48 protein-coding genes and 1 pseudogene (1 of these 49 only partly in view) are annotated in these 57516 nt (G+C 72.6%); 20 read left to right on the top strand and 29 right to left on the bottom strand.

Annotated elements, in window-relative coordinates; all coding sequences use genetic code 11:
• The 7 genes from H505_RS44455 to glf all read right to left on the bottom strand — a co-directional run.
• On the bottom strand, nucleotides 1-1865 hold a 1865-nt coding region (locus H505_RS44455), incomplete at its 3' end, for a transthyretin-like family protein (protein ID WP_211238567.1).
• Between the two features lie 102 nt (nucleotides 1866-1967).
• Nucleotides 1968-4181: a class I SAM-dependent methyltransferase gene (locus H505_RS49280; protein ID WP_211238568.1), complete on the bottom strand. Its 2214-nt coding sequence runs from the start codon at nucleotides 4179-4181 to the stop codon at nucleotides 1968-1970.
• Nucleotides 4168-6831: a hypothetical protein gene (locus H505_RS0126350; protein ID WP_211238569.1), complete on the bottom strand. Its 2664-nt coding sequence runs from the start codon at nucleotides 6829-6831 to the stop codon at nucleotides 4168-4170. The genes H505_RS49280 and H505_RS0126350 overlap by 14 nt, the downstream gene beginning before the upstream one ends.
• 131 nt (nucleotides 6832-6962) lie before the next feature.
• A complete protein-coding gene (locus H505_RS50080; RefSeq protein WP_026404375.1) occupies nucleotides 6963-7724 on the bottom strand; it encodes an ABC transporter ATP-binding protein in 762 nt (253 codons plus the stop codon).
• A gap of 2 nt (nucleotides 7725-7726) precedes the next feature.
• Nucleotides 7727-8698 carry an ABC transporter permease gene (locus tag H505_RS50085; protein ID WP_157433135.1) on the bottom strand — a complete coding sequence of 324 codons (972 nt, stop codon included), beginning with the start codon at nucleotides 8696-8698 and terminating at the stop codon, nucleotides 7727-7729.
• A complete protein-coding gene (locus tag H505_RS0126365) occupies nucleotides 8695-10725 on the bottom strand; it encodes a glycosyltransferase (RefSeq protein WP_026404377.1) in 2031 nt (676 codons plus the stop codon). The genes H505_RS50085 and H505_RS0126365 overlap by 4 nt, the downstream gene beginning before the upstream one ends.
• A complete protein-coding gene (gene glf, locus H505_RS0126370; protein ID WP_026404378.1) occupies nucleotides 10722-11894 on the bottom strand; it encodes a UDP-galactopyranose mutase in 1173 nt (390 codons plus the stop codon). Before glf ends, H505_RS0126365 begins: the two co-directional genes overlap by 4 nt.
• Before the next feature lie 147 nt (nucleotides 11895-12041).
• Here glf and H505_RS44465 point away from each other — a divergent pair, with 147 nt between their 5' ends.
• The 4 genes from H505_RS44465 (at nucleotide 12042) to H505_RS48090 (ending at nucleotide 17220) form a co-directional block, all read left to right on the top strand.
• Nucleotides 12042-13376: a hypothetical protein gene (locus H505_RS44465; protein WP_051301187.1), complete on the top strand. Its 1335-nt coding sequence runs from the start codon at nucleotides 12042-12044 to the stop codon at nucleotides 13374-13376.
• Nucleotides 13377-13485: 109 nt separating this feature from the next.
• Complete coding sequence (locus H505_RS0126380; protein WP_125617211.1) at nucleotides 13486-14694, top strand: hypothetical protein; 1209 nt, start codon at nucleotides 13486-13488, stop codon at nucleotides 14692-14694.
• Nucleotides 14691-15671, top strand: a complete 981-nt coding sequence (locus H505_RS44470) for a glycosyltransferase (protein ID WP_051301188.1) — start codon at nucleotides 14691-14693, stop codon at nucleotides 15669-15671. Before H505_RS0126380 ends, H505_RS44470 begins: the two co-directional genes overlap by 4 nt.
• Nucleotides 15652-17220 carry a glycosyltransferase family 39 protein gene (locus H505_RS48090; RefSeq protein WP_051301189.1) on the top strand — a complete coding sequence of 523 codons (1569 nt, stop codon included), beginning with the start codon at nucleotides 15652-15654 and terminating at the stop codon, nucleotides 17218-17220. Before H505_RS44470 ends, H505_RS48090 begins: the two co-directional genes overlap by 20 nt.
• A 10-nt stretch (nucleotides 17221-17230) precedes the next feature.
• Here H505_RS48090 and H505_RS44480 read toward each other — a convergent pair whose 3' ends face one another.
• A complete protein-coding gene (locus tag H505_RS44480) occupies nucleotides 17231-18703 on the bottom strand; it encodes a family 43 glycosylhydrolase (protein ID WP_051301190.1) in 1473 nt (490 codons plus the stop codon).
• Nucleotides 18704-18840: 137 nt separating this feature from the next.
• Here H505_RS44480 and H505_RS0126400 point away from each other — a divergent pair, with 137 nt between their 5' ends.
• Both H505_RS0126400 and H505_RS0126410 read left to right on the top strand, forming a co-directional pair.
• Complete coding sequence (locus H505_RS0126400) at nucleotides 18841-20346, top strand: sulfatase family protein (protein ID WP_199747922.1); 1506 nt, start codon at nucleotides 18841-18843, stop codon at nucleotides 20344-20346.
• Nucleotides 20347-20496: 150 nt separating this feature from the next.
• On the top strand, nucleotides 20497-23817 hold the full coding sequence (locus H505_RS0126410; protein WP_026404381.1) for a hypothetical protein: 3321 nt from the start codon (nucleotides 20497-20499) through the stop codon (nucleotides 23815-23817).
• A gap of 103 nt (nucleotides 23818-23920) precedes the next feature.
• On the opposite strand, the gene H505_RS44485 is transcribed toward H505_RS0126410, so the two are convergent.
• The 3 genes from H505_RS44485 to H505_RS0126425 all read right to left on the bottom strand — a co-directional run bounded on the left by H505_RS44485 (nucleotide 23921) and on the right by H505_RS0126425 (nucleotide 27828).
• Nucleotides 23921-24919 (bottom strand): glycosyltransferase, encoded by a 999-nt coding sequence (locus tag H505_RS44485; protein ID WP_245592634.1) that lies wholly within the window; start codon nucleotides 24917-24919, stop codon nucleotides 23921-23923.
• 221 nt (nucleotides 24920-25140) lie between these two features.
• On the bottom strand, nucleotides 25141-26571 hold the full coding sequence (locus tag H505_RS0126420; RefSeq protein ID WP_034519934.1) for an LCP family protein: 1431 nt from the start codon (nucleotides 26569-26571) through the stop codon (nucleotides 25141-25143).
• A 57-nt stretch (nucleotides 26572-26628) separates the two neighbouring features.
• Nucleotides 26629-27828 (bottom strand): acyltransferase family protein, encoded by a 1200-nt coding sequence (locus H505_RS0126425; RefSeq protein WP_026404383.1) that lies wholly within the window; start codon nucleotides 27826-27828, stop codon nucleotides 26629-26631.
• 182 nt (nucleotides 27829-28010) lie between these two features.
• On the opposite strand from H505_RS0126425, the gene H505_RS0126430 reads away from it, so the two are divergent.
• Entirely contained in the window at nucleotides 28011-28949 is a 939-nt protein-coding gene (locus tag H505_RS0126430; RefSeq protein WP_026404384.1) for a DUF6177 family protein, read from the top strand.
• A gap of 82 nt (nucleotides 28950-29031) precedes the next feature.
• Nucleotides 29032-30459 (top strand): DUF1266 domain-containing protein, encoded by a 1428-nt coding sequence (locus tag H505_RS48095; protein WP_051301192.1) that lies wholly within the window; start codon nucleotides 29032-29034, stop codon nucleotides 30457-30459.
• A 23-nt stretch (nucleotides 30460-30482) separates the two neighbouring features.
• On the opposite strand, the gene H505_RS44495 is transcribed toward H505_RS48095, so the two are convergent.
• Nucleotides 30483-30974: a hypothetical protein gene (locus H505_RS44495; RefSeq protein WP_064743711.1), complete on the bottom strand. Its 492-nt coding sequence runs from the start codon at nucleotides 30972-30974 to the stop codon at nucleotides 30483-30485.
• Between the two features lie 302 nt (nucleotides 30975-31276).
• Here H505_RS44495 and H505_RS0126445 point away from each other — a divergent pair, with 302 nt between their 5' ends.
• Nucleotides 31277-32053 (top strand): hypothetical protein, encoded by a 777-nt coding sequence (locus tag H505_RS0126445; RefSeq protein ID WP_157433136.1) that lies wholly within the window; start codon nucleotides 31277-31279, stop codon nucleotides 32051-32053.
• 14 nt (nucleotides 32054-32067) lie between these two features.
• Here H505_RS0126445 and H505_RS0126450 read toward each other — a convergent pair whose 3' ends face one another.
• On the bottom strand, nucleotides 32068-33747 hold the full coding sequence (locus H505_RS0126450) for a MinD/ParA family ATP-binding protein (RefSeq protein ID WP_026404386.1): 1680 nt from the start codon (nucleotides 33745-33747) through the stop codon (nucleotides 32068-32070).
• Between the two features lie 426 nt (nucleotides 33748-34173).
• Between H505_RS0126450 and H505_RS0126455 the strand changes: the two genes are divergently transcribed.
• The 6 genes from H505_RS0126455 to H505_RS0126480 all read left to right on the top strand — a co-directional run bounded on the left by H505_RS0126455 (nucleotide 34174) and on the right by H505_RS0126480 (nucleotide 39628).
• Complete coding sequence (locus H505_RS0126455) at nucleotides 34174-35358, top strand: Cmx/CmrA family chloramphenicol efflux MFS transporter (protein WP_026404387.1); 1185 nt, start codon at nucleotides 34174-34176, stop codon at nucleotides 35356-35358.
• A 110-nt stretch (nucleotides 35359-35468) separates the two neighbouring features.
• A complete protein-coding gene (locus H505_RS0126460; protein WP_026404388.1) occupies nucleotides 35469-36377 on the top strand; it encodes an ABC transporter ATP-binding protein in 909 nt (302 codons plus the stop codon).
• A gap of 10 nt (nucleotides 36378-36387) precedes the next feature.
• Nucleotides 36388-37128 carry an ABC transporter permease gene (locus tag H505_RS0126465; protein WP_026404389.1) on the top strand — a complete coding sequence of 247 codons (741 nt, stop codon included), beginning with the start codon at nucleotides 36388-36390 and terminating at the stop codon, nucleotides 37126-37128.
• Between the two features lie 3 nt (nucleotides 37129-37131).
• Nucleotides 37132-38397 (top strand): sensor histidine kinase, encoded by a 1266-nt coding sequence (locus tag H505_RS0126470; RefSeq protein ID WP_026404390.1) that lies wholly within the window; start codon nucleotides 37132-37134, stop codon nucleotides 38395-38397.
• Nucleotides 38394-39029, top strand: coding sequence for a response regulator (locus tag H505_RS0126475; RefSeq protein WP_026404391.1), 636 nt, complete (start codon nucleotides 38394-38396; stop codon nucleotides 39027-39029). Before H505_RS0126470 ends, H505_RS0126475 begins: the two co-directional genes overlap by 4 nt.
• A gap of 125 nt (nucleotides 39030-39154) precedes the next feature.
• Nucleotides 39155-39628 carry a PH domain-containing protein gene (locus H505_RS0126480; protein WP_026404392.1) on the top strand — a complete coding sequence of 158 codons (474 nt, stop codon included), beginning with the start codon at nucleotides 39155-39157 and terminating at the stop codon, nucleotides 39626-39628.
• Between the two features lie 10 nt (nucleotides 39629-39638).
• Here H505_RS0126480 and H505_RS0126485 read toward each other — a convergent pair whose 3' ends face one another.
• Together H505_RS0126485 and H505_RS0126495 are read right to left on the bottom strand one after the other, a co-directional pair.
• Nucleotides 39639-40388 (bottom strand): dienelactone hydrolase family protein, encoded by a 750-nt coding sequence (locus H505_RS0126485; protein WP_026404393.1) that lies wholly within the window; start codon nucleotides 40386-40388, stop codon nucleotides 39639-39641.
• 186 nt (nucleotides 40389-40574) lie between these two features.
• On the bottom strand, nucleotides 40575-41054 hold the full coding sequence (locus H505_RS0126495) for a cupin domain-containing protein (protein WP_026404394.1): 480 nt from the start codon (nucleotides 41052-41054) through the stop codon (nucleotides 40575-40577).
• 54 nt (nucleotides 41055-41108) lie between these two features.
• Here H505_RS0126495 and H505_RS52640 point away from each other — a divergent pair, with 54 nt between their 5' ends.
• Nucleotides 41109-41402, top strand: coding sequence for a hypothetical protein (locus H505_RS52640; protein WP_026404395.1), 294 nt, complete (start codon nucleotides 41109-41111; stop codon nucleotides 41400-41402).
• Here H505_RS52640 and H505_RS52645 read toward each other — a convergent pair.
• From H505_RS52645 to H505_RS0126515, 5 genes and pseudogenes are all read right to left on the bottom strand, one after another.
• A pseudogene (locus H505_RS52645) lies at nucleotides 41330-41596 on the bottom strand (hypothetical protein); the annotation flags it as partial. The gene H505_RS52640 and the pseudogene H505_RS52645 overlap by 73 nt on opposite strands.
• Nucleotides 41554-41964 carry a DUF3592 domain-containing protein gene (locus H505_RS0126505; protein ID WP_169528863.1) on the bottom strand — a complete coding sequence of 137 codons (411 nt, stop codon included), beginning with the start codon at nucleotides 41962-41964 and terminating at the stop codon, nucleotides 41554-41556. The gene H505_RS0126505 and the pseudogene H505_RS52645, both read right to left, overlap by 43 nt.
• A gap of 203 nt (nucleotides 41965-42167) precedes the next feature.
• A complete protein-coding gene (locus H505_RS44500; protein ID WP_169528864.1) occupies nucleotides 42168-42644 on the bottom strand; it encodes a S1 RNA-binding domain-containing protein in 477 nt (158 codons plus the stop codon).
• A gap of 128 nt (nucleotides 42645-42772) precedes the next feature.
• Nucleotides 42773-42958, bottom strand: coding sequence for a DUF397 domain-containing protein (locus H505_RS49295; protein WP_084550850.1), 186 nt, complete (start codon nucleotides 42956-42958; stop codon nucleotides 42773-42775).
• Nucleotides 42949-43743, bottom strand: coding sequence for a helix-turn-helix domain-containing protein (locus H505_RS0126515; RefSeq protein WP_211238570.1), 795 nt, complete (start codon nucleotides 43741-43743; stop codon nucleotides 42949-42951). The genes H505_RS49295 and H505_RS0126515 overlap by 10 nt, the downstream gene beginning before the upstream one ends.
• Before the next feature lie 193 nt (nucleotides 43744-43936).
• Here H505_RS0126515 and H505_RS0126520 point away from each other — a divergent pair, with 193 nt between their 5' ends.
• Together H505_RS0126520 and H505_RS50090 are read left to right on the top strand one after the other, a co-directional pair.
• Nucleotides 43937-44335, top strand: a complete 399-nt coding sequence (locus H505_RS0126520; RefSeq protein WP_026404398.1) for an ATP-binding protein — start codon at nucleotides 43937-43939, stop codon at nucleotides 44333-44335.
• Between the two features lie 343 nt (nucleotides 44336-44678).
• A complete protein-coding gene (locus tag H505_RS50090) occupies nucleotides 44679-45071 on the top strand; it encodes a hypothetical protein (RefSeq protein ID WP_157433138.1) in 393 nt (130 codons plus the stop codon).
• Nucleotides 45072-45089: 18 nt separating this feature from the next.
• Here H505_RS50090 and H505_RS0126535 read toward each other — a convergent pair whose 3' ends face one another.
• The 9 genes from H505_RS0126535 to eccD all read right to left on the bottom strand — a co-directional run bounded on the left by H505_RS0126535 (nucleotide 45090) and on the right by eccD (nucleotide 53070).
• The gene (locus H505_RS0126535) at nucleotides 45090-45512 is read right to left on the bottom strand and encodes a hypothetical protein (protein ID WP_026404400.1); all 423 of its coding nucleotides are present in this window, start codon (nucleotides 45510-45512) and stop codon (nucleotides 45090-45092) included.
• 100 nt (nucleotides 45513-45612) lie between these two features.
• Nucleotides 45613-47037 (bottom strand): S8 family serine peptidase, encoded by a 1425-nt coding sequence (locus tag H505_RS0126540; protein WP_026404401.1) that lies wholly within the window; start codon nucleotides 47035-47037, stop codon nucleotides 45613-45615.
• A 107-nt stretch (nucleotides 47038-47144) separates the two neighbouring features.
• Nucleotides 47145-48371 (bottom strand): WXG100 family type VII secretion target, encoded by a 1227-nt coding sequence (locus H505_RS48100; protein WP_051301194.1) that lies wholly within the window; start codon nucleotides 48369-48371, stop codon nucleotides 47145-47147.
• A gap of 105 nt (nucleotides 48372-48476) precedes the next feature.
• Complete coding sequence (locus tag H505_RS0126550) at nucleotides 48477-48848, bottom strand: hypothetical protein (RefSeq protein ID WP_026404402.1); 372 nt, start codon at nucleotides 48846-48848, stop codon at nucleotides 48477-48479.
• Between the two features lie 158 nt (nucleotides 48849-49006).
• The gene (locus H505_RS0126555) at nucleotides 49007-49297 is read right to left on the bottom strand and encodes a WXG100 family type VII secretion target (protein WP_026404403.1); all 291 of its coding nucleotides are present in this window, start codon (nucleotides 49295-49297) and stop codon (nucleotides 49007-49009) included.
• Nucleotides 49298-49333: 36 nt separating this feature from the next.
• Nucleotides 49334-49648, bottom strand: a complete 315-nt coding sequence (locus tag H505_RS0126560; RefSeq protein WP_084550858.1) for a WXG100 family type VII secretion target — start codon at nucleotides 49646-49648, stop codon at nucleotides 49334-49336.
• 204 nt (nucleotides 49649-49852) lie between these two features.
• Nucleotides 49853-50143: a WXG100 family type VII secretion target gene (locus H505_RS0126565; RefSeq protein WP_026404405.1), complete on the bottom strand. Its 291-nt coding sequence runs from the start codon at nucleotides 50141-50143 to the stop codon at nucleotides 49853-49855.
• Nucleotides 50144-50225: 82 nt separating this feature from the next.
• Entirely contained in the window at nucleotides 50226-51653 is a 1428-nt protein-coding gene (eccB, locus tag H505_RS0126575) for a type VII secretion protein EccB (RefSeq protein ID WP_026404406.1), read from the bottom strand.
• Between the two features lie 19 nt (nucleotides 51654-51672).
• Nucleotides 51673-53070: a type VII secretion integral membrane protein EccD gene (eccD, locus tag H505_RS0126580; RefSeq protein ID WP_026404407.1), complete on the bottom strand. Its 1398-nt coding sequence runs from the start codon at nucleotides 53068-53070 to the stop codon at nucleotides 51673-51675.
• A 266-nt stretch (nucleotides 53071-53336) separates the two neighbouring features.
• Between eccD and eccCa the strand changes: the two genes are divergently transcribed.
• Together eccCa and H505_RS0126590 are read left to right on the top strand one after the other, a co-directional pair.
• Nucleotides 53337-57281 carry a type VII secretion protein EccCa gene (eccCa, locus tag H505_RS0126585; RefSeq protein WP_482146152.1) on the top strand — a complete coding sequence of 1315 codons (3945 nt, stop codon included), beginning with the start codon at nucleotides 53337-53339 and terminating at the stop codon, nucleotides 57279-57281.
• A gap of 6 nt (nucleotides 57282-57287) precedes the next feature.
• A protein-coding gene (locus tag H505_RS0126590) for a YbaB/EbfC family nucleoid-associated protein (protein WP_026404409.1) crosses the window boundary here: on the top strand, nucleotides 57288-57516 show its 5' end (the start). The gene runs 242 nt beyond the window's last position; only the first 229 of its 471 coding nucleotides appear in the window; its start codon is at nucleotides 57288-57290; its stop codon lies beyond the right edge, outside the window.

Here is a 57516-nt window from a genome sequence, read left to right on the forward strand (position 1 = left end):
CCGAAGAACCACGCCGTCCAGTAGCCGTCCTCCTCGGCCGCGAACGCCTTCTCGAACCGCCCGTCCGCGCCCGTCTGAACGACCGCCTTCTCCACCCACTCGGTCGCCCCGGCGGGCAGGAAGTAGACGTAGACCGGCTTGCCCGGGGCGGCCTCGGCCGCGCCGCCGTCCACGGAACGGGTCAGCAGCCCCTTCAGCGTGATCGGCTCACCCGCCGCCACGGGCGACGGGGACGCGCCGAACTCGGCGAACTCCGTCGTGTACTTCCCGAGAACTTTCACGTGCGCGATGGGCGCGTTGGACCTGATGTGGTCGTCGTCGCCCCAGAACGCCGCCGTCCAGTAGCCGTTCTTGTCGGTCTTGAACTGCTTGCCGAACGTCCCGTCCGTTCCGACCTCGGTCGTCCCCTGGAACTCCCAGGTCGACTGTCCGTCAGCCATGAAGTAGACGTAGACCGGCAGCCCGCTCGCGGGCTCTTCCCCGTCCTTGAGGCGCACCAGCTCGCCCTGGATCGTGACCGCGCCGCCCGCGCCCGCCGTCGCGGTGTAGCCGTCCAGCCTCGTCCCGTACTTGACCTCGACGTGGCGGACGTCGCTCATGGCGAGAGTCTTACCGCCGGAACCCACATAGTGGACACGCCAGTACCCGTCCTGCAGCGTCCGAGGGCTCTGGACGTCGAAGTACCCCTCGCTGTTCGTCCTGACGTACGAGGCTGTGTCCCACCAGGCATAGGTCGTGTCAGCGTACTCGAGCCTCACCTGGGCGTCCGCGATCGGCTCGGAACCGGCCATGAGCCGACCCGTCGCATGGATCATCTCGTGATAGCCGACGGGGGACGGCTTCATGTCGAAGCCGACGATCCGCGAGTCTCCCCCGATCGACAGCGCCCCCGCGTCGGTCAGGCCGCTCTCCAGGAGGTCGTTCTCCTCGCTGTCCAGACTCAGCCGACCGGCCTCTTCAACGGGAAGCGACAGGCGGAATCCACCGTCCTCGGAGGTGTAGACCGACCGCCCTGCCCTGCTGAAAGGCCCCGAGACGACTTGCCCGCTCACCACCGCGCCGGGAACCGGGACGAGGCCGTCGGCACCGTTCCGCTCCAGGCGTCCTTCCACGACCACGGTGGAACCGGCCTCGACCGGCATCGGGGTGACGATCCGCCCCGACAGCTTGACCGACTGCTTCTCGATCTCGGGTTCGGGAGCCGCCCCCATCACCGTGCACAGTTCCGGCTCGCGCCCCGCCTTGGGACGGACCGCGTCTTCGGTGTAGCCGGTCGTGTAGGTGAACGAGCCGTCCGCCCTCGTCCGGACCGAGGACCCACTGGTCGTGACCGCGACGTCCGGCGCGGGTCCGGGTTCTGCGTCTCGGGTCCGCTGCACCAGGACTCGCCCCTCGACCGTCACCGGAGTGTCTGCGTCGATGACCTCGGGTGAACTGGTGAGGTCGGTCATGGTCAGCTGATAGCAGTTGTCGATGTACTTCGCCTCGGTGGTCAGCGTGGTGCCGTCCGCCGATGCGATCTCCGCGACGAACCTGGTGCCGCCCGGGTGGGCCTCGATGTCCGTCCGGTACTCGGCCGTCCAGGTTCCGTCGTTCGCGGTGCCGCCGGTACGGGCGAGCGGCATCGTCGCGATGGGCGTCCACTCTTCGTTCGCCAGCTGCTCGACCGCCGCCTCGACGCCGGTGATGCCGCTCGCGGACTTGGCCTCGAGGGTCACCGTGGCGACGCGGTCGGCGGACAGGCGGTCGAACGCCACCGACAGGTTCACGTCGGTGACGTCGGCTCGGGCGGCCGCGGGGACGAGGAACGTCGTCACCGCGACGATCAGGGCCGTCAGGACGGCCAGGCTTCGTATTCGGGGCAAGGGGTTGCCTCCACGGATCGGGGGTTTTCCGTGGAGACGCCCACTTAACGATCTTGGTTGACCGGTAGGACGGTCACGCTTCGGGCACGGTGACGTGCGTGGTCAACGCTTCACCGGCAGGAAGGTCTCCAGGTCCATCGACGGGTGCGGGTACTTCCACTCGACGCCCTCGAACGGGATGTACATCCCCTCCGACATCCCCGCGAGGAAGTAGTTCCCGTTCCACTGGTTCGGGTTCGTCACCGACGAGCCCTCCTCGTAGCGGGCGCCCACCGGCTCGTACTTCACGTCCACGCCGAACATCGCGTAGACGGCGGCGTCCACGAAGTTGAAGTGCTCGATGAGGCCGCGCAGGTGCGTGTCCTGGATCGCGAGGCTGTGCACCCGGTCCCGGACGAAGTACAGCGAGCTGATGTCCTTGACGACCTGGTTGAAGTCGTGCGCCCCGTCGTGGTGGACGATCGCGCGCGCCGAGGTCTCGGGCAGCAGCACCTTCTGGACGTACGTCGGCAGGTCGCCGTAGAACATGCGGACGCGCGGCGTCGCCCCCGGGAACGTGCGGCGGATGCGCTCGTACGCGAACTGCAGGTAGACCGGGTTGACGTCGACGAGGTCGAGTTCGAAGCCCATCGGCTCGACGCAGCCCGCGAACACGGTGGACGAGCCGCCCATGAACACGCCGACCTCGACGATCCGGGTGGCGTGCCGGTGGTCGCGCTCGATGCGGGTGAACACGTCGAAGTAGTGGTTCGCGCTGCACTGGTCCTCGTACGCGAGGTTCACGCCCGCGACGCGGTCCGCGATGCGGTCGAAGACCGTGTTGTACCCGGCGAACGCCTTGAGGTCGGCGTGGTGGCCGCTCAGGATCGGGATGCCGAGGACCTCGTGCGGGTTCTCGAGGTCGGCGATCGAGGCGTCCGGTTCGAGGAAGGTCCCCCAGGTGTCGTGGTGCACGGCGACCGTCGAGACGTAGTCGGACACTTCGGCGCTCCTCGGCTGCTCTTCCTTCGGCGCGGCGGGCTCGTCCCGCCGCGGGGCCGCCGCGGCGGCGGCCGGGCGGCCGGTTCCGCCGCCCAAGCGGTCGATCTCCTGCTGCTGGGCCGCGATGGTCTCGGCCATGCGGGTCGCCTCTTCGGTGCGCGCCTCCGCCTCGTACTGGAGCTGGAGGATGCGGGTGTAGAGCGCGATCCGGTTGTTCTCCATGGCGGCGAGCAGGTCGGACGACGTGTAGGGCCGCAGCGCCGCGAAGATCTCCGCCGCGCCGGGCGAGCCGGACCGGGCGAGGACGCCGAGCCCGAACACGGCCGGGACGATCTCGAAGCGCCAGTCGCCGCCGCCCTCGACGAGCGCGTCCTCGACCGCGGTGAGGACGCCGTTGCGCTCGCCGCCCGCGTGCGCCGCGACCGTGTAGGCGCCCATGCCTGCGAAGCCCACGGGGGTGACCTCGTCGTGCCAGACGGTCGGGCCGCCGCCGGTGGACGGGTGCGCGTCCTCGGCCGCGAGGGGGGACGGCTGGTAGTACATGTCGCGGCGCCCGCTCGGCCACAGGACGTCGTGCAGGGCCACGACGGCGTCGGGGGCGTTCTTCATGATCCAGGCGAGTTCCTCGCGGACCACGGCGTAGTTGTGGTCGCCGTCGAGGACGTACAGGTCGGCGGCGGGCAGTTCGCCGAGGACGTCCGGGGAGCGGCCCTCGACCAGGTGCAGGCGCGGGTCGGCGGCGAGGACGGCCCGCAGTTCGTCGGTCGGGTTCGGCTCGACGCAGTGGACGGTCGCGCCCAGGTCCGCGTACACCGCGCTGGTCCGGCCGGACTCGACGCCGACCTCGACGACCGTGCCGATCTCGCGGCACCGGGCGATCGCCTCGAACAGGCTCCGGAAGATCGACATGGAGTGGAGCAGGAGCGGCTGCTCGCGGGCGAGGCGCGCCTGCCGGTGCGGCTCGTCGCGGGTGCCGGCGAACCCGGTCGCGACGATCCCGGACGGTTCGTCCGGCACGGCCGCCTTCTTGCGGGCGGCCTTCCTGGACGCCGTCCGCTTCGGCTTCGCGGCGGCGCTGCGGACGACCGGCTCGGTGTCCGGTTCGTCCCCCGGCCGCACGAGTTCCGGGGTCTCCGCCGCCTCGCCCACGGGCTCGACGGCTTCCGCGGGCTCCTCCGCCTCCGCCGCTACGGGCTCCACGGGGGCCTCCGGAACCGCGGGCTCCACCGGCTCCACCGGGTCCTCCGGGGGCGTGCTCAGGGCGTCCTCCGGGAAAGCCTCCTGGGCGCCGGTCTCGTTCGTGCCGGGTCCGGCACCGGGGTCACTTCGCGTCACCGAGCTTCCTCCTGGCCACTCGCCCGGCGCCGGCGGCAACGCCCTTCACGCCGAGCGTCCGGTACTCCTCGCGGAGCCTGTCGGTGAGCCGCGCCGCCCGGGCGGCTCTGGTCGCGTGCTTGTCGAGCGGCATGCGGGGGGCCATGCCGGTCATGGACTGCGGGAGCATCGCGAACGCGACGGTGATCTGCGCGGACGACACCACCGGTGCGCCCGCGCGGCGGGCGATCGGCAGCCACACGGCCGCGTAGGGGGTGTCGAACTCCATCAGGTTGCCGCCGAGGTAGCGGCAGTCGGCGTAGTGCAGGCCGACGAAGTCCTCGGGGCTGTCCCAGCGCAGGACCTGCTCGCGGCGCCGCCCGCCGGCGATGACCTTGGCCTCGATCCAGTCGACGCGGACGATCGCGGGGCGGCCCGGGATCGCGATGGAGATGTCGACGGTGTCGTGGTGCTCGAAGGCGAGGCGGGCGAAGGACAGGCCGTTGTGGTTGATGCGGACGCGGCGGCGGATCTCCTCGTGCCAGCGGTCGTCGGACGTCCGGTACCGCAGCCGGGTCTCGTACTTCTCCCCCGCCGGGTCGAACGCCTCGGCGTCGAGGGCGCCGTCGGCGATGGCGCGGGCCATGGCGCCGAGGCCGGTGTCGGACGCGGCGATCAGCGCGGGCCAGAACGAGTCCCGCATGTGCAGGTCGTCGAGGTCGCCGGGGGCGAGGTAGGGGACGGCGGGCTTGAGGTCGGCGGGCAGCAGGGTGGTGACCTGCGAGGAGCCGAAGTTGTCCTCGTGGACCCAGTTGCCGAACACGGCGGCCTCGTCCGCGGTCGGGGACTCCAGCGCCGACACCAGGATGCGGGAGAGGCGGTCGCGGGCCGCCTCCGGGTGCGCGAGGCTCGGCCAGTCGCCGTCCGCGCCGGCGACCTGCCGGTTCCACATGCGCTGGAAGGCGAGGACGCCCTCCTGGACGGTGCGGCGCTCGGCGTTCTGCGACGGGGAGTCGGCGGTCTCGCCGAGCACCGGGGCCGCGTCCTCGGTGAAGCCGATGAGGGAGCCGCAGAGCGCGTTGACGCACTGCTCGACGATCTCGGGGCTGCGGGTGACGGTCGCCGACACCTTCGCGGGGTGCCCGGCCTGCGCGAGGTAGCCCTCGGCGCGCAGGCCCTCGACGTAGAGGCGTTCGGCGCGGGTGTTGGTGGCGAGGTAGAGGCCGGACGGGACGACGTCGAGGCCCGCGATCCGCAGCGCCTTCGCGAGCTGCCGCTGGATGGTGCCGCCCCAGCCGAGGTCGACGAGGGTGAGTTCGGGCTCGTCGAGGGCGCCGGTCGCGCGCAGCGCGCGGATCATCCGCTCGCGGGCGGCGGTGACGGTCACCGCGAGCCGGTTGCACAGGTGGGGTGTCTCGGTGAGGGCGCGGGCGACGCGGTCGGCGATGTCGCCGTTGTCGATGACGGTGTTCAGCTCGGTGGCGAGGCCCGGGACGTCCCCGGCCTGCAGTTCGAGGACGGAGAGGGCCTGCCGGACGGTCAGCTGGTAGCCGCTGCGGATGAAGTGGTGGACGGCGTCGGTGTCGAACGGGTCGAGGCCCGCGATGGAGGTGACGAACCGGGACAGCCAGACGGGGCGGGCCTCGACGTCCCAGCCGCGCGCGGCGGCGGCCTCGTTGATGAGCTCGGACAGCAGCTCGCCCTCGCGCATGGAGCAGTAGAGCCGGCGGGTGCCGGTCTCGTGCGCGCGCGCCGCGCACCATTCGGCGAACCCGGTCAGGACCGGGCCGAGGACGGCGGCGCCGTAGCGCCACGCGACGTCCAGGGCGGAGGTGCCGTGCGGGCCGCCGGAGGCGATGGCCTTGGCGCGCAGGCTGGTGAGGCCGAAGTCGCCGTGCCGCTCGTCGAGGTCGGGGGCGTGGTCGCCGAACGGTTCGACGGGCTCGCGCTCGCGTTCGAGGACGCCGCGGAAGGCGTCGTCCAGCCGCCGGTAGTGGACGGTGCGGATGCCGAGTTCGGCGGGGACCTCGTCGTCGGCGACCTCGTGGTCGCCGATGTGCACGATCTGCTCGGGGCTCGCGCCGAGGTCGCGGAGCACGATGTCCCACAGCCCGGATGCCTTGGCGGAGCCGTGCTGGTTCGACCGGAAGATCCGCACGTTCTCCATCGACCCGAGTTCGGGACGGTCGAGGAGGTGGTGCAGGTGGTCTTCGGTGAAGTACGTGTCGGACACCAGGATGACCGTGATGTCCTGCTTGCGGGCGGCCTTGACGAGCGCGGCGATGTCGAGGTCGACGACCGTCAGCTCGCGTTCGAGGTCCAGTTCGGCGCGGACGAGCCGTTCGATCGGCGTGCCGCCGAACGGGCTCTCGGGCATGGCCCGCCAGATGTCGAACAGCGACACCTCGGTGCCGAGGGAGTCGCGGCCGCGGCGCGCCTGCTCCTCGGCGAGGATCCGCATCCGCCGCAGCGTCGCGTCGGTCACCCAGGGCGGGCACAGCCCGGCCTCGCGGAGCCGGGCGCCGAGCAGCGCGAACGCGTCCGCCGGGCGCGGGACGCGGCGCCACAGGACGGTGTCGAAGATGTCCAGGGACAGGACGGTGCACGCGCGGTCGGCGATGATCCGGTGAACGTTGTCGAGCAGCGGACAACCGATTTCCTGTCTGGTCAACACCGCACCTCTTCTCTGGACTCGGGGCAGGTCACCGCGGGCGCCGGCCGCGGACCGGGGTCACCTTATCTGAGCAGTTGCCGGTATCCGTCTGCTACATCCCGTGGTCACCATTGGATTCCGTTTCCCGGTCAGGACGGCGCGACCGCCTGGGCGGCGCGCTTGGCGGCGCGGGCCTCCCGGACGAGGCGTCCCGCCTGCTCGGTCGGCCCGTCGAACAGGACGCGCCCGTGCTCCATCGTGACGCCGCGGTCGCACAGTCCGGTGAGCATCTTGATGTCGTGCGCGACGATCACCATCGTGCGTCCCTCGCCGCGCAGCTCGCGGATGCGCTCGAGGCACTTCTGCCGGAACGGCGGGTCGCCGACGGCGAGAACCTCGTCGATGAGGAACACGTCGGGTTCGGTGTGCGCGGCGATCGAGAACGCGAGCCGCATGAACATGCCCGACGAATAGAACTTCACCTGGTCGTCGAGGAAGCGCTCGACGCCGGAGAAGTCGACGATCTGGTCGAACTTGCGCCGGATCTCGGCCTGCGGCATGCCGAGGATGGCGCCGTTGAGGTAGACGTTCTCGCGGCCGGTCAGCTCGGGGTGCAGGCCGGCGCCGACGTCGATGAGCCCGGCGATGCGGCCGCGGACGAGGACCTCGCCGGAGTCCGGGCTCAGCACCCCGGAGATCATCTTGAGCAGGGTGCTCTTCCCGGACCCGTTGAGCCCCATCAGCGCGACCGTCTCGCCCTGCGCGAACGTGAGGCTGACGTCGTCCAGCGCCTTGAACCGGTTCGCGAGCGGCTGCCGGCGCAGCGCCCGGACGCTCATCTCCTTGATCGACCGGGCGTGCCGCAGCGTGAAGTGCTTGGTCACGGAGTCGACGACGATGGAAGCGGGCACTTCTACAGCTCCTGGGCGAAACGCGACTGCGCGCGGGCGAACACCGCGCGGCCGGTGAGGAACACCAGCAGGCTGAGCGCGAGCGAGATCCCGGCGTGCAGGTAGAGGTCGGGCGGCAGCGCGAAGTCCCCGCGCGTTCCGGGCAGCCAGAACGCCTTCTGGAACAGGGACACGGCGCTGACCAGCGGGTTCATGAGGTACACGTCGAGCACCCAGGCGGGCGCGTGGGTCTGCACGTGCGTCCACGGGTAGATCATCGGGACCGACCAGGTGATCACGAGCATCGAGATGTCCACGACCTGCTCGAGGTCGCGGAAGAACACGTTGACGGCCGCGCACAGCAGCCCGAGGCCGAGCCCGAGCGTCAGGATGATCGAGAACCCGAGGACGGCGGCGGCAAGGCCGCCCGGCGTCGGCCGCCATCCCGCGGCGATCGCGCCGCACAGCAGGATGAGCATGCCGGGCACGAAGTGCACGAGCGAGACGAGCACCGACGCCGACGGGAACAGCTCGCGGGGCAGGAACACCTTGCGGATCAGCGCCGCGTTGCCGGTGACCGAGCGGGTCGTCGAGTGGATCGTCTCGGTGAACAGGTGGATGAGGACCATCCCCGAGAACAGGTAGATCGGGAAGTCCTCGATCGCGCGGTCCATGCCGAGGAACACGCCGACGACGAAGAAGTACACGGAGAAGTGCACGCCCGGACGGACGTACGACCAGCCGAGCCCGAGCAGCGACCCCTTGTAGCGCGCGCGCAGCTCGCGCCGGACGAGGAGCCGGAGCAGGTACTTGTGCCGGAGGGTCTGCCGCAGCCCGCCGTCCCCGCCCGGCGGCCGCAGCCCCGGGTCGCGCGGGACGGGCGCCGCGCGGTGCCGCCCGTGCGCGCGGTCGCCGCCCGGGCCGTCCGCACCGGCAGGGTGCGCGACCGGGGCGCCGGGCCGCGCCGGGTGGTTCGCGGCGGGGCGGGCCGTCATCGGCGCCCGGTCCCCGGCCCGTCCGCGCCGCCGGACGGCTCGGACGCCTCGAACGTGCGGCGCCACGCGTCCGGTGACGCCAGTTCGTCCATCGCGGACCGGTAGCGGGCGCTCAGCTGCGGCCACTCGCGGCTGAGCCGGGCGTGCAGCAGCGACGTGCGCTTGAGGATCCGCTTGAACCGCTCGGGGTCGCGCTGGTACCAGGCGACCTTCGTGCCGTCGGCGGACGACACGAGCGCGCTGTCGAACTTCGACAGCAGCCCCCAGTGCCGGTCGATGTGCGGGATCACGGTCTGCGGGTTGCCGTGCGCGGCCGGGTCGACGGGCCGGAGCTGCTTGACGGCGCCGAGCATCGCGGTCGCGAGCACGTTCGCCCGCCCGGCGGGCGGCTTGGGCGTGCGCCCGCGCTTGGGCGGGCGGGCGTTGCGGATCTGCGGGAACTCCTCGTGGCTCGGCCGGTTCTGCGCGTCGGGGAACGCGGCGCGGAACGCGTTGACGTCGGCGAGCTTGGTGCGGATCCCGGCGTGCATGTGCTCGGGGCCGGTCAGCACGTCCTCGATCGCGGAGAGCATCAGCTCGGCGGTGGAGTACTGCATGGCGAGGGCGTGCTTCACCGAGATGATGTAGCTCTCCTTCACCAGGTTGCCGCCCCGCTCGTACGGGGAGTGCAGCAGCGCGGTGACGATCCGGTTCCGCTCGTGGAAGTACGCCTGCCAGTCGATGGAGTCGTCCTTGTCCTGCCAGGGGACGTGCCAGGCGGCCATCCCGGGCAGCGACACGGTCGGGAACCCGGCCGCGCCGGCGCGGACGCAGTACTCGGCGTCGTCCCACTTGATGAACATCGGCATCGACAGGCCGACCTTGCGGACGACGTCGGTGGGGATGAGGCACATCCACCAGCCGTTGTAGTCGACGTCGACGCGGCGGTGCAGCCACGGCGTCTTCAGCAGCCCGCCGGAGCTGGTCTTCGGCTTGGCGTCCGGGTCGAGGGCCGGCGCGGGCGGCAGCGCGAAGTCGTGCTCGCGGCGCGTGTGCTCGGCCTCCTCCCACCACCACCGGTACTTCGCGATGACCTCGCCGTACGCGTGCAGCTGGGACCGGACGAACAGGTTGAACATGTGCCCGCCGACGATCGTCGGGGTGCGGGCGAAGTCGCCGAACGCGACGGCGCGCAGGATGCCCTCGGTCTCGGTGACGACGTCGTCGTCGAGGAGCAGCACGTAGTCGCTGGTGCCGGACCGGAGCGTCTCGTCCATCGCGCGGGAGAACCCGCCGGATCCGCCGAGGTTCGGCTGCTCGATGAGCCGCAGCCGGGACCCGAGGCCGGCGGCGGCGTCCGCGTACCGCTCGTCGTCGCGGACCTTCTGGTTCCCCTGGTCGACGACGAAGACCTCGTCGACGACGTCGAGGACCTCGGGGGCGGCGCCGAGCGCGACGAGCTGGTCGACGCAGAACTTCGGCCGGTTGAAGGTGGTGATGCCGAGGCTGACGCGGCCCTGCCGGACGTCCCCGGGTTCGGCGCACCAGTCGGCGCGTTCGAGGACGGCGTCGCGCTCGCCCGCGAGGATGTCCATCCAGTACCAGCCGCCGTCGATGAACGGGCTCAGCGTCAGCCGGAATGCTTCCTCGTGGGCGTCGTCGCTGTCGACCCGGACGGACGCGACGCGCGACACGTGCCCCTTCGCGCTCGACCGGTAGACGATGACGGTGGCCTGCCCGCGCACGCGGACCCGCAGGAACACCTCGTCCACCGACGTCCAGCGGCGCCAGTAGCTCGCGGGGAACGCGTTGAAGTACGTCGCGAACGACACGCGCCGCCCGACCGGGACGACGACGCTGCGGCGCCCGACGCCGCCGCCCGCGCCGCCGGCCTCGCCGGCCTCGGCCGCGGCCTCCGCGGCGAACGCCTCGGCGCCGCGCCCGATCTCCCCTTCGACGTACAGCTTCAGGACGTCCAGGTCGCGGTCCACCGGCAGCACGACGCGCTGCAGGACCCTCAGGTCGTCGCGGGCTCCCATGTCGCTCATTCGTCTGCACCTCCACTGATGAGACGCGAACCCTCGGCGAAATGGGGACGCAGTCGGTTGTCGACCATGCTGAGCGCGCTCGCGATGGCCATGTGCATGTCCAGGTACTGGTACGTGCCGAGCCGCCCGCCGAACAGGACGCCCTCCTCGGCGGCGGCGAGCTTGCGGTACGCGCGGAGCTTCTCGCGGTCTCCGGGGGTGTTGATGGGGTAGTACGGCTCGTCGCCGCGCCCGGCGAACCGCGAGTACTCCCGCATGATGACCGTCCGGTCGGACGGGTAGCGGTCGCGGCGCTCGGGGTGGAAGTGGCGGAACTCGTGGATGCGCGTGTACGGGACGTCCTGGTCGGCGTAGTTCATGACCGGGGTGCCCTGGAAGTCGCCGGTGTCCGCGATCTCCATCTCGAAGTCGAGGGTGCGCCAGCCGAGCTCGCCCTCGGCGTGCCCGAAGTAGGCGTCGAGGGGGCCCGTGTAGACGACGGGGACGTTGCCGACGGCGTCGTCGCGCAGGTCGGCGAAGTCGGTGTTCAGCCGCACCTCGATGTTCGGGTGGTCGGCCATCCGCTCCAGCCAGGCCGTGTAGCCGTCGACCGGGAGGCCCTCGTAGGTGTCGTTGAAGTACCGGTTGTCGAACGTGTACCGGACGGGCAGCCGGGTGATGATCTCGGGCGGGAGGTCGCGCGGGTCGGTCTGCCACTGCTTGGCCGTGTAGCCGCGGATGAACGCCTCGTACAGCGGGCGCCCGATCAGCGAGACGGCCTTCTCCTCCAGGTTCGCCGGGTCGGTGACCTCGGCGGCCTGCTCGGCGATCAGCGCGCGCGCCTCGTCCGGGGTGAACGCCCGGCCGAAGAACTCGCAGACGGTGCCGAGGTTGATCGGCATCGGGTAGATGCGGTCGCGGTACCGGGAGTACACGTGGTGCCGGTAGCCGGTGAAGGCGGTGAAGCGGTTGACGTACTCCCAGACCCGCTCGTTGGAGGTGTGGAAGAGGTGGGCGCCGTAGCGGTGGATCTCGATGCCGGTCTCCGGCTCGTCCTCGCTGTAGGCATTCCCTCCGATGTGGTCGCGCCGGTCCAGGACCAGCACGCGCAGGCCCAGGTCGGCCGCGCAGCGTTCGGCGACGGTCAGCCCGAACAGCCCGCTGCCGGCCACCACGAGATCAACGTTCATACAGGGGGGCGTCCATCCGGCGGGGGTGTTTGCAGAACCCGGTGTGCGGGACCCGCTGCACGTGGGTCGCCAGCCGGTCCGTTGCCACAGATTGGGGCTAAGATACCCGGGGTTCGATCGATACCGGTGCAGGAATCAAGGAACGCGGTGATCTCGTCCCATTCCGGACGCGCCGAGCGGGGCACCCGCCCGGCGGTCTTCCTGCATGTCGGGGCGGCCAAGAGCGGCACGACGTACCTGCAGCAGATCCTCTGGCACAACCGGCACCGGCTGCGCGAGCACGGCGTCCTGTATCCGGGCGCCGACCAGGCCGCGCACGTCCGCGCCGCGTTCGACCTGCGGCACACGTTCTTCTCCGGGGCGTCCGACCCGTCCGTCCCGGGTTCGTGGCGGCGGCTCGTGGACGAGTGCCGCGAGTGGGGCCGCGACGCGATCATCTCGCAGGAGCTGTTCGCGCCCGCCCGCATGAAGTACGTGCGGCGCGCGCTGACCGATCTCGGCTTCGCCGACGTCCACGTGGTGTTCACCGTCCGGGACCTCGCCCGGCAGATCCCGGCGCACTGGCAGGAGGACGTCAAGAACCGGTTCGACACCTCGTTCTCGGAGTTCGTCGCGACGCTCAAGCAGCCCGACCGCAAGGCGTTCGAGATGTCGCGGCTGTTCTGGGGGCTGCAGGACCCGGTGGACGTCCTGCGCCGGTGGGGCGGGACGCTGCCGCGCGAGCGGGTCCACGTGGTGACGCTGCCGCGCCCGGGGGCGCCCCGCGACCTGCTGTGGCGGCGGTTCTGCGAGGCGGTCCGCCTCGACCCGGACGCCTACGACCTCGCGGCCCCGTTCGACAACCCGTCGCTCGGCCTCGCCGAGACCCAGTGGCTGCTGCGGCTCAACCGGGCCCTCGACCGCGAGCGGGTGGGGTGGCACGTCCACAACGCGGAAGTGAAGCTCAACCTGGCGCAGGGGGTGCTGGCGGCGCGGCCGTCGCCGGCGAAGACCGTCCTGCCCGCCGAGCACCTCCCGTGGGCGACGGAGCTGGCCGTGGAGACCGTCGAGCGGCTGCGCGCCGCCCGCTACGACGTCGTCGGCGACCTGTACGAGCTGATCCCGATGGTGGGGCCCGGCACCGCGAAGTGGCTGCCGCCCGCGCCCGACCCGGACGCACCGGTCTGGTCCGACGTCGCGGACGTCGGCCTGGACGCGGTCGCCACGCTGCTGGCCCGGCTCCGCGACGCCGAGGACCGCGCCGCGCGGGTCGCCGGGCCGGACGTGCCCGCCGCCGAGCGGCTCGCGGAGATGGGCGCGGACGCCGCGCTGCTGCGGGAGGTGACGGACGTGCTGGCCGAGGAGTCCGTGCCGCGGACGGTCCGCGCGATGCGGGAGGTCGGGGACCGCTACCCGGCCGTCCGGGGGCAGCTGCGCGGCGCCTACCGGCTGCTGCAGGACATCGCCGCCCGCGCCGACCCCGACCCGAACACGCACCGCTGACCCCGGGCACGCACGAGCCCCCACCGACACGACCGACCACCGACACGAGCATCAGACGAGCACCAGACGAGCACCGACCGACCGACACGAGCACGAGGTGAACCGGCAGATGGCAGAGAGCGGGGACGGGCGCAAGGCCGTCTACCTGCACGTCGGCGCGCCGACCGCGGGGGCGGCGTTCCTGCACCGGGCGCTGTGGGCGAACCGGCGGCGGCTCGCCGACGCCGGCGTCGGGCACCCGGTCACCGGGCCGAACGAGCACTTCGGCGCCGTCATGGACCTGCGGGAGATGAGCTGGGGCGGGCACCGCGACCCGGCGTGGGACGGCGCGTGGGACCGGATGGCGAAGCGGGCCCGCGACTGGGACGGCCCCACGGTCGTGTTCTCGCACGGGCTGCTGGGCGGCGCGACCGCGGCGCAGGCGCGGCACGCGGTGGCGACGCTGGCGCCCGCCGACGTGCACGTGGTGTTCGCGACCCGCGACCTCGGCTGGCAGCTCATCTACGACTGGCAGGAGCAGATCCGCCACAACCACGCCATCACGTTCGAGCGGTTCGTGGACGACCTGGTCGAGTTCGGCATCGACGCGCCCGAACCGTTCGGGCCGATGTTCTGGGGCCTGCACGACCCGGTGCGGGTGCTGAAGACCTGGGAGTCGGCGGTGCCGAAGGAGCGCGTGCACGTCCTCACGCTGCCCGCGCCCGGCTCCGGCCCGGACGTCCTGTGGGACCGGTTCTGCGCCCTCACCGGCATCGACCCGGCGGGCTGCGACGTCGGGGGCCTCGCGGACGAGGAACCGCTGTCGGCGGTCGAGGCGGAGCTGCTGCGGCGGCTGAACGGGCGGCTCGGCACCGCGCTGGGCGGCGACTACGAGCGCATCGTCCGCGACCACCTGATCGGGAGCGGCCTCGCCGCCGGGACCGCCGCCGCCGACCGCGCGCCCATGGGCCTGCCGCCCCGGCACGCGGACTGGGCCGCCGACCGCACCCGCGCCATCGCCGCCGAGCTGCGCGAGGCCGGGTACGGGGTGGTCGGCGACCTGGAGGAGCTGACGACGTCGCGGACGCCGACCGGGGGGATGCTGCCCGGCGACGTCCCGGACGAGCTGATCGCCGCGGCGTCCATCGGGGTGTCGGCGCACCTGCTGGAGCGGCTCAACGCGGTGCACGACCGGATCGGGATCGCGCACCTGCACGGGCAGCTCGCGGACGTCCGGGAGAACCTCGACCGGCTGCTGCAGGCGGCCGCGGCGCCGTCCCCGGCGCTACAGCGCGCCGCCCGCCGCGCCGCCGGGCGGCCCGCCGGCGGGCGCGGATGACCGGCCCGGCGGCCCGCGGCACGCCCCGGGCGCCCGGGGCGACGGTCGCCGCGATCGTCGTCACCTACCGGCGGCGGGACCTGCTGGCGGAGTCCCTCACGGCCCTGGCCGCGCAGGAGCGGCCGCCCGACCGCGTCATCGTCGTCGACAACGCGTCCGACGACGGGACGGCGGCGATGGTGCGGGAGCGGTTCCCGGACGCCGGCCTGCTGGTGCTGCCGCGCAACACCGGCGGCGCGGGCGGGTTCGCCGCCGGGATGGCGCGCGCGCTCGCCGGGGACCCGGACCTGCTGTGGCTGCTGGACGACGACACCGTCCCGGAGCCCGGCGCCCTGCGCGCCCTGCTCGCCGCCCGGGACCGGACGGCCGGGCCCGGCGGGCCCGCGACGCTGCTGGCCAGCCGGGTGGTGTGGACGGACGGCCGCGACCACCCGATGAACACGCCGCGGCCGAAGCCGCGCGCGTCCGCGGCGGAGCGGGCGGCGGCGCGCGCGGCGGGATGCGTCCCGATCCGGTCGGCGTCGTTCGTGTCGGTGCTGGTGGACGCCGCGGCCGTCCGCGCGCGGGGCCTGCCGGTCGCCGACTACTTCCTGTGGAACGACGACTTCGAGTTCACGACGCGGCTGCTGCGGGGGCGCCGCGGGCTGCTGTGCCCGGACAGCGTCGTCGTCCACAAGACCAGAACGTTCGGGGGTGCGGACGCCGATCCCGGCGACCGCTTCTACTACGAGGTCCGCAACAAGATCTGGCTGTTCACCGGCAGCCGCGGGCTGGCGCCGCCGGAACGCGTCCTGTACGCGGGTTCCACGGTGCGGCGCTGGTCGCGCACGTTCGCCGGCTCCTCGGACCGCGCGGTACTGCGCCGCGCGCTCGTCCGGGGGGCGCGGGCGGGCGTGTTCGGCCGCCCGCGGCCGACCGCCGACCTGCTGCGCGAGATCGGAGTCGAGGTCCCCTCCCATGACGGCGACGCCCCATGACGTTCCCGAGGCCGACGGTTCGCTGAGCGCCCCCGCCCCCGCCCCCGCCCGCGCGGCGGGACCGGGCGGGCGCGCGGCGCGGTTCGCGCGCGGCCCGCTGCTGCCGCTGCTCCCGGCCGCGCTGACGCTCGCGGTCTCCCTGATCGGCATCCGCCGCCCGTCGCTGTGGCTCGACGAGGCCGCGACCATCAGCATGGCGTCCCGGTCGTACGGCGACATGGCCGCCGTCTTCGACCACCTCGACCTCGTTCACGCCCTCTACTACATGATCATGCGGCCGTGGGTGCTGGCGTTCGGGACGGGCGAGCTGGCGCTGCGGCTGCCGAGCGCCCTCGCGGCGGCGGCCGCCGCCGCGGGCGTCGCCGTCCTCGCGCGGCGGCTGCACGGGACGTCCGCGGCCCTGCTCGGCGGGCTGGCGTTCGCCGTCGCCGTGCAGACGTCCCGGTGGGCGCAGGAGGCCCGCTCCTACGCGATGGTGGCGGCGGTCGCCGTGCTCGCGACGTACCTGCTCGTCCGGGGCGTCGAGCCGGGCGCGCGGCGGCGGTGGCCGTGGTTCGCGGGCTACGCCCCGGCGGTCATGGCGCTGGGGTTCCTGCACCTGCACGGCGTCCTGCTGCTGGCGGCGCACGGCGCGACGCTCCTCGCGCTGCGGGCCGCGCCCGGCCTCTGGGCCCGGTGGCTGGCCGCGACCGCGGTCGCCGCCGCGCCGCTCGTCCCGTTCGCGCTCGCCGCGCGGCACCAGACACGGCAGGTGGAGTGGCTGCCCGAGCCGTCGTGGGACGTCGTGTGGACGCAGGTGCAGTTCGTGTGCGGGTCCCGGCCCCTCGTCGTGCCCGTGCTGGCGGTCGCGGCGGTCGGCGCGGTCGCGGGGCTGCGCGCGCGGACGAGCCCGCGCGGGGTGCCGCTCACCGCCGTCGCCGTCCCGTGGCTGGTCCTGCCGACCGTCCTGCTCCTGGTCGTGTCGATGGTCGGCGACCCGATGTTCTACTACCGCTACACCGTCTACACCCTGCCCGCGCTGGGGCTGCTCGCCGGCGCGGGGCTCGCGCGGCTGCTCGCCGCCGCGCCCCGCCGCGCCGACCGCGCCGCGGTGCTCGCGGTGGCCGCCGCGGCGCTCATCGGCCCCTCCATGCAGGCGCACGACATGATCCGCCGCGAGGAGAGCCGCCCGGAGAACATGCGCAAGGCGGCGGAGGCCGTCGCGGCCGAGGCCCGCCCCGGGGACGCCGTCGTCTACCTCGCGGGCGTCGTGCGGTGGAACGCCGCCGCCTACCCGGACGTCTTCGGCCGCCTCGACGACGTGGGCATGCGGGTCGACCCGGTGTCCGCCGCGAACCTCAAGGGCCGCGACGTCCGCCCGCGCGACCTGGGGCCGAAGCTCGCGAAGTACGACCGGGTGTGGGTGATGAACCACCGCTCCCTCGACCCGCACGTCCCGATCGTCGACGCCCGGGAACAGGCCGTCCAGGCCGCCGGGCCGTGGCGCCCGGTCCGCACCTGGACGTTCCGGGGCGGGTGGCTCGTCCTGTTCGAGCGCACCGGCCGCTGACCGCGGCGCCCTACCGGATCTCCAGGTAGTCGAGCTGCCCCTTGCCCGCGGGGCGCCCGGGGCCGGAGAGGCGGCGCAGCGCGAGCGTGTTCCAGCCGCCACCGAGCCGCACCTGCGCGGTGGCGGACGTCCAGTCGGCGCCCTCGGTCGCGTCGAGCCGCACCGACCCCGCCGGCGTCCCGTTCACCGCGAACTGCAGGTCGGACTCGTCGCCGGACCGGTTCGCGTACTGCAGCCGCAGCGTGTACTGCCCGGCGACGGGCGCGAACACCCGGACGTCCACGGCGCAGTCGTCGCGCGCGAACGGGCCCGCCGCCTTGCCGCCGGACGCGTTCGGGCGCGGCAGCGCCGACACGCAACCGTTCAGCCGCCCCGCCTCGGCCTCGTACCGGGTCGTCACGCCCCGCACCGCGGGCCGCGCCCCGTCCCAGCCGAGCGGCGCCACGTACATGGGGCGCGTCACCTTCGACCCGCCGTGGTAGTCGGTGATGCCGTGGAACAGCAGGTAGTCGCCGGTGCCGTCGCTGAGGACGTCCGCGCTGCCGGGGCCCTCGACCTTCCCGCCGTACAGGTCCGTCGTCTGGATCGGCGCGGGCCCCTTCTCGTACGGGCCCCAGACCGACGACGCCACCGCGTACCGGGTCTGGTAGTTCGACTTGAAGTACCAGCCCGCCGAGTAGAACAGCACGTACTTGCCGCCGCGCTTCACGAGGTCGGGGGCCTCCACCAGGACGGGCTCGTCGCCGCTCCGGCCGAAGATGCGGGTCGCGGGCGCGGCCAGCTGGAGGCCGTCGGACGTCAGCTGCACGAGGTAGATCGCGGCGGTGGCGCGGGCGTCGCTCTTGTACAGCAGGAAGCGGGTCCCGTCGTCCTCGATGAACGACGCCGCGTCGATGGCGCCGCCGAGGTCGGCGGGGCAGACCAGCGGGTCGCCGTCGCGCGGGACGAACGGTCCGGCGGGCGACGTCGCGGTCGCGATGCCGATGCACTGGACGTCCGCGTCCCTGCGGCGGGCCGTGAAGTACAGCAGGTACGGGTCGCCCTGCCGCTGCGGCGGCACCACCTCCGGCGCCCACGTCCAGCCCGACTCGGCCCAGGCCGGCAGGCGGGCGAGGCCGTCGCCGGGCGAGCGGGTCCACGGCCCGGCGGGCGCGGGCGCGGTCGCGACCGGCATCATCGCGTCGCCGCCGTTGGTGCCGTACGCGAAGTAGGTGTCGCCCACCTTGATGGCGGCCGGGTCGGCGAAGGAGTCGTCGAGGACGGGTTCGGTCGGCGAGTACCCGGGCGGCAGGATCGGCGCGGCCGTCCCGGCCGGGCTCGGCGCGGGCGCGCTCGACGAGGCCCGCGCGTCCGGCTTACCGCCGTCCGGGCCGCACGACGCCGCCAGGCCCACGACCAGCGCGACCGCGCCGCTGACGGCCGCACCGACGAACAGCGGCGTCAGCGGTCCACGCGCCCGCGGCGCCCCGCCCGTCCTCCACATCACCTCGCATCATGCCAACAACCGGCACACGACGGCGAACCACCACTCGGCACGCGAATCACCCGGTGGCCGATTACGCTTGGCCCCGGCGGCTGAGACCGGGGCGCCGGAACCGACGGCACGAGGAGTGGCCGACTTTGCAAGAGAGAAGCCGGCTCGGGCGCGGTGTGCCCGCCGCCCTGCTCGCGCTCTGCATGCTGGTGCTGAGCGGCTGCTTCGGCTTCCCGCAGAAGGAAGGCGGCCCGGCGCCGAAGAAGCCCGCCGCCGCGAAGCCGAACATCGTGTTCGTCCTGACCGACGACCTCTCCTGGAAGCTCGTCGCGCACATGCCGCAGGTGCAGCGGATGCAGGCCGAGGGCATCACGTTCGACAACTTCCTCGTCGCCGACTCGCTCTGCTGCACGTCCCGCGCGACCTTCTTCACCGGGCAGTACCCGCACAACACGAACGTCCGCACGAACTTCCCGCCGCTCGGCGGCTACGGCGTCTTCCAGCGGGAGGGCGGCGAGCAGAAGTCGTTCGCGAACGGCCTGCAGAAGGCCGGGTACCGGACCGCGATGCTCGGCAAGTACATGAACGGCTACCAGCCGCAGGACCCCGGGACCGGCTCGACGAACGTGCCGCCGGGCTGGAGCGAGTGGTACGTCGCCGGGAACGGCTACCCCGAGTTCGGCTACAACCTGAACGAGAACGGCCGCATCGTCCACTACGGCGAGGAGCCGCAGGACTACATGACGGACGTCCTCTCCTACAAGAGCCTGGACTTCATCAAGCGCTCGCACGCCTCCGGGCAGCCGTTCTTCATGCAGGTGTCGACGTTCGCGCCGCACGGCCCGTTCGTCCCCGCGCCCCGGCACGCGAAGCTGTTCCCGGACCTGAAGGCGCCGCGCACGCCGGCGTTCAACGAGGCCGACGTGAGCGACAAGCCCGCGTGGCTGCGGCTGCACAAGAAGCTCGGGCCGCGCCAGATCGAGCGGATCGACGCCGGGTTCCGCGACCGGGTCCGCATGGTGCAGGCCGTGGACGAGATGCTCGGCAAGATCCGCGCCACGGTGAAGCAGCTCGGCATCGAGAAGGACACGGTGGTGGTGTTCGGGTCGGACAACGGGTTCCACATGGGCGAGCACCGGCTCGCGGGCGGCAAGATGACCCCCTACACCGTGGACGTCCGGGTGCCGTTCGTGTTCGTCGGCCCCGGCATCGGCGGCGGCGGGCGGGTCTCGCACATCGTGCAGAACACCGACATGGCGCCCACGTTCCTCGAACTGGCCGGGGCGCCGGTGCCCGCCGCGACCGACGGGCGCTCGCTCGCCCCGTTCCTGCGCGGCGACGCCCCCGCGGACTGGCGGGACACCGCGCTGGTCGAACACGTCAAGCCGGCGTACTCCGAACTCGATCCCGACCGGCAGGACGCCCTGCCCGGCGCTCCCACGACCTACAATGCGCTTCGGACGACCGACATGCTGTACGTCGAGTACGCGGACGGCGAGCGCGAGTACTACGACCTGACCCGCGACCCCCACCACCTGTCCAACATCGCCGCGACGCTGCCCCCCGAACGACTGCGGACGCTCACCGCGCGCCTCTACGCGCTGACCAGGTGCGCGGGGAGCGCGTGCGGCGCGGCGGGGCGGAGCGGCTAGGGCGGTCCGGCGGGGAGTCCGGCGGGGAGTTCCGTCCCGTATGCGCCGCTATCATCGCCGGTGAGTACGGCCCCCGCGCGTACGGCATGACGGTGCAGACGACGACGCGCATGCAGGCGGCATGCACATGACAGAGGCTGGAGTGCAGGTGTGACCGCAACCGGAACCCCGGACGACGACCACCAGGGCGGGCGGCCCGACGCCGGGCAGCCGGGCGAGGCTCCCCCGCCGCCGCAGTGGCTGAACGACGGCGAGCAGCCGAGCGGGGCCGAGCCGCTGCTGCCCGAGCCCGCATCGCTGCCGCCGTTCGGCACCCCGCTCCCGGAGGAGCCGGAAGAGGACACCAACCGCACGGTGAGCGACCTCGACCTGAGCGGGATGCGCACGCAGATCTTCAAGAAGGACGACGAGTCCGCGTCCGCCGCCGAGCCGCCGCCGCTGCCGCCGTTCCCCGGCGCGGGCGACGCCGGGGAGGCGCCCGACCACACGGTCGCCGACACCTCCGCCTGGTCGGACGACTCCGCGGGCGCGTCCGGCGGCGGGGCGTCCGGCGCGGTCGAGGGCGACGCGACGATGATCGTCGGCCCCGAGGTCGTCGACGCCGACAAGACGATGCAGGTGGGCCAGCAGCCGCCCGCGCCGCCGGTGCCGTCCCCGGCGCCGGCGGAGCCGCCCGAGCCGCCGGCGCAGCCGGACTGGCAGGTCCCGGCCGACGCCACCCGCGCCGAGCAGCCCATCGAGCCGGAGACCCAGCAGATCGCCGGCGCGCAGCAGCCCGCCGCTCCCCCGCCGCCCGAAGCGTTCCCGTGGGCCCAGGAGGTTCCGGGCGCGAGCACCGCGCAGCCGCCCGCCCAGCCCCCGGCGCAGCCGCCCGCGCCCGAACCGTTCCCGTGGGCGCAGGAGATCCCGGGCGTCCCGAGCCAGCAGCCGCCCGCGAACGGCGCGGCGCCCCACGGTCCGCCCGCGCCGACCCCGGCGCCGGAGCCGTTCCCGTGGGCGCAGGAGATCCCGGGCGTCCCGAGCCAGCAGCCGCCCGCGCAGCCGCCCTCCCCGCAGCCGTTCCCCTACGCGCAGGAGGTGCCCGGCGCGAACGCCGGGCCCGCCGCGCCGAACGCGCCCGCCCAGCCGGGTCCCGCGGCGCCGCCGCCGCAGATCGACGAGCCGTGGCGCACGACCCCGCAGCAGGGCTCGCCCAAGAAGAAGAAGGGCAAGAAGGGCCTGCTGATCGGCGTCGCCGGGCTCGCCGCCGCCGCGGTCATCGCGGGCGGCGGGTACGCGGTCGTGACGTTCCTCGGCGGCGACGACGGCCCGTCGAACGGCGGTGACGCCAAGCTCGCCGCGGCCGCGTTCCCGGTGCCCGGGTCCGCCCAGACCGACGGACGCGACCAGGAGTTCGGCGGCGCCGCCGCGGTCGGCCAGACGGTCGTCGCGGTCGGCGCGGAGACCGGCGCGGGCGCGACCCGCGGCATCTTCCTGGTGTCGGCCGACGGCGGCCGCACGTTCAAGTCCGCGACCGTCGAGGGCGCGGCGGGCAACGCGACCCCGCAGGCCGTCGGCGGCGGCCAGGCCGGCTGGGTCGCGATCGGCGCGGGCCCGACCGGCGGCGCCGTCTGGACCAGTTCGGACGGCCAGAGCTGGACGCGGCAGCCCGACGCCGTCGGCAACGTCTTCGACGGCGGCAACCGCGTCGACCGGATCGTCGCGACCGGCGGCGGCTACATCGCCATGGGCGCGACGTCCGCGAAGGGCGACTTCAGCGACGCGGAGTCGGCCGTGTGGCTGTCGTCCGACGGGCGCGCCTGGGAAGCCCGCGTCGGCGACCAGATCGGCCTGAACGTCAAGAAGGCGTCGTACTCGCTGGTCGAGATCACCGCGAGCGGCGACGTCGTCCTGCTCGAGGCGCTCATCAAGCCCGACAACAAGAAGCCCCCGCAGTACCGGAAGGTGTGGAGCTCGCAGGACGGCGGCCGCACCTGGGCGACGTCCGAGGTGCCGGTGCCCAAGGGCAGCCGCGGCCTCATCATCGGCGGCGGCCAGGCCGGGTTCCTGGCCGTCCGCGAGATGAAGGACGGCGACACCATGTTCGGCCAGGCGTTCGTCTCCAAGGACGGGCAGAACTGGACGAAGGCCGGAAAGATCGCCGGGGAGGGCTACCGGTCGACCAGCCGGATCCTCGGCGACGCCAACGGCTACACGGCGCTCGTCGCGCGCGGGAGCGACGTGCTGCTGTCGAGCAGCCCGGACGGCACCACGTGGAAGGCCGCGGGCACCGCGCCCGCCAAGCCGGGCCGCGAGGTCACCGGCGCGGCCGTCGCGAACGGCCAGACGGTCCTCGTGGGCCGCGAGCCCGGCGGCGGCGACATGGACCCGCTGCTGGCCGTGTGGGACGCGAACGGGCAGGCGGTCCCGATCGACCTCGCGAAGATCCCCGGCGTGATCCGGCCCGACCACGCCGTCCAGGCCGTCGCAGGGTCCGACGCGCTGGCCGTGGCCGTCGGCAGCGCGTCCGGCGACGCCGCCGCGTGGACGTCCGCGGACGGCGCGACGTGGAAGCCCGCGCAGGGCCTCGGCGCGGCGTTCACCCGCCCCGGCCCGCAGCGGCTGCTCGAGGTCGCCTCCGGCAAGTCCGGCTGGGTCGCCGTCGGCTACGACCAGACGGCGCCCAAGCGGGCCCTCGTCGTCTCCTCGCAGGACGGCGCCACCTGGCAGGCCGCCGACTCCGCGGCGGCGTTCCGGCCCGACGGCGAGGGCGCGCCGACCACCAGCGGCGTCGCGGCGGGCCCCGCCGGGTACGTCGTCGTCGGCACGCACGGCTTCTCCGCCTCCGCCTGGTCCTCCAGCGACCTGAAGTCGTGGGAGAAGGGCACCGGCGCCGACGCGAACGCGCTGAAGGGCACGTCCGACGCCTTCAAGTGGATGCTGGACGTGGCCGCGCCCGCGTCGGGGTTCGTGGCGGTCGGCGGGCACCGGGACGCGCAGGGCAACCACCCGGCGGTGTGGTCGTCGGCCGACGGCAAGCAGTGGACGCTGAAGTCGCTGCCGGTGCCGAGCGGGGTCAGCGAGGCCCACCTGACGCATGTGGCCGCGAAGGGCGACACGCTCGTCGCCGCGGGGATCGCGGCGACGCAGCAGGGGCTCGTCTGGATCGGCTACACGTCGGCGGACGGCGGCAAGACCTGGAAGGACCTGCCGGTCCCCGGCGACGACCGGAAGATCAGCATGACGGCGCTGACGGCGACGCCGGACGGGTTCGCCGCGGCGGCGCGGAGCACCGCGTCCGGTTCGGCCGACGTGGTGTCGCTGACCTCGAAGGACGGGACGTCCTGGGAGGCGGCGAAGCCCGGCGGGACCGGCCTCGGCGGCGACGGCGACCAGGAGATCACCGGGCTCGCCCCGTTCGGGGAGACGGTGCTCGGCGTGGGGCAGAACGTCGACGCGAACGGCGCGCAGCCGGTCCTGTGGGAGCGGTGAGCGGGTAGGCGCGGCCGCCGCGTCGATCGGCGGCCGCCGGACGGCATCCGTCCGGCGGCCGCCTTTCGCGTTTCCGCGGTGATCAGCCCAGGTCAGCCCCAGGTCAGCCCGTCCGGCGGCCGGGCTGCTCGGGCGGCGGGGCGGACAGCGGCCACGCCGCCGGCTCGTCGTCCGGCGCGGGCGGGCGGGCGTGCCGCGGGACGTACGCGCGCTTCTCCGGTGCGCCCGCGTCGACCGGTCCGGCGGGGGCCGCCTCGATGGCGGCCTTGGCGCCGGCCGCCTCGCGTTCGCGGTTGCGGCGGTCGCCGTAGGTGGCGACGATCGCGCGGTAGAACGGCTTGCGGATGGCGGTGGGGACGAGCCGGTAGCCGCCCCGCACCACCACGTTGCGCCAGTACTGGGACGCGCTGATGAACCCCTCGCGGCGCATCTCGCGCTGGAGCCGCAGCTCGGAGCGGAGCAGGTCGCGGCCGCCGCGGCGCTGGTAGGCGCCGTCGCCGACGCGGTAGTAGACGAGCGGTTCGGCGACGTTCACCATCCGGGCGCCCGCCGCGATCATGCGGACGAACAGCCAGTAGTCCTCCATCAGCGGCAGGTCGCCGTAGCCGCCGACGGCCCAGACGGCGCTGCGCCGGTAGACGACCGTGGGGTGGTTGAACGGGTCGTGCAGCCGGGAGTAGCGGGCGATGTCCTCGGGGTCGCTCGGCGGGATGCGGCGGCCCACGACGTCGTCGATGCCGGTGCCGAACTCCAGCAGGCCCGCGCCGACGAGGTCGGCGCCCGACCGGACGAGCGGCACCTGGAGCCGGAAGCGGTGCGGCATGGCGATGTCGTCGGCGTCCATGCGGGCGATGATGTCGTGCCGTGCGGCCTGGAGTCCGGCGTCCAGCGCGGGGCCGAGGCCGCGGTTGTGCTCGAGGGCGACGTAGGTGACCTCGACGGGGCTGCCGGCGACGAGCTCCTTGAGGGCGGCGGCGACGTCCGGCCCGATCGGGCCGTCCTGTACCAGGACGACCTGGTCCGGGCGGAGCGTCTGGTCGTGCACCGCACTCCGGAAGGCGTCCTTGACATACTCGGCCCGGTCACCGCCGTAGACGGTCATGAGCAGAGTGAATGGCTCGGGCTGCATGCGGTCCGTTTCCGGGGTGGGGGGCCGTGACGCTGGGCAGAGCCAGATGCGGGGAGGCGGCTCCGAGGGGGGTCGGTGGGGTCGAGGGGGTATAGCTGCCGTCCTACATGTGACGCTTTAGTGCGGTTGGCGGTTGCCCGCGGCGAGGATACCGGGGTGACGCGGGAGACACCACGTCGTTACCGTACGTCCGGTTAGCCGGCTGCGCATATGTCCTGATCTGCCCGAACTTCTCCGGCCACCTTCGGCACCGGGTTCGCGCCCCGGACCTTCGCGCCGTCCGCGCCGACGACGAGGTACACGTAGCCCGGCTTCGCCTTCTTCCACGGCCGCGGCGGGTGCCCCGGCAGCGCGACCGCGAGCCGTTCCGCCTGCCGCTGCGCGCCCTCGCCGTACAGGATCGCCGTCTTCGCGTACGTCCGGTCCGCGTTGCCGACCTTGACGACGTCGAAGCCGCGCCCGGCGAGCTGCTCGGCCGTCCGCTTGCCGAGCCCGGACGAGCCCGTCCCGTTGTAGACCCCGACCTTGACCTGCGCGGGCTGGACGGGCGGGGGCCCCTTCTTCGCGGGCGGCGGCTCGGGCTCGGGCACCGTGTTGTCCTCGCGGACGGCGGCGAACAGCGGCTCGGCGCGGGCCTTGTCGAACTGGACGCGGTTGGTGTCCTGCGGGTACGCCTGCACCGGGACGGTGACGAACCGGACGTTCCCGGCGCTGATGCCGCGCAGTCCGGTGGCGAGGTCCTGCATGACCGAGAGCGTCATCTCCTCGTCCGTCCGGATGGAGCTCGCGATGGCCTCCAGGAACGCGTACACCCGCTTCGGGTCGGTCAGCATGCTGCCGTCGGTGGCCTTCTTGACGATCGACGCCATGAACGCCTGCTGCCGCTTGATCCGCTCCAGGTCCGAGCCGTCGCCGAAGCCGTACCGGGTCCGGACGTACCCGAGGGCCTGCTCCCCGCGGACGGTCTGGCGCCCGGCCTCCAGGCGCAGTTCGGCCTTCGGGTCGTCGATTTTGCGCGGGACGCAGATCTCGACGCCGCCGAGGGCGTCCACGACCCGGGTGAACCCCGCGAAGTCGACCTCGACGTAGTGGTCGATGTGGATCTTGGTGAGGGCCTCGATCGTCTGCCAGGTGCAGGCCGGGCCGCCCTCGGCGAACGCCGAGTTGATCATGCCGAAGCGGGCCGGGACCGTCCGCCGGTCGGTCTCGCACGCGGGGATGTCCACCATCGAGTCGCGGGGGAAGCTGAGGCCGATCGCGCCCTTCCCGCCCGGCGAGATGTGCAGCAGGATCGTCGTGTCCGAGCGGCGCCCCTCCTCGACCCCGTAGCGGGAGTTCGCGCCCTCCCGGCTGTCGGAGCCGAGGAGCAGGATGTTCGTCGCGTCGTTCAGCTTCGCGGGCCGGTTCTCGCCGAGCCGCCCCCGGACGTCCTCCCGGTCGATGCGCCCGTCCAGCCGCCGCCAGAACCCGTACGCGGTCAGGCTCCCGATCACCAGCACGGCCGACAGGACGATCGAGACCCAGCCGAGGGCACGCCACGCGCGCCCCGGCGACTCCCGTATCGGCGGAGCGTCGTGGTCCTCGTCGGCGAAGTAGACGGGAGGCCGCACGGCGGCTCGCTGCATCCGTAACATTTCAGCACAGATTGGACACCCGCCACCCTCGTCACGGGAAAGTCGGCCCTAGGCCAGCGCGAAGACCATGAAACCCGCCGCGAGAAGCGCCGCCGCGGCCCTGCGCACCGGCCCGACACCGCCCCACGGCGCCTCCAGCCGCCGCGCGCACGCCGCGATGACGACGAGGAGCAGCGCCAGGAACGGCATCCAGGCGAGCCGGGCCGCGACCCAGCCGGCCGTCACCGGCGCCTCCGTCAGCCCGGGGACCGCCCCGGCGAAGGACGCCGGGACCGCGGCGGCCAGCAGCGCGGTCTGGTGCCAGCACAGGATCGTCATCGCGCACAGGTTGACCACCGCCACGGGCGCCCACAGCGCGGGCCGCGCGAGGACGCGCCCCAGCCGGTCGCGGAGCAGGACCGCCGCGCCGGACTGGGCCGCGGCGAGGGCCAGGACGAGCAGCGACGGCGGGTGCGAGTTCGTCCGCGCCTCGCCGGGGACCCCGACCATGGACGCCGGGTAGCCGAACGCGAGCAGCAGGACCGCGAAGAGCGCCGCGCCGCCGGCCAGCAGCACCAGGGCGCCGCGGCGGCCGATCCGCCCGTCCGCCCAGGCCGCGCCGAGCTGGTAGGCGAACATCCAGCCGGGCAGCAGGTTGAGGAGGCTCAGCCAGGACGGCACCGCGTCGGCGAGCGGCCCGTACCGGAGGGCGTCGACGGCGGCGACCGAGAGCAGCAGCGGCGCCGCGGCCCAGGCCCCGAGGCGGCGGGAGGCCGCCAGGCAGTACGGGGTGAGGGCCGTGGCCACCGCGTACACGCCGACGAACCAGAGCGGCTGCACCACCAGCGTGGAGGCCGCGTGCAGGGTGGCGGCCGGCACGTCGAACCCGTGGCGCAGGACCGGCAGCAGCAGCGCCCACACCGCGGTGACGCCCAGGACCGGACGTCCCAGGCGCATCATGCGCTCGGCCAGCCAGGCGCGGGCGGTGCCCTGGCGGCGGCGGTAGGACAGCGCCGACGCGTACCCGCCGACCAGGAAGAAGATGCCCAGCGTCTGCAGGAACCAGGAGGCCGGGGCGAGCCCGCCGAAGGTGCTCAGCGGGCTCGCGTTGCGCAGCCCGCCCTCCGCGTCGAGCGTGAACCCGCCGACGAGCCAGTGCCCGGCGGGGACGGTCAGCAGCGCGAGGGCGCGCAGCCCGTCGACGGCGCGGTCGCGGTGGGCGGGGGTCCGCGCGTCCAGCTCCCCCGCCAAGGCGGCCAGTGTTCGCATCCGGGGCGTCCTTCCTTCCGCCGCCGTCCCGCGGCGGGTCACGGAACAGGAAGGTACGGACGCGGCGACCGGGAGGGCGTCACCCTGGAGGGTCGAATCGGTCTAGGTCCGGAGAGGGGGTCCGCGCCGGGTTTCGGACACTGTGCCAACGCTCGTGGGGGCATGACTAGACTCTTCAGAAGATGAGCATCGTTGACGCGCTGACCGACCGCGCCATGGTCGTCCTCCAGGACCGGCCGGTCGTGCCGCTGAGCCCGTGGCTGGCCGAGACGGTCGGCGAATGCGCCGAGAGCGGACGCACGCTGCAGCTGGTCACGCCCCTGGAGTCCCGGCTGTCGCTGCCGCTGCGCACCGCCGCCGACGGCACCACCGTGCAGTGGGTCGTCCGCAACGGCGACGGCTACTACGAGGGCCTCAGCGGGCGGCCGCTCAAGTGGGACGGCGGCACGTTCGTGCCCGTGCCGGAGGCCCGCGACTACGCGCCCGGGTTCACCACCCGGCCGACCGCGCCGATCGGGGCGCAGCTCAGCCTCGTCTACCGGCTGCGGCACGACGCGGGCGCCGACCTGTCCGGCGCCGTCGAACGCCTGCTCCAGCTCCTCACCGGCAAGCCCCCGGCCAGCCTCGGGACCGACGAGCCGCTCGGCAACCGGTGGCGCGGCGACGCGTTCACCCTGCTCGCCAAGGGCCGCTCCAACGTCCGGCTGCTGGTCGGCGGGGCCGGGCCGCGCGCGGCGCTCGCCATGTGCGACTTCCGGGCCGTCGAGGGCGGCGTCGCCGAGGTCACCACCGTGACCGTCGGGTACGGCCCCGAGGACCCGCCGCCCCTGCAGCACCTGCCGTCCCTCGTCGGGGCGCTCGCCGCCGACCGCCCGGTCGCGTCGATGTTCGTCCAGCACACGCCCGGCCGCGCCGACCTGACGACCGAACCGCGCTGGACCGGGCAGACGTCGCCGGTCGCGCTGGCCGTCGCCGGGCAGATGTCCGGGCCGAGCGGCATCCCCGGGCAGCAGGTCGGGCCGCAGCGCGCGCCGCTGACGTTCTTCCCGCTGGGCGACGGCCGGTCCGCGGACGGCTGGCAGCGGCACAGCATGCTGATGCAGCACCTCCAGTCCGCCTGAAACCGGATTTACGGGCCGTCCGACATCATTCGCCGCAGAGAGCCGATGATCTACCCGTAAGGGATGATGTAGCGTCCCCTGCATGGGACAGCCCGGTCAGCTCGACGCGCTTGAGCGGGCCGTCGAGGGCACCCTCGCCGAAGGGGCGTTCGAGTTCGACGGCGAGGCGGCGGTCCTGCGGATCGACGGGTCCCCCATCCTGCTGACCGGGTGGTCGCTCTCGCTCGGCATCGGCGGCGTCACGCTGCTGCTCACCGGCGCCGTCCTCTCCCTGGCCGGACTGGCGGACGCCGCGCGCTGGGCGCTCGCCCCCGGCGCGCTCATGTTCGGCACGGTCCTGGCGCTGCTGACGCTGCTGCGGTTCACGCCCGTCGCGGCCCTGTGGCCCGAACTCGAGGTCCGCTTCACCGACCGGGCCCTGGTCCACCGGCGGACGCGCGTGCCGTTCGGCGAGCTGCGGCCCGAGCACCTCGTGTGGAAGAACGGGCGGTTCTTCCGCCGCCTCTACGTGCGCCACCCGTCGCTGCGCAGGCAGGTCGCCGGGTTCTTCGAGGCCGAGGAGCGGCAGGCCGCGGAGTTCCAGCGGCGGCTGTGGGAGCTGATCTCCGCGCCCGACCTGCCCGGCGTCCTCACGCACGGCGCCGGCCTCACGCCCGTCCAGCAGTGGATCATCGGCGCGGGCGCCCCCTACGGCGCCGTCAACGGGTTCCGGATCGACCGGCTCGGCGCCGCGCCCGGCGAGACCGCCGCGGCCGCCGACCGCCGCACCGCCCTCGAACTGCTGCAGGACCCGTGGGGCGCCTACGACCTCGAACAGCTCCTCGGCGCCGTGAACTGGCTCGTCCAGGACGGGCACCGCGCCGACTTCGCGCAGGACGCGGAGCTCGCCGCCCGGCCGCCCGCCGAGCAGGAGGAGTACGCCGAGCTGCTCCGCGAGGTCGACGGCCTCATCGCCCGCGACATGCTCGAACCCCCGTTCGTGGAGCGGCTCATCGCGCTGGTGCGCGTCCGGTACGGCGACCGCGGCGACGCGTACGCGGGCCTCGTCCCGCCGCTGCTGCGGGACGAGCCGGGCGCCGACCTCAGCGAGCAGGGCGCGGAGCTCGCGCAGTTCCTGCACCGGCTGTTCAACGACCGCGGCCACGCCGCCGAGGAGCTGCACCGGCTGAAGACCCTAGCGGACCCGGCGCTGCGCGCGAACGTCGGCCGGTTCCTCATCTGGGACTACGGCCGCGCGCTCATGCTGTACCGGTGGGGGCACATGGTCGGCTGGCTGACCGAGGAGTACTGCTGGGAGCGGATGCTGCCGCTCGCCCTCGACATCCAGCGCCGGTACACGTCGTGGCACGACATGGCGACGTGCTACCTGCAGGGGCGGCTGCTGTGGTCGGGCGGCGGCGGGCAGGCGCAGGACGAGTACGACCGGCTCATCGGCGCGCTCGCCGCCGAGCCGCGCAGCCCGTGGAACATCGTCCCCTGGGACCTCGACCTGACCCGCGACTGGGCCTGACCGGCCCGCCCGGACGTGCCGCGTCAGCGGCCCACGGCACCGCCCTGGTACGCGGCGCCCTCGGTCGTCCCCTGGCCGCCGGCCGTCCCGGTGGCACCGGTCGTCCCGGCGGCGCCGGCCGCGGCGTCGCCGGCCTTCCAGCTCAGCGCGGGCCCGTCGTGCTCGCCGTCCGGGTAGACGGCGCCGCCGAGCCAGTGGACGAGCGAGTCGGCGAACCGGCGGGCGACGCGGGCGGCCTCCGGCACGTCGGCGACCGCGCGGACGTCCACCCACCACACCGGGGCCTTCACCCGTTCGGCGAACTCGGGGCCGAGCAGCCGTCCGATCTCGCTGTGCACCGACACCTGCACCGCGTCCTCGACGGTGACGAGCAGCCGCCCGTCCGGGCCGTGCAGCCGCATCGCGGCCGGTTGCCCGCCGCGCAGTTCCAGCGGCTCGCCCATCGCGATCAGACCGTCCGCGATGGCGTGCACGTCGGGGCGCCGCCGCACCAGGGCGACCAGGTCAGTGCTCATCGATCCGTCCGATCGTCGGCACCGTGCAGGGCAGGCGGAAACCGGGCCGCGCGCTGACGCGCCCGCCCGTCCGCAGTCGGCTGGAGTCGGACACCTGCCTCCCCTCTCCCGGGCAAGCCTACGAGACGCCTTGCACCGTCCGCACCGCCAGGGCGCGGACGGCCCGTCCACCCCAGCCTAGGAGCAGCGCGGCGTGCCCGGGCCACCGGCACGAAGATCGCACGTTGCCCGGTACTCCCAGAAAACCGGCACCACCTGCCGCTAGTCTGATCCGACCCCTTCGCGACACCCCCGGAGCGATCATGAACGGCCCAGCCTGGTCCGGCCAGCCGGGACCCCCTCCCGGCCCGCCCGGGCCCCCGCACGGCTTCCCGCCGGGCCCCCCGATGCCGCCGCCCCCGCCCCCGCGCGGCGGAGGCGGCCTGCTGATCCCGCTCCTGGTGTTCGGCGCGGTCGTGGTCGTCGCGATCGCCGCCATCGGCGCGTTCCTCGTGATCGAGAGCGGCGACGACGAGCGGGCCGTCACCGCCACGACCGTCCCGCCCGCGTCCCGGGCGCCGTCCACGCCGACGGACGCGCCGACGCGCGCGTCGTCCTCGGACCCCTTCAGCATCCTCGGCCCCACCCTCGAGACGGCCAAGGGCACCACGTTCACCCGGGCGGGCACCCGCACCCAGTCCTGCGTGGGCCGCGCCAACGCGCAGCTCCAGGCCGTCCTGCGCGACCACCCGTGCGCGGGCGCCATGAACTCCGCCGTCTACGCCGACCCCGCCAAGAAGATCATCACCGCGGTGTCGATCCTCCGGTTCGCGACGCCCGCGGACGCCGAGGCGGTCAAGGAGGCCACGACGTCCGACGGCTGGCCCGAGCTGCTGACCCCCGCCGAGGACAGCGGGCTCCCGCGCCCCCGGGCCGAGCCGGCCTACTGGACCCGCACCTGGGCGCTGGACGACCAGGTCGTCTACGCCCAGTCGTACTACGCCGACGGCCGCTCCCCCGGCGGCCGCGACGGCGACGTCTACGGGACCGCCGGCGAGCTCGGCGTCGAGGTCACCAACACCCTGCGCTTCGCCGACTGACGCCCGTCCCGGCGTCAGTGCGTCGGGACGCCCAGCGCCCGGCCGAACGCCTCGTACGCGACGCGCGACACCGCGCCCCGCGTGTCCTCGCCGATCTTGGCGATGTCCATCGCGGCGCCCGTCGCGATGTGCCGGTCGTAGGGGACGTGGATGACCGGGGTGCCCCACGCGGTCAGCATCTGCGACGCCCGCTCCAGGTCGGCCCCGACCTGCGGCGCGTGCGTCACCATCGCGATCACCGCGCGCGACAGCAGCTCCCGCTGCCCGCCGTGCCCCGCGAACCACTCCAGCGCCCCGCGCGCGCTCAGCGCGCCGTCCACCGTCCCCGGCGTCACCAGGACGACGCTGTGCGTGCGGCCCAGGATCCCCCGGTGCAGCTCGGTGAGGATCCCGGCGCTGCAGTCCATCACCGCCAGGGAGATGAACCGGCTGACCGCGCTGAACGCCGCCTCGAACGTCTCCAGCGTGAACTCGCCCGCGATCCGCCCGCCGCGCGTCGCCGGCAGCACCCACAGGCCGGACGGCGTCCGCGTCAGGTACTGCGCGGCCTCCTCGAACGTCCGCGGCTGCTTGCCCGCGATGTCGAACAGCGACAGCTCCGACCGCACCCCGAGCCGCAGCGGCAGCGACCCCAGCTCCGCGTCGGCGTCCATCGCCAGGACCCGGTCGGTGCGGTGCCGCGCCAGCTCCGTCGCCAGCAGCGCCGCCATCGTCGTCTTGCCCGCGCCGCCGCGCACGCTCACGACCGTCACCTGCCGGTAGCCCGGCACCGGACGCTGCAGGAACTCGGAGATCTCCTGCTGGTTCTTGACCGCCCCGGACCCGCCGACGACCTTCTTCACGCCGCGCCCCATCCGGCGCATGAACGCGTCGCCGTGCTGGTCCTTGCGGACGAACTCGTGCGCCATCGGCACCGCGCCGCCCGCGTGCTGCTGCTGCGGCGGCGCCGGGACCGGCGGCGGGCCCGAACCGGGCGGCGGCGTCCGGTCCTCCTCGGCGACGTCCTCCTCGGCACCGGGCGCCTGCGCCATCCCCGGCGCCTGCGCGGCCATGTGCCCGACCGGGGAGATCGCCGCCTCCCAGCTGAACTCGTCCTCGATGGGCGGCGGGGGCTGCTCCGGCTCGTGCAGCTGCGGCTCCGCGGCCTCCTGCTGCCCCGTGGCGTCCTGCGGCTGCGGCGCCGGGGCCGGCTGCTGCTGCGGCGGCGCGGTCGCCTCGGGGGCCGCCTGCGGCACGGGCGCCGGGGCGGCGGGCGCGTCCGGCTGCGGCACGGGTGCGGGCGCCGGGGGCGCGGGCATGGGCGGCGGCGGGACGGGCGCCTCGGCCTGCGGCTGCGGCTGCGGCGCGGGCGGCTCGGGAACCGGCTGCGGGACGGGCGCGGGCGCCGGCGCGTCCATCTGCGGGACGGGCGCGGGCGGCGCGGGCGCGTCGGCGGGCGGCTGCACGGTCGCGTCGGCCTGCGGCTGCGGCTGCGCGGGCGGCATGGGCGGTGCGGGCGCGTCGGCCTGCGGCTGGACGGGCTGCGGCCCGGAGTGCTGCGCGGGCGGAGCGGCCGGCGCGGCGTCCTGGGAACCGGTGTCGGCCCCCTCCGCCGACAGGGCCGGAAGCGGCGGAGCCTCCTTCAGAGCCGTGAAACCGCGCTGGGACACGCCGAGGTCGCGCAGTACGGAGTGCTGCCAGCTCGGATCCGACATCCGCCCCCCTCTCGTCGAAGGTCAAGCCTATGAGACCGCGGAGACACCGCGGGCCCGCGCCGAGCCCGTTTCGGAAGGGCTCGCACTCTTCCCTACCACAGGGCACCAGGTACATCGCGGCACCGTCACCCGTCCGGACGCCCACGTCGGCGGCGACGCCCGGCGGGCCGGGGAGGCCGTGGCGAACCGCCCGTCGTCCGGCCGCCGTCCCGCCCGACTCCCGGGGAACCCAGGGCTCGAACGGTCGGTTAGCATGCGGGACATGGCAGGCCCCGAGGCGGTTGAGGTGGGGGCTTTCGGTCACGCCGTCAGCCCCCTGCACCACTGAGTCCGTCCCGCCGCGCATGCGGCCGGACGAGTGCGCCCGTGGGCTGACCGCGGTGACGAGACGTCGTCTCGTACCTCTCCTCACCTCGGAGCCACTCGATGCCTCTTCCGCTCTACCTGCTCGCGTCGGCGGTCTTCGCCATGGGCACCTCGGAGTTCATGCTCGCCGGCCTGCTGCCGGACATCGCCGCCGACGTCGGCGTCTCCGTCGCCACCGCGGGCACCCTGACCTCGGCGTTCGCCGTCGGGATGGTCGCCGGCGCGCCGCTGATGGCCGCGCTCGCCCGCAACCGGCCCGGACGGACGAGCCTGCTCGCGTTCGTCCTCGTGTTCGCCGCGGCCCACGTCGCGGGCGCCGTCACCGCGAGCTTCACCGTCCTGCTCGCGACGCGGGTCGTCGCGGCGCTCGCGAACGCGGGCTTCCTGGCCGTCGCGATGACGACCGCCGCGGCGCTCGTCCCGTCCGACCGGAAGGGGCGCGCGGTCGCGGTGCTGCTGTCGGGGACGACGGCCGCGACGGTCGCCGGGGTGCCCGGGGGCGCGCTGCTCGGCGCGCTGCTGGGGTGGCGGGCCCCGTTCTGGGCGGTCGCCGCGCTCTGCCTCCCGGCGGCCGCCGGGATCCTGCGGGGGCTCCCGCGCCCCGCGCGCGAGAGCGCGGACGGGCCGCCCCTCAGGGCCGAGCTCGCGTGGCTGCGGCGGCCGCGGCTCGTCCTGGTCATGGGGCTCGGCGCGCTGGTGAACGCCGCGACGTTCGCGGGCTTCACGTTCCTCGGCCCGGTCGTGACGGGCACGGCGGGGCTCGGCGCGCTGTGGGTGCCGGTCGTGCTGGCGCTGTTCGGCGCGGGGTCGTTCGCCGGCGTGTCCGTCGCCGGACGGCTGTCGGACCGGCGCCCGGGCCTGGTGCCGGCGGTCGGCGGGCCGCTGCTGCTCGCGGGCTGGCCCGCGCTGGCCGTCCTCGCCGAGTACCCGGCGGCGCTGCTGGTCCTGGTGTTCGCGCAGGGCGCGCTGTCGTTCGCGGTGGGCGGCACGCTGATCGCGCGCGTCCTGTACGAGGCGGCGGGCGCGCCGACGATGGGCGGGGCCTACGCCACCGCGGCGCTCAACATCGGCGCCGTCGCCGGCCCCCTCGCGGCGGCGGCCGCACTCGGCGGCGGCTCCGGAAACCTGGGACCGCTGTGGACGAGCGGGGCACTGGTCGCGGTCGCCCTGCTCATCGCCCTCCCCACGCGGCACGTGCTCGCCCCCGCCCCGGCCGACGCGGACCGGGAACGCGAGCCCGCGTAGGGGGAGCCGGGCATCCACCGTTCGGTGGATGCCCGGCTCCGCCGAACACCCCGCCGCCGCGGACCGCGCGGGCGATCCGGCGGCGGGGTTCCGGAGGCGACGCTTGTGCCATGGCGATCATCGAGGTGGAGGGCCTCGTCAAGCGCTACGGCGATCACACCGCGGTCAACGGGGTGAGCTTCGCCGTCGAGCAGGGCGAGATCTTCGGGATTCTGGGTCCGAACGGGGCCGGCAAGACGACGACGGTGGAGTGCATCGAGGGGCTGCGGCGCCCGGACGGCGGGCGCATCGGCGTGTGCGGCCTCGACCCGCGGCGGGACGGCGGCGAGCTGCGGCAGCTCCTCGGCGCGCAGCTCCAGGAGAGCGAACTGCCCGACAAGCTGAAGGTCGGCGAGGCGATGGAGCTGTACGCCTCGTTCTACCGGGCGCCCGCCGACTGGCGGGCGCTGCTCGACACGCTCGACCTGACGGAGAAGCGGAACACGCAGTTCCGGCGGCTGTCGGGCGGGCAGAAGCAGCGGCTGTCGATCGCGCTCGCGCTGGTCGGGAGTCCGCGGGTGGCCGTCCTGGACGAGCTGACGACCGGCCTCGACCCGCAGGCCCGCCGCGACACGTGGGCGCTCATCGAGGACATCCGCGCCCGGGGCGTCACGATCCTGCTGGTCACGCACTTCATGGAGGAGGCGGAGCGGCTCTGCGACCGGCTGGCGGTGATCGACGCCGGACGGGTCGTGGCGGTGGACACCCCGGCGGGGCTCGTCTCCCGGGTCGACGACCGGCAGCGGCTCCGGTTCCGGCCGTCCGCGCCGCTGGACCACGCCGTGCTGGCCGCGCTGCCGGAGGTCGCGTCGGTCGAGCGGGCGGGCGGGCAGCTCGTCGTGACCGGCACGGGGGACCTGCTGCTCGCGGTGACGACCGTCCTCGCCCGCCACCGCGTGACGGCGGCGGACCTGCGGGTGGAGCAGGTCTCGCTGGACGACGCGTTCGTGGCCCTCACCGGCCGCCCCATCGACGCCTGAGGAGGCGACCATGACCGCACTGGCCCGGCTGACCGCCACCGAGATGAAACTGTTCTTCCGCGAACCGGTGGGCGTGTTCTTCACGCTCGCGTTCCCTCCGCTGCTGCTCGTCGTCCTCGGCCTGGTCCCGGACTTCCGCGAACCGCAGGAGCAGTTCGGAGGGCTGCGGACCATCGACCTGTACGCGCCGATCCTCGTCGCGATGGGCATCGCCATGCTCGCGATGAACGGCCTGCCGCAGCAGTTCGCGGTGAACCGCGAGAAGGGCGTCCTGCGGCGCATGCGGACGACACCGGTCCGGCCCGCGGTGATGCTCGGCGCGCAGCTGCTGGTGTCGCTGCTCATGTCGCTGGTGACGATGCTGCTCGTGCTGGCGATCGCCCGGACGGCGTTCGACGTGCGGCTGCCGGAGCGGCAGCCGGCCTACCTGGCGGCGTACCTGCTGTGCGCATCGGCGATGTTCGCGCTCGGGCTGCTCGTGGCGTCCCTGGTGCCGAACGGCAAGAGCGCCGGAGCGGCCGGGAGCGTCCTGTTCTTCCCGATCCTGTTCTTCGCCGGCCTGTGGCTGCCGCGCGACCAGATGAACGACGTCCTGCGGACGATCAGCGACTTCACGCCGCTGGGCGCCGGCGTGCAATCATTGCAGGACGCCGCCGCCGGCGACTGGCCGCAGCTCCTGCACGTGGCCGTCATGCTGGGGTGGACGGTCGCCGCCGGCGGGTTGGCCGCGCGGTACTTCCGCTGGGAGTAGGTCGTGAGCATCGAGGCCGAGCTGCGCGCGGAGTTCGACCGGGGGGAGCGCCGGGAGCTCGCGCTGTTCGGCGTCCTCCCGTACGCCCTGCTCGCGGCGAGCACCGCCATCACCCTGCTCCAGCAGGACGGGTACGCGCCGACGCTCGGCCTCACCGCCGCGGCCGCGGTGTGGATCTTCGTGTGGCAGCGGATCCTCCCGAAGCGGGACAGCGGGCCGCTGAGCGGCCTGTACTACACCGGGGTGATGGCGCTGGCCGCCGCGCTGGTGGTGCTCGCGCCCTGGTACGCGATCTTCACCTTCGCCGGGTACGTCCAGGCGGCCGTGTACCTGAAGGGCGGCTGGCAGTACGCCGGCGTCGCGGCCACCGCGCTGATCTCGTCGCTGGCGTACGCGGGCGGCCTGGACAGCATGCGGGACGACGGCTGGTGGGAATGGTCGGTCATCGCGCTGGTCACCCTGCTGCTGTCCGCGGCGTTCTTCCACTTCGCCGAGATGAACGACCGGCGCAACTCCAACCAGAAGCGGGCGCTCGCCGAACTGCACGAGGCCAACGCCCGGCTGGAGGCCGCGCTGGCGGAGAACGCGGGCCTGCACGCGCAGCTGCTCGTCCAAGCCCGGGAGGCGGGGATGCTGGACGAGCGGCAGCGGATGGCGCGGGAGATCCACGACACGCTCGCCCAGGGCCTCGCGGGCGTCCTCGCCCAGCTCCAGGCCGCCGAGGGCCTGCTGGACGACCCGGCCGCGCTGCGGCGGCACCTGGGGAGCGCGATGAACCTGACCCGGGACAGCCTCACCGAGGCCCGCCGGACCGTCCACGCGGTGGAACCGGCCGTCCTCGCCGAGGCCCGGCTCCCGGACGCGATCGGCGAGGTGGCGCGCCGGTGGGCGGAGGCGAACCGCGTCGACGCGGTGCTGACGACCACCGGCGACGCCCGCCCGATGCACGCGGACGTCGAGGTGGCGCTGCTGCGCACCGCGCAGGAGGCCCTCGCGAACGTGGCGAAGCACGCGAAGGCGGGCCGCGTCGGCCTGACCCTGTCGTACATGGAGGACCTGGTGACCCTCGACGTCCGGGACGACGGCGTCGGTTTCGACCCCGCCGCCGTCCGCCGCGCGCACCGGTCCGCCGACGGCGGGTTCGGGCTCGCCGGCATGCGGCAGCGGGTGCAGCGCCTCGCCGGGCGGCTCGACATCGAGTCCGAACCGGGCGGCGGGACCGCGGTCTCCGCGACCGTCCCGGCGCTCCCGGCGGGAGGCGCGGAGTGATCTCGCTGCTGATCGTCGACGACCACCCGGTGGTGCGGGACGGCCTGCGCGGCATGTTCGGCGCCGACGCGCGCTTCGAGGTCGTCGGGGAGGCCGCGGACGGCGCGGCGGCCATCGCGGCCGCCGAGCGGCTCCGCCCCGACGTGGTCCTCATGGACCTGCGCATGCCGGGGACCGACGGCGTCACCGCCATCAAGGAGCTCGCGGAGCGCGGTGTGCCGTCCCGCGTGCTGGTGCTGACCACGTACGACACGGACGGCGACGTCCTCCTCGCCATCGAGGCCGGGGCGACCGGCTACCTGCTGAAGGACGCGCCGCGCGAGGAGCTGTTCCGCGCGGTGGAGGCGGCGGCGCGCGGCGCGTCGGTGCTCTCCCCGACCGTCGCGACCCGGCTCATGGGCCGGATGCGGCGCCCTGCGGCGCAGCCCCTCTCCCAGCGCGAGCTGGACGTCCTCGAGCTGATCGCGCGCGGCTCGACGAACCGGGAGGCGGCGCGGCGGCTGTTCATCAGCGAGGCCACGGTCAAGACCCACCTCCTGCACGCGTACGCGAAGCTCGGCGTCAACGACCGCGCCGCCGCCGTGGCCGCCGCGATCTCCCGCGGCTACATCACCCCGGACCCCGACGACTGACCCGGCGCCGGAGGCGGCCCGTCAGGCGCCGGTCATGGGGCCTCCGAGCAGACCATCTGACACGGCGGGAGGGTCAAGGGCCCTACGCCGTTGTCGGGCCGCCCGCACGGATCTAGTGTCGTGTAATGCGCCGCACGTACCGGAGCTGGTCCTTCCGGGTCGTCGGTGCGGTGATCCTCGAACTGCTGGTGTTCCTGGTGGCCGGCGGCATCGACGCGTCCCCGCTGGACGACGCCCCGAGAAGCGTGCTCGTCCTGGTCGCGATGCTCGCGGGGCAGGTGCCGGTGGTCCGGGCCGCGGCCTGCAGGGTGGTGGTGACCGGCGAGGGCATCGAGCACCGCGCGTTCTTCCTGACCCGGCGGTACCGGTGGGCGGACGTCGCGGGCGTCGAGGTGGCCGCCGCCGGGCAGGCGCCGCTGCCCGCCGACTGCCCCGCCGTGCGGCTGCGGGGCCGGGCCCTGCCGGTGAAGCTCTACGCCCTCACCTGCTACACCCTGCCGGACGCCGACCGCGCCGCCGGGAAGGTTCTGCGGGCGGTGGAAGAGATCGAGCGCCTTCGGCCCGCCCCGCTCCGCGCGGACGGGGACGCCGGCGGCTGACCCACGTCCCTCAACCGGCGGTCAGGGTACGGGCGAGAAGGGCGAGCAGCCGGTCCCAGTGGCGCCGCAGCGCGGACGCGTCGAAGGCGTCGGTGTCGGACATGGTGAAGCCGTGGACGGTGCCGGGGTACAGCTCGATGTCATGGGCGACGCCCGCGGCGTCCAGGGCCTTGCCGAGTTCGGCGGCGGCCTCGGGCGACAGGTCGCCCTCGGCGAGGCCGAGGTGGACGTCGGCGGTGAGGTCGGCGAGCAGACGGTGCGGGCTGTCGGGGGCGTCGGTCACCAGCATGCCGGGGTGGAACCCGGCGATGGCTGCCACCCGGTCGGGGCGGGCGGCGGCGGTGCGCATCGCCAGGGCGGCGCCCATGCAGTAGCCGACCACGCCGACCGGCCCGTCCGCGACCTCCGGCCGGGACCCGAGGAAGCCGAGGTAGGCGTCGGCGTCGCGCAGGATCCGCTCGGTGGAGTGCTCCTTGATCAGCGGCCACACCCGGCCGATCACCTCCGACCGGACGTCCTCCCCGATGTGCGCGGGGAGGTCGACGACCGGTGCCGGGCCGTGCCGGTAGTAGAGGTTCGGGACGAGCACGCAGTACCCGTGCCCGGCCAGCTCGCGGGCCATCCCTTCCAGGACGGGCCGCAGGTTGAAGGCGTCCGGGTACAGCAGGACGCCCGGGTGCCGCCCGCCGTCGTCCGGGAAGGCGGCGAAGGCGTCGGCCCGGCCGTCCGGGGTGGGAATTTCCAAGGTCTCGGTGCGCATGCGCTCTCCTGTCGTGGCCGATGGGTCGAGCCTGCCATGCGCGCCGCCGGTCAGCCGGCGGACGTCGCGGGCGCCTCGCCGAAGCGCAGGAAGGTGTTGCGGAAGAGGAGGAGCGATGCGTCCTCGTCGTCCATGATTCGATCCAGCCTTTCGTTCGCCGGTGGTTCCTCGAACGTCCGATGCGGCTCAGACGAAGAAGTTGTCGTGGCGGAGGAAGAACTCCGCGCGCTCGTCCTCGGAGAGTCCCGCCAGTTCGGTGACGTTCTCGAAGTACTCCTCGCGGGGCGCGCCGGGCGCGAAGAGCATCAGCATCGACGCCGGTTCGCCGGACTCGTTGCGGAACGCGTGCAGCCCGCCGACGGGCACGTACAGGTGGTCGCCGGACGTGCCGTCGACCCAGCGCTCGCCGTCGAACAGCCGCACGGTGCCGGACAGGATGAAGAACGCCTCCGACATCGACCTGTGGAAGTGCGTGGCGGGGCCCCCGGCCTCAGGCCCCATGTCCACCCGGTACAGGCCGTACTCGCCGCCGGTGGACGCCTTGGTCGACAAATAGTGGTACGCGACACCGCCCCGCGACACGTGGTCGGGCGCCGCGCCCGCGGGCCGGAAAACGGCACTGACCTCGCCGTTCTCGCCGAAGTACCGGGGATCGGGGTAGGACATGACACTCCCTGGACGAGGACTCGTTCAACGATCGCTAAGGTAATCAGCCCTCGCATGAGTGTCCGCGCGTCGCTCGTCACCACCGGGGCGATCACCCTGCGGGTCGACCGCATAGCCGCCAGGGGCCCGGTCACCCGCGAACCCGACCCCGCCGACCGCGACCGCCTCGCGACCGTCCTCGCCGCACTCCTGGAGGCCCAGGGCGACACCACCGGCCGCAGCATGGCGGCGTGGGTGCGGGTGTGGGCGGGCGGCCACGGCTGCGACACGATGTGCGCCCGCTCGGCCGCCCCCCACCGCCCGTCCCGGTCGGCGGCCGTCCGAGCTGCGGCCATCTCGGCGGCGTAGACGGCCCGCACCGGCGCGGACATGGGGACACGGCGCGACATGGAAACCTCCCGATAGTTCACGAATGCACCACCTGCGCCCCTACCTGCGCCTGCTGCCCGCCCGCCAGCAGGTGACCGTCCCACCCGTCCCCCGCGCGCTGACGGCGTCCTCAGGGCCGGGGCGCGTCGGATCCGGGCGAGCGGCTCACCCATGCGAAGAAACCGATGACGAGAAGGGGCGCCAGGAGGAAGCTGACCCCGAAAGCAAGCATGGCGATATGGCGCCACCGGTACTCCGTGAGGGAACCGGTGGTGGCGGTCGTCCCCGGCGCCCGGGGATCGTAGAAGACGCGGACGGTTCCGCCGACTTCGGTGTCACCGGACGTCCGGAAGCGGTGGCCGGCGCCGTCGACGGTCGAGAACTCGACCTCGATCCTGCGGACGTCTGCCCGCCCCTGGCGTTCGGTCTCCGCTGCCACGACGGTCCCCGTGGCGTGCCGGCCGCGCTCCTCAAGCGCCGACGCGCCCTTCAACCCGTCCACCGCGTAGAACAGGGCGCCGAGGCCGATCAGGCAGAACACCCCGAAGACGATCGGGAGGGGCTGCCACCTCCACCACGCCGACGGCTCCTTCCGGTCACGATCACCAGGCGCGGAGAAGGGCATCGGCCAACTCAAGCAGCGGCAGCCGCACCGCACAAGTACGTCACCGCCCTGCCCCCGAACATCATTCGCGCTCAAGTCCTGGTGCGACCTGCGCGAGCTCTGTTGCTCATCGACCCGAGTCAGGGATGGGCGAGGGCGATCTGGCGTCGTTCGAAATCAACGTGAGCGATCCGGACGCGCACATCCCGCCCAGGGCGCCAATCGGCGCCGTCCTCGAACTTCAGCATTTCCGCCTCGGGAATCAACCCCTCGAACTCCCCGAAGATGCGGATGAACACGCCGATGGGAGCGCGAAAAGTAACCTCACCGACCGTGACACCGTCCACCCGCTCGCCCACTTCGAGCAGGGGGTCGGGAAGCAAGTGCTTCACACTGAGAGAAATGCGCTCCCTCTCCTGGTCGACGTCCAGGACCTTGACCCTCACACGCTCGCCGACAGACAGCACATCGGACGGGTGATCGAAGCGGCGCCAGGACAGGTTCGGCACCGTGATCACCCCTTCGACCGATCCGAGGTCCACCAGGACACCAAAATCCTCGACAGCGGTGACGCGGCCGACAACGACCGATCCGACTTCCGGCGCCTTCAAAGGCAAGCCCCCTCCGCCGTCCCGCCGCCCCTGACGGGACAGGTGAGACCGACCGAGCCCGAACGGTCAGAGCGCCGACCATTCAACATTGCCCAGGCTCACACGCGTACTCCTTTTGGGTCATCTATTAGCGGTCACAAGTCTTTGAGCGCCATGGAAAAGCTACGAAATTCCTCAGCACTCACAACGAGCTTCGGCCCGTCCGGGTCCTTGCTGTCACGTATCGCTATTTCCCGCAAAGAGGCGGCGATCTCAATACAATTCGAACCATCCTCCTTGCTTCGAACAGCCTTACGCCAGGTCACTTTACTCATATCCATCTTTCGTCAATCACCTTCCTGATGAACGTCCGCGTATCTCTCACATTCAACGCCTCCCCTTGCAGCATGACGAACGTCTCACTCACGAGCGCTATGTGCGCCGGGTCAGTTGTCGTCTCACCACCATAGGCATTGTCAGTGTAAACAACATGCCGCTGGTCGCTCTGCGTAGCGATGACGAAGGGGGTCCAAACGTTTCGTATGTAGCACATCGGAGCTATCTGCAAGCCGATTTTGCTCCTCCGGGACAACTCAATCAGATGCTCAAGCTGCCCTCTCATGACCTCCCTGCCGCCAACTTCACGGTAGAGCACACCTTCGTCCATCACGACCGATATCAAGGGTGCGGGAACTCGGTCAATTACCTCTTGACGTCGCAGTCGATTCTTAACCGCATCCTCGTCATCCAACAGGGCCCGTGCATAACTCTCCGTCTGGAACAGGCCGTAGACGATGCGTTCCTCGAACGCACGCAGCATGATCGCCGACTGTTCGGCCCTAGGGAAGTTGGCAAAGTACTCCGGATACTTAACGGACTTGATCGATTCTAGTAGCTCATCCCAGGCGTCGACGAGGGTCGTGCCCGACTTGAACGCCCGATCCAACCTGAGCACGAAGTCCCGACGGCATCGTGTGCGGCCACACTCGACCAGAGTGATGTAGCTACGCGTCACATTGACCACGTCCGCCACATCTTGCTGGCTCAGACCAGCCGCCTTCCGAAGGCGCCTCACCTCCGCGCCGAAGCTCAGAAACTCAGGCTTGATCTTGTTCTGCATCGACATGGTGCCCCCGCCCATGTTTGTGGCTGCGATAGCGCTTGTTAGCGAATTGGCAGTGCTGGTGCAGTCGCTAGGAATCGTACGCCGCCCCATGGCTTGATTGTGCTTGTTCAAGCACACAGGGTGACCTTGACCGGATCCGGCCAGCGGACCCGAAGCCAGGTCGGCCGCATCGCCACGCAAGGGGGATCTTCCAATGTCAGCTGGGGGTTTGGCGCCGGAGACGCCGACGCTCGTCCTCGCTCCGACCGACCGGGCACCCGCGCACGCGCGGCGCTTCCTTGTCGAGCAGTTCCGCACACTGGGCGTCACGGACGACTTCGTCGGACGACTTGTGGTTACGGAGCTGGTTACCAACGCCTACAAACACGTGGGTATCGGCCACATCGTCGTCCGCATCATCCCGGACGAGCGCAAGCACGCCGTGTGCGTGGAGGTGTGGGACGAGGGGGCCGGTCTCCCGATCGTCCGTCCGGAGAACCACGACGCGACGAGCGGACGGGGACTGCCGCTCATCATCGAACTCGTCCAGTCCTGGGGCGTCCGTCCCCTCTACGAGACCGGAAAGATCGTGTGGGTGCGGTGCGTGCTCTGACCGTCCGCAGCCATCCCCTCGTCCTGGGGTGGCGCACTCGGAGGGGACAGGCCACGGCCGTCCGGTACCTCGACGGCCTCGCCTCCGCCCTCCGCGCCAAGGGCTACACCTGCACCCTCCGGGCCCGGCCGCCGCTGCTCCGGGTGTCCGCGGGCGGCCACGTTCTCACCTCGCTCGGCGTCCACGCCGCCCCCAACGGGACCTGGACCTACCACGAAACCGGACGATACCGCCTCTGCCCCTGCGGCGACGCCGAAGCCGCCGCCGACCTCGTGGACCGCATCCTCAAGCACCGCATGTTCCCTGCGACTTGGTGAACCGCACGACCGTCCCTGGAGAAACCATGCCCACCAGCCCCGGCAACTCCTTCATCGAACTGGACGCCGACATCGACCAGGCCCTCGCCGACCTGCGCCGGACGTTCCCCGGCATCTGCATCTGGTACGGCGAGTTCTGCGGATCGCTCTGGGCCTTACTCCCCGATCGGCTGGTCGAGGCGAAGAACTCCCTCGGCCTCGCTCGTCAACTCCGCGCGGCCCTCGGCCCGCCGCGTCCCGTCGAGGAGCCGGGACACGGCCCCTCGCCCGTCCCCGTACCGCCGCGGAGAAGACGGGACGGCACCTGGAGCGCGTCGCACCGCCAGCCCGTCCGTCCGCCTCGAAGACGCGGACGCGCCCGGCTCCTCTCGCGGCTCGTCGCCGCGTTCGTGCCGCTCACCGGAAGCCGCGCCCGGTGAGCGGCACCAACGGGAGCGTCAGCCCGCCTGCGCTTTCTGGACGCACTCCTGCGAGTCCGCGTTGACCTTGTTCGGGTCCTTGCCCTCGGTGTTCCGGGGAGCGACCGCCGGGTTCCCCGGCTCCGGGTCGGGCATGTCGTACCCCTTGGCCCGCATGCACTCGACGACCTTGGCCAGCATCTTCTGCTGCGACGTCTGACCGGCGCCGCCGCTACCGCTGCCACCGCCGTTGCCGGTCATGGACCCGCCACCGCCGCCGTTCCCGGTCATCGACCCGCCACCGGACCCGCCCTGGGACGGCGTCGCGGCCGGGCCGCTCGATGCCGCGGTGGGCGGCGGCGCAGACGACGCACCGTCGCCGGCGCCGTCCTCGGAATCCCCGCCGCACGCGCTCACGCTGAACGCGAGCGTGAGCGCGGCCACGGGAACGGCGAAACGCATCTTCAATGTTCTCCCCTTCCGGTATCTGACGCACATGAATGGACGCCGCCCGCGCACGGCACTGTGCGCAAGCGACGCCCCCTTCGAAAGCCTCTATTCGCTACTGCGGCGGGTACGGCCCGCCCTGCGGCCCCCCGGGCCCCTGCGGCCCCCCGGGCCCCTGCGGCGGCGGCCCCTGCGGCTGCCCGCCGTGCGGCTGCATCGGCGGCTGCGGCGGCATGTACTGCTGCCCGCCCTGCGGACCACCCTGCGGAGCAGGCGGCTGCTGCCCGCCCCACCCCGGAGGCGGCCCCTGCTGCCCACCGGGCGGACCGAACCCGCCCCCAGGGCCGGAACCCGTCGGAGCAGCCTTCTTCTTGCTCTTCCGGAAGACGAGGAAGAGGACCACAGCGACCACGAGCACGACCGCACCGACGACCCCGAGCAGGATCATCGTGTTCCGGTCGGCGCTGTCGGCGGCCTTCGTCTGCTCGGACGGCGGCACGTCCTTCTTCTCTGCCTTCTGCCCGCCCTGCTGCCCGCCCTGGACGGCGTTCGGGTTCGCCTGCTTCCACTTGTCGTAGTCCGCGTACACCGAGTTGGGCGCGTTCTTCGACACCTGCGCGTTCAAGGCGTCCGCCGGGATGATGACACCGAGGCCGGTCTGGTTGTCCTTACCGGGAGGGCCCGCGTCCTTGGTGGTGTTGAGGATGCGCTGGACGACCTCGCGCCCGGTCATCTGCGGATACTTGGACCGTATGAGCGCGGCCACGGCGGAGGTCAGGGCAGCAGACTGACTCGTCCCGACGATGCGTTCGGCGACTGTGCCGTCCGCAAGAAGGGAGTTGACCAGGAAACCCGGCGCCGCAACGTCCACGTAAGGCTGACGTTGGGTGTTCGTCCAGGCTCGCTTCTGGTTGTCCACAGCTCCGACCGCTAGCACGCCCGCGCAGTTGGCAGGCTCCATGGCCTGATTGGTCGTGCCACCGGTGTTGCCGGAACTGGCCACAACCACGGCATCCCGCTCCAGTGCGTGAGCGACGGCCTGCTGGGTTTCGGGACGGCACGCCTTGGCCGCGAAGCCCTGCGAAAGGTTGATGACCTTGGCGCCGTTATCAGCGGCGTAGCGGATCGCCTGTGCCCATTCCGTCAGGTCGGCTTTGATGGGCATGATTTTTGCTTCGGGAGCAACGCCCACGTACCCGGTGGCCGTCCCCTGGCTCGCAATGAGCCCGGCCATGCCCGTGCCGTGTGAATCCTCTACATCGGACGTCGGGCCGATGAGCCCTTTGTTGCCACCGCCCTGGGTTATCTCCGTCCCAGGGACCAAGGCGCCCTGGAGATCGGGAAGCTGGCCGTTGACGCCGTTGTCGATCACCGCGACGGTGACACCGGAGCCTTTGGTGACCGGCCAGACCTTCGTCTGGATCTCCCACGCCTTGAACCACCACTGATCGCTCCGCGGGCCGGGGACGGCCCCGGCGGGCGTCGCGCTGGTGAGGACCAGAAGGGAGCCCGCTCCGATCCCGGCCAGCCATCGTGTCATCCGTCGCACAGCACAACCTCGCTCAATGGGATACGGCGTGAGCAGTTCGAACGCTCGTCCGAACCGCTCACGCCGTGTCACGCATTCTCTTTTGGCCGAGCCTGCGGTCAGCCGATCACCGGGGGAGCGGTGTCGCCTTCGTTACCGCCCCAGACGTCCTCGTCCTCGGTGAGCCAGGTGGAACGCTCGTGCTCCTCCTGGTTACCGCCGCCGCCGCCTCCGCCGCCCATCGGGGCGCCGCCCATCATGCCACGGCCACCGGCACCGGCACCAAGGCCCTTGCCCGCTCCGCCGCCCATGCCACCGCCGCGACCGGCGCCGCCGCCGGCGAGACCGCCGGCACCGGGCATCGCGCCGCCCATGCCGCCGCCCATGCCGCCGCCGGCGCCACCGAGGGCACCGCCGCCGGGCATACCGCCACCGCCGCCGCCGAGGCCGCCGCGACCGAACGGGTCCCCGCCGCCGAGGCTGCCGCCGCCACCCGCCAGGCCGCCGCCACCGGGAAGACCGGCCAGGTCGGAGCTGCCGCCGCCGATCCCGCCGCCGCCCGGAATGCTGCCACCGCCGCCCGGAATGCCACCGCCGCCCGGGATGCTGCCACCGCCGCCCGGGATGCCGCCGCCGCCGGGGATGCTGCCACCGCCGCCCGGGAGGCCACCGCCACCCGGCATGCTGCCGCCACCCGGCATGCCGCCGCCGCCGGGCATGCTGCCGCCGCCGGGAAGGCCGCCGCCCATACCGCCGCCGCCGGGGATGCTGCCGCCGCCGCCATCGAGGTTCGGGTTGTTCGTGGGGAGCTGCTGGTTCAGGCCGGTCTGCGGGAGGTTGGTGGAGATGCTGGCGGGCATCTGGGTGTTCGAGTTGTTGGTCGCCTCGCCGAGCTGGCGCATGTGGTTCTGCGCGGCCTCGTCCTCGGCGCTGTCGAGGATGCCGAGGGCCTCGCCGATCTTCTTGCCGCCCAGGGCGATCATGCCGCCCGCCGGGCCCGCGACGACGGTGCCGGCCGCGACGACGCCCGCGTCGTCCCAGGACAGGTTGCCGAAGAAGCCCTTGCCGGGACGGTTCTGCTGGAACTGGCGGATGACCGCCGCGTGGTTCACCAGCGCACGCCCGGTCTCGTCGGAGACCTGGCGCATGTTCTCGGCGCTCGTCTGCAGCTTCTCCATCTGCTGGATGGTGGCGTCGGCGTCGTCGCCCTTCCAGACGTTGCCCAGTGCGGACATCTGGGTGCGCAGAACTCGCGCGGCGCTCTCGAACTTCGCGGCCGCGCCGTTGTAGGCGTTGCCGGCGCCCTCGACACGGCCGGGGTCCATCGCGTCGAGGATCTGGTTCATCTCATCGATGCCACCGTCCCACTCGACAGGACTATCCATGTTCGAGCGGATCGGCTCCTGGTGCGGAGTGTTACCCATTTCTCAATCCCACCTAGTCAGCCGGTCTCAGTACGCGGAAGTGTTCGAGGTCGTAGGCGACCCGTTCTGCAGGTTGGAGTTCACCTGGTTGGCGTTGGCCGCGTTGCCCTGGTCGGTCTCTTCGTGGTTGCCGACCATGCGGTCCAGCGCGTCGATGATCCCCTGGTAGCTGGAGAGGAAGCCGTCGTACTGGCCCTTGATCTGGCCGTACGCCGACTGCGTCGAGGCGTTCAGGGCCGACACGGCCGGGTACTGGCCGAGTTCGGAGTTGGTGATGTTGGCGTTCATCGAGATGTCGTTGCGCGTACCGCTGCCGCTCTCGAAAGCTTCCAGGTTTGTGCGAAGGACGCGCAGGATGTTCCTGACTTCGTCCTTGTCGATCTCACTCTTCTGACCCATGAGAGCCTCCCCCGGCGGGCCGGAAGAGCCCGCACCGAATCCACTGCTGCCGCTCTGGCGATTACGGATACGTCAGGTCTGCCGCGGGAGACGGATCCTGACGGTCGCCATCGATCGGCCGCCGGAGCCGTCCGGCGGCCGATCGATGACGGTGGGCGTCAGCCTCCGATGATGGAGACGTTGTTCTTGACGGTGGCCTGGCCCGTCTCGGAGGACGAGTTGATGACCACGCCGAGCTGGTTCAGGATGCGGGAGATGTCGTCGGCCGACTTCTCCCACTCGGCCTTGGCCTGGAAGTACGCCTCGCGAGCGCCGTCCTCCCACTGGCCGAGCTTGCCCTCGACGCTCTTCGCGAGGTCGTCGAGCTCCTGGCGCATCTGGTTGTGCTTCTGCTGGAACGACGCGTACGCCTGCTGCATCGCGCCGAAGTCCATTGACTGAAAGGACATCGTTCTCCTTCGTGCCTTCGGGTCTCTTCGTTACGGTCAGCCGTTGAGCAGGCCGGCGACGCGGTTGACTTCCTCCGCCTGCTGCTGCTCGCTCGCCTCGTAGTTGATCTTGACCTGGACGAGCTTCTCGTGCAGACCGTCGAGGACCTGGAGCACGTTGCCCAGCTCGGAGTTGAACTCGTTGTAGACGCGGGTGAAGGCGTTCCCCGCCTCACCGATCCAGCGGCCCTGGAGCTGAGCCTGCTCCTGGCCGAGGTCGCCCTGCATCTTGCGCAGGTCCTGAGCCGCGGCCTCCACCCGCTGGGCGGCCTGGGCCATTTCTGCTCTGTCGACCGTTGACCTCTGACCCATCAGTCATCCCTTCCAGTAGCCACTTGCATCGTGTTGGACGCGGCGTGCGCCTGATCGGTTCGACCCGATTGCCACGATTTTTCCACCCATCGTGCGGCACATCGCCCTTACGGTAAAGCCCACCACCGTAGGCCAGCTAACAAATATCTGTCGACCCCGGCGTGAACTGCGAGAATGCGTAGCCGACGCGTCGGTTCGCTCCGGTCAGCCCCACAACTCGGTGTTGGACTGCTCGGCGGACTGGTAGTTCTGCTGAGCGGTGCCGATGCCCTCGCCGAACTCCTTGACCAGGTCCGCCATCTCCCGGGCGGCCTTGTCCCACTTGGCCTTCGCCTCGAAGTAGGCGTCGCGCGAGTCGTCCTCCCAGACGGCGAGGCGCGCCTCGATGTCGGCTTCGAGGTCGTCCAGGGCCTGCACCATCTGGGTGTGCGTGCTCTTGAACATGGCCTCTGCCTGCTTCATCGTGGCGTAGTCCGTACTGAACGCCTGACTCACAACGACTCCTCCGTGGCATGCGCGACGATCAGGAGCGTACCAAGCCGGACTGACACGAACCTGATCTTCCGGTAACTGTCGGTCATCCCGCGGCACCGCCCGAGGCGACGGGCAGGACGGCCTTCTGCGGGTCCAGCGCGGGACCCTGCGGGATGAGGTTCAGCAGGTTGGCGGGGACGGGCACCGAATCGTTCTTCTCCGGCGAGATCTGGTATCCCAGCGCGCTCGCCGTCTCCGCGGACGCGAGCGAGTGGCGGCGTCCGGAATCGGTGACGAGCTGGTAAGTGTTGATCGCCTCGACCGATCCGGAGTTCGGCAGGACGCCCGCGAGAATCGCGCTGCCCGGGGGAAGCACGACATTGTCGACGCCCGATCCGGACGCCTGCGCCGGCATCGGCAGGTCCTTCCCGCCGCCGATCGTCAGCTCGGCCGTCTGCGAGCCCTTCGCGGTGTCCGGGTAGACGACGCAGAGGGACTGGGACGGGTCGTACGAGCGGAGCTGGATCGCGGCCTGCGGCAGGCGCTCGTCGATGAGCTTCTGCGTCGAGCGGTGCGTGGTGACGGCGCTGCCGTCCAGCGGGCTGTTCTTCGGCAGCGTGTAGGACGCCGAGTTCTGGATGAGCGCGGCCTGCAGGGCCGTCACGGGCGCGTAGCCGTCGGCGAGGAGCACGTAGTGCTGGTCGCCGGCGCCGACGCCCTTGACCGTGAACACCTGCCCGATGCGGCCGGTGGCGCCCTCGAAGGACGGCTTGCCGCCGGCGCCCTGGACCTTCGGCGGCGCGAAGTCCGGGCCGGCGGGCAGCGCGTTGACGAAGCCGGGCGAGACCTGCGCGGGCGCCGACGCGCCGAGCACGGTGAGGCCCGCGGGCGACAGCTTCATCCGCTGGTTCTTCCAGATCAGCCAGTTGGCGTTCTGGCCGGTGCTGACGACGACGCCGCTGTTCGGGTCGACCTTCTCACCGCCGACCTTCTGGCCCGCGACGAGCGACACCACCGACTGGCCGACGCCGCCCTGCTGCCGCTGCCGGACGCACACCGACCACGGGCCGCCGACGAGCCGGTCGGCCTCGGGCACCGAGTCGGGGGCGTCCGGGATGCCGATGCGGGGGCCGCGCGGGAACTCCGCGAGCGACTTCGCCGACACCGTCTTCTGCTGCGGGGAGCCCTCCGCCATGGACGCCGCCAGCTTCGCCGACGCGTAGTTCGCGACGGGGCAGAGCACCGCCTTCTGCGAGCCCTGCGGGGTGCACCAGACGTACTGGGCGCCGGTCTCCTCCTCGATGAGGACGACGCCTTTCGCGTCCAGGCCCTTGTTGCCGCCCCCGAACAGGAGGCCGACGATGCCGAACACCGCCGCCGCCAGGACCCCCACCATGATGCCGGCGAACAGCCCGACGTTGAGCTTGCGCAGCGGCTGCTCCGGGAAGTCCGGCTCGGCCAGGATGAGCGCCTGCGACGCGCGGTGCGTCATCAGGCGGTGCGCCTGGAGGAGATCCCTCTTCGTCTGCATCGAACGTCCTCCTCGCCGGTCAGCTCGCCAGGGTGTGGACGTACTCGAGGACGCCCGTGACGCCGAGCGCCAGCGGGATCATCGCGACCACCAGCATGATCTCGATGATGTCGCCCGCGCGTCCCCAGAACGGGGTCGGCCGGTTCCCCGGCAGCCACATCCCGACGCCGACCGCGATGCCGGACACCACCAGGGTCGGCACCAGCACGGCGACGAGCAGCATCGCCTGCGAGTCCATGCCGAGCGCGGTGCCGACGGCGAGCAGCGCCAGCGCGGCGACGCCCGGGACCAGCAGCCACAGCTTCTGGTTCCGGCCGCGGAACAGCCGGGCCCGCAGCAGCACCGCGAACGCGACGACCAGGCACATGACGGGCGACGCCCAGCCGTCGTCGAACGACAGCGGGATCGCGCCGCCGAGGACCGTCAGGCCGATCGCCGAGACGCCGCCGGTGACGTACCGGTCGGCGAGGGACGTGCGGTCCAGCAGCTCCTGGCCGTCCACCGAGAGGGTGTCGCGGCGCAGGTCCTCCGCGCTGCTCGGCACCGGTGGGAGCCGGACGCGCGCGAACTTGAACGCGATGCCGGGCAGCAGCGGCGTCAGCGCCAGGACGATCGTGATGGTGACGGCCGCGACGCCCGCGGCGTCCATGTCGAACACCATCGGGATCGCGCAGTCGATCGTCCCGAACAGCGCGGCGATGGCGATGCCGTAGAAGACGGGGAGCCCTTGCGCGATGCCGAACCCGGCGATCGTCGCGGCCAGGACGACCGCGCCGAAGCCCGCGACCAGGTGCAGGGCGTCGAGGTCCGTCAGGGCGTCGTCCCCGGCGGGGGCGAGCATCCCGGCGAGGAACGCGTACGGGAGGGCCGCGTAGCCGAGCGCCGCGCCGGCGCCCGCGTCGCCGAGCGCCCGCGACAGTGCGACGCCGCCCGCGAGCAGGACGATCGCGATGGCGCCCGCGACGATCGCCGGGACCAGCCAGGACGGTCCGGACAGCAGCAGCGCGAGGCCGCCGACGATGAGCCCGGCGACGCCCCAGCCGAGCGCGAACCGGCGGGTGGAGTCCTGCCGCCAGCGCCCGGGCCGATCGTTGACGGCGGTCGCGACGACGTCGGGGACGTCGTCGAACGCGAGGTCGGGGATCTGCGACATGCGGGGCCGCAGGTAGATGAGGTCGCCGTCGCGCAGCCCCGCGTGGGACGGCGTGCTGGACGGCTCGAACGGCGCCTCGTCCAGTTTCTGCAGGACCCAGCCGCCGTGGGCCAGCCCGGCGTCCGCCAGGTTCTGGCCCGCGTACCGCAGGATCGTCGGGTACAGCTCCGCGAACGTGGAGTCCGCGGGCAGGGCGATATCGACCCGTCGGCTCGGCCCGACGACCGTGACGCGGCAGAGATCGGCCCCAGGGGGAGCGCTCACGATGTCCTCGCAAGTTGTCCGGTTGAAACGGGGGGCGTGACACCTGCGGTTGCGGTCAGGTGTGCCGGGTCCCGTGCCTCCTCAGTGGTGCGAATCGGGCTAACCCTAGTATCCGGACACTGCCGCCGTGTAGTCGGCGTCCGTCGAGACCTCTACCATCAATCCGGTCAAGTGGGCGCAAGCCGCCGACGATCCGACGGGCGGGCGATCTCCCGGGGTCGGCGGGCCGCTCTCCGGTGCGAGGGAGGAACAGCAGCGTGAGCACGGTGATCGTCCGACGGAGGGAGCGGCGGAAACCCCCCGCGCCGCCGCGTGGAGAGATCCTGCTTGAGTCTCCCCCCGAACTTCCCGAGCTGATCCCGCAGGGATTCCAGGGAGTGCTGACGTACCTGCCGATGCTGGCCGGTTCCGGCGCCATGGTCTTCATGCTGGTGGGCCGCGGCGGGGGCCCGCTCCAGTACGTCGCGGGCGGCATGTTCGCGATCTCCATGTTCGGCATGATGCTCGGCCAGGTCGGCCGCAGCAGCGGCGAGCGCAAGGTCAAGCTGAACAACGACCGCCGCGACTACCTGCGCTACCTCGGGCAGGTCCGCAAGAAGGTCCGCGCCGCCGCGAAGCAGCAGCGCGAGGCGATGGAATGGGGCAGCCCCGACCCGGCGTCGCTGTGGTGGCTGGCGATGAGCGCCCGGCTGTGGGAGCGCCGCCCGTCCGACGACGACTTCATCCAGGTCCGCATCGGGACGGGCGCGCAGAAGCTCGCCGTGCAGCTGATCCCGCCGGAGACGAAGCCGATCGAGGACCTCGAACCGATGACCGCGGGCGCCCTGCGGCGGTTCGTGCGCGCCCACTCGAACGTCCCGAATCTACCGATCTCGGTGTCGCTGCGGTCGTTCGCGCGGCTCGTCCCGTCCGGTGACCCGGAGGCCGTGTACGGGCTGATCCGGGCGCTGATCGTGCAGATCGCGACGTTCCACTCCCCCGACGACGTGCGCATCGCGGTGTGCGCGTCCAAGCAGCGGATGCCGTGGTGGCAGTGGATCAAGTGGCTGCCGCACAACCTGCACCCCACCGAGACGGACGCGGCCGGGCCCGTCCGGCTGATGGCCGAGAGCATGTCGACGCTCGAGGCGATGTTCGGGCAGGACGTCAAGGACCGTCCGCGGTTCCAGCCGGGCCTGTCCCAGGACGACCTGCCGTACCACATCATCATCATGGACGGCGGCCAGGCGTCCTACGACTCGCAGCTCGCCGCCGACGGCGTCGAGGGCGTCTGCGTCATCGACCTCACCGGCTCCACCGCGCCCGTCGTGGAGCAGGCGATGCTGCGCGTCGCCGTCACCAAGGAGCAGGTCGCGCGGCTCACGAAGGACCGCACCGGCAAGGACGTCCCCAACCGCATCGGCAAGCCCGACTCCATCACCCTGCAGCAGGCGGAGGCCCTCGCCCGCCAGCTCGCGCCGCTGCGCGCCAGCGCCTCCGCCGGGCCGGAGGAGGACGCGCTGTCCGGCGCGACCACGGTGACGTCGCTGCTCGGCATCGAGAACCCGTTCAACGTGAACGCCGCGGAGATGTGGCGCCCGCGGGCGCCCCGCAACCGGCTGCGGGTGCCGATCGGCATCGACCCCGAGGGACGGCCCGTCCACCTCGACATCAAGGAGTCCGCGCAGGGCGGCATGGGCCCCCACGGCCTGTGCATCGGCGCGACCGGCTCCGGTAAGTCGGAGGCGCTGCGGACGCTCGTCCTCGGGCTCGCGATGACGCACTCGCCCGAGGTGCTGAACTTCGTCCTCGTCGACTTCAAGGGCGGTGCGACGTTCCTGGGGATGGAGAACCTCCGGCACGTCTCCGCGATCATCACCAACCTGGAGGACGAGCTCCCGCTCGTCGACCGCATGTACGACGCGCTGCACGGCGAGATGGTGCGGCGCCAGGAGTACCTGCGGGCCCAGGGCAACTACGCCTCGCTGCGCGACTACGAGAAGGCCCGCGAGCAGGGCGCCGACCTCAAGCCGATGCCGACGCTGTTCCTCGTCCTGGACGAGTTCTCCGAGCTGCTGTCGGCCAAGCCCGAGTTCGCCGACCTGTTCGTCATGATCGGACGCCTCGGCCGTTCGCTGGGCGTCCACATCCTGCTCGCGTCGCAGCGGCTGGAGGAAGGCAAGCTCCGCGGCCTCGACACGCACCTGTCGTACCGGATCGGCCTGCGGACGTTCTCCGCGCAGGAGTCCCGCGTCGTGCTGGGCGTCCCGGACGCCTACGAGCTGCCGTCCGCACCCGGCCACGGCTACATGAAGTTCGGCACCGAGGCGATGACCCGGTTCCGCGCCGGGTACGTGTCCGGGCCGGCCGACGAGGACCTCGCGCCGCGCGAGCAGGCCGGGCCGCAGGTCGTCAAGCAGATCGTCCCGTACATCCCGGACTACATCCGGCCGCGGGTCATCGAGCAGCCGCAGGAGCAGCAGCAGGAGGAGGAGCGCGAGTCGGTCGGCACGCTGTTCGACGTCGTCGTCAAGCAGCTCGAGAACCAGGGCCCGCCCGCGCACCAGATCTGGCTGCCGCCGCTCGAGGCGTCCCCCACGCTGGACGAGCTGCTGCCGACGCTCGCGGTCGTCCCCGGGCACGGCCTCACCACCCAGCACGAGGGCTGGCGCAACCGGCTGCACGCCATCACCGGCATCATCGACAAGCCGTTCGAGCAGCGCCGCGACCCGATGTACGTCGACCTGTCGGGCGCCGCGGGCAACGCCGGCATCGCCGGGTCGCCGCAGACCGGCAAGTCGACGACGCTCCGCACGCTCATCGCGTCCCTCGCGCTCACCCACACGCCGCAGCAGGTGCAGTTCTACTGCCTCGACTTCGGCGGCGGCACGCTCAGCGCCCTCAGCGACCTCCCGCACATCGGCGGCGTCGCGAACCGCCTCGACGCCGACCGCGTGCGGCGCACCGTCGCGGAGGTCACCGCGCTGCTGGAGACCCGCGAGCGCGAGTTCGCCGAGCGCGGCATCGACTCGATGCCGACGTACCGGCGGATGCGGGCGTCCGGGGAGCTCAGCGGCGACGGGTACGGCGACGTGTTCCTCGTCGTCGACGGCTGGATGACCCTCCGGCAGGACTACGAGAACCTCGAAGGCACCATCACCGACCTGACCGCCCGCGGTCTCGGCTACGGCATCCACGTCATCGCGACGGTCAACAAGTGGTCCGAGTTCCGGATGAACATCCGGGACCTCTTCGGTACCAAGCTGGAGCTCCGCCTCGGCGACCCGTACGACTCGGAGATCGACCGCCGGCTCGCCGACAACGTCCCCGAGGGCAAGCCCGGCCGCGGCCTCACCCGCGAGGGCCACCACTGCCTGACCGCGCTCCCCCGCCTCGACGGCAACTCCGACGACTCCACGCTCGCCGACGGCGTCAAGCAGCTCGTCGCCGCCGTCGCGTCGAACTGGGAGGGCCCGAAGGCCCCGCAGGTCCGGATGCTGCCGGCCGTCCTGCCGCTGGCGTCGCTGCCGTCGTCCGCCGAGACCGGGTCGCGCATCCCGATCGGCATCGACGAGGACTCCCTGCAGCCGGTCTTCCTCGACTTCCAGCAGGAGTCGCACTTCCTCGTCCTCGGCGACACCGAGTGCGGCAAGTCGAACCTGATGCGGATCATCACCAAGGCGATCATCGACCGGTACACGCCGCAGCAGGCCCGGATGATCTTCCTGGACTACCGGCGCGCCCTCCTCGACGCCGCGGAGACCGAGCACCGCATCGGCTACGCGGCCTCGTCCGCCGCCGCGTCCGGCCTGGTCAAGGACATCGTCGGCGCCCTCCAGGCCCGGCTCCCACCGGCCGACCTGACGCCCGAGCAGCTCCGCGACCGCTCCTGGTGGACGGGTGCCGACCTGTTCCTGATCATCGACGACTACGACCTCGTCGCGACCTCGAACAACCCCGTCACCCAGCTCGCCGAACTGCTCCCCCAGGCCCGCGACATCGGCCTGCACGTCATCGTCTCCCGCGCCTACGGCGGCGCGGGCCGCGCGATGTACGACCCGATCCTGCAGCGCATCAAGGAAATGGGATCGCCCAGCCTGCTCATGTCGGGTAACAAGGACGAGGGCGTCGTGCTCGGGAACATCAAGGGCCACCCCCTTCCCCCCGGCCGCGGCTACTACATCGACCGCCGCAAGGGGACCCGCCTCATCCAGACCGCACACCAGGAGTAAGCACACATGGCCGACTTCAGCCTCGGGGAAGGCTTCGAGCGCTTCCAGCGCGACATGCAGGAGCAGATGGGCGACTTCTCCAAGATCCAGGAGTCCGTCCAGGAGGCCGTCGGGACGGGCGAGGCCGCCGAGGGCCGCATCATCGCCGAGTACCGCGCCGAAGGCGGGCTGACCCGGCTCGACATCGACCCCCGCGCCATGCGCCTCGGCTCCGCCGAACTCAGCGCCGAGATCC

It is taken from the genome of Actinomadura rifamycini DSM 43936 (genome assembly GCF_000425065.1).
Taxonomy (GTDB): Bacteria; Actinomycetota; Actinomycetes; order Streptosporangiales; family Streptosporangiaceae; genus Spirillospora; species Spirillospora rifamycini.

What these genes read in the sequence shown, in the direction of transcription:
- H505_RS50085 (WP_157433135.1), bottom strand. Translation starts at nt 8,698, where the DNA reads ATGACGGCCCGCCCCGCCGCGAACCACCCGGCGCGGCCCGGCGCCCCG.
- H505_RS0126365 (WP_026404377.1), bottom strand. Translation starts at nt 10,725, where the DNA reads ATGAGCGACATGGGAGCCCGCGACGACCTGAGGGTCCTGCAGCGCGTC.
- glf (WP_026404378.1), bottom strand. Translation starts at nt 11,894, where the DNA reads ATGAACGTTGATCTCGTGGTGGCCGGCAGCGGGCTGTTCGGGCTGACC.
- H505_RS0126380 (WP_125617211.1), top strand. Translation starts at nt 13,486, where the DNA reads ATGGCAGAGAGCGGGGACGGGCGCAAGGCCGTCTACCTGCACGTCGGC.
- H505_RS44470 (WP_051301188.1), top strand. Translation starts at nt 14,691, where the DNA reads ATGACCGGCCCGGCGGCCCGCGGCACGCCCCGGGCGCCCGGGGCGACG.
- H505_RS48090 (WP_051301189.1), top strand. Translation starts at nt 15,652, where the DNA reads ATGACGGCGACGCCCCATGACGTTCCCGAGGCCGACGGTTCGCTGAGC.
- H505_RS44480 (WP_051301190.1), bottom strand. Translation starts at nt 18,703, where the DNA reads ATGTGGAGGACGGGCGGGGCGCCGCGGGCGCGTGGACCGCTGACGCCG.
- H505_RS44485 (WP_245592634.1), bottom strand. Translation starts at nt 24,919, where the DNA reads ATGACCGTCTACGGCGGTGACCGGGCCGAGTATGTCAAGGACGCCTTC.
- H505_RS0126420 (WP_034519934.1), bottom strand. Translation starts at nt 26,571, where the DNA reads ATGCAGCGAGCCGCCGTGCGGCCTCCCGTCTACTTCGCCGACGAGGAC.
- H505_RS0126425 (WP_026404383.1), bottom strand. Translation starts at nt 27,828, where the DNA reads ATGCGAACACTGGCCGCCTTGGCGGGGGAGCTGGACGCGCGGACCCCC.
- H505_RS0126430 (WP_026404384.1), top strand. Translation starts at nt 28,011, where the DNA reads ATGAGCATCGTTGACGCGCTGACCGACCGCGCCATGGTCGTCCTCCAG.
- H505_RS48095 (WP_051301192.1), top strand. Translation starts at nt 29,032, where the DNA reads ATGGGACAGCCCGGTCAGCTCGACGCGCTTGAGCGGGCCGTCGAGGGC.
- H505_RS44495 (WP_064743711.1), bottom strand. Translation starts at nt 30,974, where the DNA reads ATGAGCACTGACCTGGTCGCCCTGGTGCGGCGGCGCCCCGACGTGCAC.
- H505_RS0126445 (WP_157433136.1), top strand. Translation starts at nt 31,277, where the DNA reads ATGAACGGCCCAGCCTGGTCCGGCCAGCCGGGACCCCCTCCCGGCCCG.
- H505_RS0126450 (WP_026404386.1), bottom strand. Translation starts at nt 33,747, where the DNA reads ATGTCGGATCCGAGCTGGCAGCACTCCGTACTGCGCGACCTCGGCGTG.
- H505_RS0126455 (WP_026404387.1), top strand. Translation starts at nt 34,174, where the DNA reads ATGCCTCTTCCGCTCTACCTGCTCGCGTCGGCGGTCTTCGCCATGGGC.
- H505_RS0126460 (WP_026404388.1), top strand. Translation starts at nt 35,469, where the DNA reads ATGGCGATCATCGAGGTGGAGGGCCTCGTCAAGCGCTACGGCGATCAC.
- H505_RS0126465 (WP_026404389.1), top strand. Translation starts at nt 36,388, where the DNA reads ATGACCGCACTGGCCCGGCTGACCGCCACCGAGATGAAACTGTTCTTC.
- H505_RS0126480 (WP_026404392.1), top strand. Translation starts at nt 39,155, where the DNA reads ATGCGCCGCACGTACCGGAGCTGGTCCTTCCGGGTCGTCGGTGCGGTG.
- H505_RS0126485 (WP_026404393.1), bottom strand. Translation starts at nt 40,388, where the DNA reads ATGCGCACCGAGACCTTGGAAATTCCCACCCCGGACGGCCGGGCCGAC.
- H505_RS0126495 (WP_026404394.1), bottom strand. Translation starts at nt 41,054, where the DNA reads ATGTCCTACCCCGATCCCCGGTACTTCGGCGAGAACGGCGAGGTCAGT.
- H505_RS52640 (WP_026404395.1), top strand. Translation starts at nt 41,109, where the DNA reads ATGAGTGTCCGCGCGTCGCTCGTCACCACCGGGGCGATCACCCTGCGG.
- H505_RS49295 (WP_084550850.1), bottom strand. Translation starts at nt 42,958, where the DNA reads ATGGATATGAGTAAAGTGACCTGGCGTAAGGCTGTTCGAAGCAAGGAG.
- H505_RS0126515 (WP_211238570.1), bottom strand. Translation starts at nt 43,743, where the DNA reads ATGTCGATGCAGAACAAGATCAAGCCTGAGTTTCTGAGCTTCGGCGCG.
- H505_RS0126520 (WP_026404398.1), top strand. Translation starts at nt 43,937, where the DNA reads ATGTCAGCTGGGGGTTTGGCGCCGGAGACGCCGACGCTCGTCCTCGCT.
- H505_RS50090 (WP_157433138.1), top strand. Translation starts at nt 44,679, where the DNA reads ATGCCCACCAGCCCCGGCAACTCCTTCATCGAACTGGACGCCGACATC.
- H505_RS0126535 (WP_026404400.1), bottom strand. Translation starts at nt 45,512, where the DNA reads ATGCGTTTCGCCGTTCCCGTGGCCGCGCTCACGCTCGCGTTCAGCGTG.
- H505_RS0126540 (WP_026404401.1), bottom strand. Translation starts at nt 47,037, where the DNA reads ATGACACGATGGCTGGCCGGGATCGGAGCGGGCTCCCTTCTGGTCCTC.
- H505_RS48100 (WP_051301194.1), bottom strand. Translation starts at nt 48,371, where the DNA reads ATGAACCAGATCCTCGACGCGATGGACCCCGGCCGTGTCGAGGGCGCC.
- H505_RS0126550 (WP_026404402.1), bottom strand. Translation starts at nt 48,848, where the DNA reads ATGGGTCAGAAGAGTGAGATCGACAAGGACGAAGTCAGGAACATCCTG.
- H505_RS0126555 (WP_026404403.1), bottom strand. Translation starts at nt 49,297, where the DNA reads ATGTCCTTTCAGTCAATGGACTTCGGCGCGATGCAGCAGGCGTACGCG.
- H505_RS0126560 (WP_084550858.1), bottom strand. Translation starts at nt 49,648, where the DNA reads ATGGGTCAGAGGTCAACGGTCGACAGAGCAGAAATGGCCCAGGCCGCC.
- eccB (WP_026404406.1), bottom strand. Translation starts at nt 51,653, where the DNA reads ATGCAGACGAAGAGGGATCTCCTCCAGGCGCACCGCCTGATGACGCAC.